Annotated in this window: 60 protein-coding genes, 1 pseudogene and 1 riboswitch (1 of these 62 cut by a window edge); of the genes and pseudogenes, 24 read left to right on the plus strand and 37 right to left on the minus strand. The window is 71.6% G+C overall.

Features of this window, described 5'->3' with window-relative positions; all coding sequences use genetic code 11:
• Positions 1–18: 18 nt before the first annotated feature.
• Entirely contained in the window at positions 19–354 is a 336-nt protein-coding gene (locus EDF31_RS07470) for a DUF4229 domain-containing protein (RefSeq protein ID WP_123292098.1), read from the plus strand.
• A 12-nt stretch (positions 355–366) separates the two neighbouring features.
• Here EDF31_RS07470 and EDF31_RS07475 read toward each other — a convergent pair whose 3' ends face one another.
• Genes EDF31_RS07475 through EDF31_RS07490 form a run of 4 tightly spaced genes read right to left on the minus strand, consistent with a single transcriptional unit; the run spans position 367 to position 3,928 of the window.
• Entirely contained in the window at positions 367–1,368 is a 1,002-nt protein-coding gene (locus tag EDF31_RS07475) for a 1,4-dihydroxy-2-naphthoate polyprenyltransferase (RefSeq protein WP_131845706.1), read from the minus strand.
• Between the two features lie 50 nt (positions 1,369–1,418).
• Positions 1,419–2,549, minus strand: coding sequence for an AMP-binding protein (locus EDF31_RS07480; RefSeq protein WP_131845707.1), 1,131 nt, complete (start codon positions 2,547–2,549; stop codon positions 1,419–1,421).
• A 16-nt stretch (positions 2,550–2,565) separates the two neighbouring features.
• Positions 2,566–3,495, minus strand: coding sequence for a 1,4-dihydroxy-2-naphthoyl-CoA synthase (locus tag EDF31_RS07485; RefSeq protein ID WP_111084280.1), 930 nt, complete (start codon positions 3,493–3,495; stop codon positions 2,566–2,568).
• A 22-nt stretch (positions 3,496–3,517) separates the two neighbouring features.
• Complete coding sequence (locus tag EDF31_RS07490; RefSeq protein ID WP_123292094.1) at positions 3,518–3,928, minus strand: hypothetical protein; 411 nt, start codon at positions 3,926–3,928, stop codon at positions 3,518–3,520.
• Between the two features lie 133 nt (positions 3,929–4,061).
• Between EDF31_RS07490 and EDF31_RS07495 the strand changes: the two genes are divergently transcribed.
• Entirely contained in the window at positions 4,062–5,051 is a 990-nt protein-coding gene (locus tag EDF31_RS07495) for an o-succinylbenzoate synthase (RefSeq protein ID WP_131845708.1), read from the plus strand.
• A gap of 119 nt (positions 5,052–5,170) precedes the next feature.
• On the opposite strand, the gene ccsB is transcribed toward EDF31_RS07495, so the two are convergent.
• The 6 genes from ccsB to EDF31_RS07525 form a co-directional block, all read right to left on the minus strand.
• A complete protein-coding gene (ccsB, locus tag EDF31_RS07500) occupies positions 5,171–6,199 on the minus strand; it encodes a c-type cytochrome biogenesis protein CcsB (protein WP_131845852.1) in 1,029 nt (342 codons plus the stop codon).
• Between the two features lie 5 nt (positions 6,200–6,204).
• Positions 6,205–7,914, minus strand: a complete 1,710-nt coding sequence (locus EDF31_RS07505) for a cytochrome c biogenesis protein ResB (RefSeq protein ID WP_243649926.1) — start codon at positions 7,912–7,914, stop codon at positions 6,205–6,207.
• Entirely contained in the window at positions 7,898–8,596 is a 699-nt protein-coding gene (locus EDF31_RS07510) for a cytochrome c biogenesis protein CcdA (protein WP_123292336.1), read from the minus strand. The genes EDF31_RS07505 and EDF31_RS07510 overlap by 17 nt, the downstream gene beginning before the upstream one ends.
• A gap of 45 nt (positions 8,597–8,641) precedes the next feature.
• Positions 8,642–9,262, minus strand: coding sequence for a TlpA disulfide reductase family protein (locus tag EDF31_RS07515; RefSeq protein WP_123339052.1), 621 nt, complete (start codon positions 9,260–9,262; stop codon positions 8,642–8,644).
• Entirely contained in the window at positions 9,259–9,915 is a 657-nt protein-coding gene (locus EDF31_RS07520; protein WP_123292091.1) for a histidine phosphatase family protein, read from the minus strand. The genes EDF31_RS07515 and EDF31_RS07520 overlap by 4 nt, the downstream gene beginning before the upstream one ends.
• A 68-nt stretch (positions 9,916–9,983) precedes the next feature.
• A complete protein-coding gene (locus tag EDF31_RS07525) occupies positions 9,984–11,474 on the minus strand; it encodes a SulP family inorganic anion transporter (RefSeq protein ID WP_131845709.1) in 1,491 nt (496 codons plus the stop codon).
• 69 nt (positions 11,475–11,543) lie between these two features.
• Between EDF31_RS07525 and EDF31_RS07530 the strand changes: the two genes are divergently transcribed.
• Positions 11,544–11,918, plus strand: a complete 375-nt coding sequence (locus tag EDF31_RS07530; RefSeq protein WP_111084475.1) for a MerR family transcriptional regulator — start codon at positions 11,544–11,546, stop codon at positions 11,916–11,918.
• A gap of 248 nt (positions 11,919–12,166) precedes the next feature.
• Here the strand turns inward: EDF31_RS07530 and EDF31_RS07535 are convergent, their stop codons facing one another.
• Positions 12,167–12,520, minus strand: coding sequence for a hypothetical protein (locus EDF31_RS07535; RefSeq protein WP_131845710.1), 354 nt, complete (start codon positions 12,518–12,520; stop codon positions 12,167–12,169).
• A 173-nt stretch (positions 12,521–12,693) separates the two neighbouring features.
• On the opposite strand from EDF31_RS07535, the gene aspS reads away from it, so the two are divergent.
• A complete protein-coding gene (gene aspS, locus EDF31_RS07540) occupies positions 12,694–14,034 on the plus strand; it encodes an aspartate--tRNA(Asn) ligase (RefSeq protein ID WP_131845711.1) in 1,341 nt (446 codons plus the stop codon).
• Positions 14,035–14,167: 133 nt separating this feature from the next.
• Here aspS and EDF31_RS07545 read toward each other — a convergent pair whose 3' ends face one another.
• The 5 genes from EDF31_RS07545 to EDF31_RS20180 all read right to left on the minus strand — a co-directional run bounded on the left by EDF31_RS07545 (position 14,168) and on the right by EDF31_RS20180 (position 15,834).
• Positions 14,168–14,461, minus strand: a complete 294-nt coding sequence (locus tag EDF31_RS07545) for a Dabb family protein (RefSeq protein WP_123292087.1) — start codon at positions 14,459–14,461, stop codon at positions 14,168–14,170.
• Positions 14,458–14,712, minus strand: a complete 255-nt coding sequence (locus EDF31_RS07550) for a glutaredoxin family protein (protein WP_123338836.1) — start codon at positions 14,710–14,712, stop codon at positions 14,458–14,460. Before EDF31_RS07550 ends, EDF31_RS07545 begins: the two co-directional genes overlap by 4 nt.
• An 84-nt stretch (positions 14,713–14,796) precedes the next feature.
• A complete protein-coding gene (locus EDF31_RS07555) occupies positions 14,797–14,895 on the minus strand; it encodes an AURKAIP1/COX24 domain-containing protein (protein WP_003792170.1) in 99 nt (32 codons plus the stop codon).
• Positions 14,896–15,023: 128 nt separating this feature from the next.
• A complete protein-coding gene (locus EDF31_RS07560) occupies positions 15,024–15,218 on the minus strand; it encodes a helix-turn-helix domain-containing protein (protein ID WP_022902482.1) in 195 nt (64 codons plus the stop codon).
• 100 nt (positions 15,219–15,318) lie between these two features.
• Entirely contained in the window at positions 15,319–15,834 is a 516-nt protein-coding gene (locus EDF31_RS20180) for a metalloregulator ArsR/SmtB family transcription factor (protein ID WP_123292085.1), read from the minus strand.
• A gap of 74 nt (positions 15,835–15,908) precedes the next feature.
• Between EDF31_RS20180 and EDF31_RS07570 the strand changes: the two genes are divergently transcribed.
• Positions 15,909–17,342 carry a potassium transporter TrkG gene (locus EDF31_RS07570; RefSeq protein WP_123938603.1) on the plus strand — a complete coding sequence of 478 codons (1,434 nt, stop codon included), beginning with the start codon at positions 15,909–15,911 and terminating at the stop codon, positions 17,340–17,342.
• 22 nt (positions 17,343–17,364) lie between these two features.
• Entirely contained in the window at positions 17,365–18,030 is a 666-nt protein-coding gene (locus tag EDF31_RS07575; protein WP_111084290.1) for a TrkA family potassium uptake protein, read from the plus strand.
• Between the two features lie 12 nt (positions 18,031–18,042).
• On the opposite strand, the gene proC is transcribed toward EDF31_RS07575, so the two are convergent.
• Positions 18,043–18,873, minus strand: a complete 831-nt coding sequence (gene proC, locus EDF31_RS07580; protein ID WP_123292083.1) for a pyrroline-5-carboxylate reductase — start codon at positions 18,871–18,873, stop codon at positions 18,043–18,045.
• A gap of 64 nt (positions 18,874–18,937) precedes the next feature.
• On the opposite strand from proC, the gene EDF31_RS07585 reads away from it, so the two are divergent.
• Positions 18,938–19,894, plus strand: a complete 957-nt coding sequence (locus EDF31_RS07585; RefSeq protein ID WP_123292082.1) for a cation diffusion facilitator family transporter — start codon at positions 18,938–18,940, stop codon at positions 19,892–19,894.
• Here the strand turns inward: EDF31_RS07585 and EDF31_RS07590 are convergent.
• Entirely contained in the window at positions 19,875–20,309 is a 435-nt protein-coding gene (locus tag EDF31_RS07590; RefSeq protein ID WP_131845854.1) for a nucleoside deaminase, read from the minus strand. The two genes, EDF31_RS07585 and EDF31_RS07590, sit on opposite strands and share 20 nt — an antisense overlap.
• A gap of 76 nt (positions 20,310–20,385) precedes the next feature.
• On the opposite strand from EDF31_RS07590, the gene upp reads away from it, so the two are divergent.
• The 5 genes from upp (at position 20,386) to EDF31_RS07615 (ending at position 25,880) form a co-directional block, all read left to right on the plus strand.
• On the plus strand, positions 20,386–21,021 hold the full coding sequence (gene upp / locus EDF31_RS07595; protein WP_111084293.1) for a uracil phosphoribosyltransferase: 636 nt from the start codon (positions 20,386–20,388) through the stop codon (positions 21,019–21,021).
• A 497-nt stretch (positions 21,022–21,518) separates the two neighbouring features.
• Positions 21,519–22,289: a winged helix-turn-helix domain-containing protein gene (locus EDF31_RS07600; protein ID WP_123292081.1), complete on the plus strand. Its 771-nt coding sequence runs from the start codon at positions 21,519–21,521 to the stop codon at positions 22,287–22,289.
• A 278-nt stretch (positions 22,290–22,567) separates the two neighbouring features.
• On the plus strand, positions 22,568–23,080 hold the full coding sequence (locus EDF31_RS07605) for a MarR family winged helix-turn-helix transcriptional regulator (protein WP_131845712.1): 513 nt from the start codon (positions 22,568–22,570) through the stop codon (positions 23,078–23,080).
• Positions 23,077–24,426 carry a deoxyribodipyrimidine photo-lyase gene (locus EDF31_RS07610; RefSeq protein WP_131845713.1) on the plus strand — a complete coding sequence of 450 codons (1,350 nt, stop codon included), beginning with the start codon at positions 23,077–23,079 and terminating at the stop codon, positions 24,424–24,426. The genes EDF31_RS07605 and EDF31_RS07610 overlap by 4 nt, the downstream gene beginning before the upstream one ends.
• The gene (locus tag EDF31_RS07615; protein WP_131845714.1) at positions 24,423–25,880 is read left to right on the plus strand and encodes a serine hydrolase domain-containing protein; all 1,458 of its coding nucleotides are present in this window, start codon (positions 24,423–24,425) and stop codon (positions 25,878–25,880) included. The genes EDF31_RS07610 and EDF31_RS07615 overlap by 4 nt, the downstream gene beginning before the upstream one ends.
• A gap of 63 nt (positions 25,881–25,943) precedes the next feature.
• Here the strand turns inward: EDF31_RS07615 and EDF31_RS07620 are convergent, their stop codons facing one another.
• Complete coding sequence (locus EDF31_RS07620; RefSeq protein ID WP_165901360.1) at positions 25,944–26,915, minus strand: PfkB family carbohydrate kinase; 972 nt, start codon at positions 26,913–26,915, stop codon at positions 25,944–25,946.
• A gap of 154 nt (positions 26,916–27,069) precedes the next feature.
• On the opposite strand from EDF31_RS07620, the gene EDF31_RS07625 reads away from it, so the two are divergent.
• Positions 27,070–27,645, plus strand: a complete 576-nt coding sequence (locus EDF31_RS07625; protein ID WP_165901361.1) for a hypothetical protein — start codon at positions 27,070–27,072, stop codon at positions 27,643–27,645.
• Positions 27,646–27,729: 84 nt separating this feature from the next.
• Here the strand turns inward: EDF31_RS07625 and EDF31_RS07630 are convergent, their stop codons facing one another.
• From EDF31_RS07630 to EDF31_RS07650, 5 genes are all read right to left on the minus strand, one after another.
• Complete coding sequence (locus EDF31_RS07630) at positions 27,730–28,344, minus strand: superoxide dismutase (RefSeq protein WP_123338827.1); 615 nt, start codon at positions 28,342–28,344, stop codon at positions 27,730–27,732.
• Positions 28,345–28,388: 44 nt separating this feature from the next.
• Positions 28,389–28,898: a flavin reductase family protein gene (locus EDF31_RS07635; protein ID WP_111084301.1), complete on the minus strand. Its 510-nt coding sequence runs from the start codon at positions 28,896–28,898 to the stop codon at positions 28,389–28,391.
• A 223-nt stretch (positions 28,899–29,121) separates the two neighbouring features.
• On the minus strand, positions 29,122–30,645 hold the full coding sequence (locus EDF31_RS07640; RefSeq protein WP_123292076.1) for an MFS transporter: 1,524 nt from the start codon (positions 30,643–30,645) through the stop codon (positions 29,122–29,124).
• A 518-nt stretch (positions 30,646–31,163) separates the two neighbouring features.
• A complete protein-coding gene (locus tag EDF31_RS07645; RefSeq protein WP_131845717.1) occupies positions 31,164–32,195 on the minus strand; it encodes a LacI family DNA-binding transcriptional regulator in 1,032 nt (343 codons plus the stop codon).
• Positions 32,174–34,210, minus strand: a complete 2,037-nt coding sequence (locus EDF31_RS07650; RefSeq protein ID WP_131845718.1) for an aldo/keto reductase — start codon at positions 34,208–34,210, stop codon at positions 32,174–32,176. The genes EDF31_RS07645 and EDF31_RS07650 overlap by 22 nt, the downstream gene beginning before the upstream one ends.
• A 202-nt stretch (positions 34,211–34,412) precedes the next feature.
• Between EDF31_RS07650 and EDF31_RS07655 the strand changes: the two genes are divergently transcribed.
• The 5 genes from EDF31_RS07655 to EDF31_RS19905 all read left to right on the plus strand — a co-directional run bounded on the left by EDF31_RS07655 (position 34,413) and on the right by EDF31_RS19905 (position 38,546).
• Positions 34,413–35,723, plus strand: a complete 1,311-nt coding sequence (locus EDF31_RS07655) for an ABC transporter substrate-binding protein (protein ID WP_235036058.1) — start codon at positions 34,413–34,415, stop codon at positions 35,721–35,723.
• Complete coding sequence (locus EDF31_RS07660; protein WP_131845719.1) at positions 35,720–36,754, plus strand: sugar ABC transporter permease; 1,035 nt, start codon at positions 35,720–35,722, stop codon at positions 36,752–36,754. The genes EDF31_RS07655 and EDF31_RS07660 overlap by 4 nt, the downstream gene beginning before the upstream one ends.
• Positions 36,751–37,665 carry a carbohydrate ABC transporter permease gene (locus EDF31_RS07665; protein WP_123292072.1) on the plus strand — a complete coding sequence of 305 codons (915 nt, stop codon included), beginning with the start codon at positions 36,751–36,753 and terminating at the stop codon, positions 37,663–37,665. Before EDF31_RS07660 ends, EDF31_RS07665 begins: the two co-directional genes overlap by 4 nt.
• A gap of 95 nt (positions 37,666–37,760) precedes the next feature.
• A complete protein-coding gene (locus EDF31_RS07670; protein ID WP_123292071.1) occupies positions 37,761–38,309 on the plus strand; it encodes a TetR/AcrR family transcriptional regulator in 549 nt (182 codons plus the stop codon).
• Between the two features lie 66 nt (positions 38,310–38,375).
• A complete protein-coding gene (locus EDF31_RS19905; protein WP_159574085.1) occupies positions 38,376–38,546 on the plus strand; it encodes a hypothetical protein in 171 nt (56 codons plus the stop codon).
• Between the two features lie 165 nt (positions 38,547–38,711).
• Here EDF31_RS19905 and ribH read toward each other — a convergent pair whose 3' ends face one another.
• The 6 genes and pseudogenes from ribH to EDF31_RS07700 all read right to left on the minus strand — a co-directional run bounded on the left by ribH (position 38,712) and on the right by EDF31_RS07700 (position 46,597).
• The gene (gene ribH / locus EDF31_RS07675; RefSeq protein WP_123292070.1) at positions 38,712–39,191 is read right to left on the minus strand and encodes a 6,7-dimethyl-8-ribityllumazine synthase; all 480 of its coding nucleotides are present in this window, start codon (positions 39,189–39,191) and stop codon (positions 38,712–38,714) included.
• Positions 39,192–39,244: 53 nt separating this feature from the next.
• Positions 39,245–39,868 (minus strand): annotated as a pseudogene (ribB, locus tag EDF31_RS07680) (3,4-dihydroxy-2-butanone-4-phosphate synthase); the annotation flags it as partial.
• Entirely contained in the window at positions 39,868–40,575 is a 708-nt protein-coding gene (locus EDF31_RS07685) for a riboflavin synthase (protein ID WP_131845721.1), read from the minus strand. The gene EDF31_RS07685 and the pseudogene ribB, both read right to left, overlap by 1 nt.
• 90 nt (positions 40,576–40,665) lie before the next feature.
• A riboswitch (FMN riboswitch) is annotated at positions 40,666–40,800 on the minus strand.
• Positions 40,801–40,967: 167 nt separating this feature from the next.
• The gene (locus tag EDF31_RS07690; RefSeq protein ID WP_131845722.1) at positions 40,968–43,361 is read right to left on the minus strand and encodes a DUF2156 domain-containing protein; all 2,394 of its coding nucleotides are present in this window, start codon (positions 43,359–43,361) and stop codon (positions 40,968–40,970) included.
• Between the two features lie 91 nt (positions 43,362–43,452).
• Entirely contained in the window at positions 43,453–45,201 is a 1,749-nt protein-coding gene (locus tag EDF31_RS07695; protein WP_131845723.1) for a hypothetical protein, read from the minus strand.
• Positions 45,202–45,289: 88 nt separating this feature from the next.
• Positions 45,290–46,597 (minus strand): hypothetical protein, encoded by a 1,308-nt coding sequence (locus tag EDF31_RS07700; protein WP_131845724.1) that lies wholly within the window; start codon positions 46,595–46,597, stop codon positions 45,290–45,292.
• A gap of 111 nt (positions 46,598–46,708) precedes the next feature.
• On the opposite strand from EDF31_RS07700, the gene EDF31_RS07705 reads away from it, so the two are divergent.
• Positions 46,709–47,140, plus strand: coding sequence for a GNAT family N-acetyltransferase (locus EDF31_RS07705; RefSeq protein ID WP_111084314.1), 432 nt, complete (start codon positions 46,709–46,711; stop codon positions 47,138–47,140).
• 40 nt (positions 47,141–47,180) lie between these two features.
• Here EDF31_RS07705 and EDF31_RS07710 read toward each other — a convergent pair whose 3' ends face one another.
• Together EDF31_RS07710 and EDF31_RS20490 are read right to left on the minus strand one after the other, a co-directional pair.
• Positions 47,181–47,708 (minus strand): Lrp/AsnC family transcriptional regulator, encoded by a 528-nt coding sequence (locus tag EDF31_RS07710; RefSeq protein ID WP_123292064.1) that lies wholly within the window; start codon positions 47,706–47,708, stop codon positions 47,181–47,183.
• A gap of 9 nt (positions 47,709–47,717) precedes the next feature.
• Positions 47,718–48,284 (minus strand): TetR/AcrR family transcriptional regulator, encoded by a 567-nt coding sequence (locus EDF31_RS20490; RefSeq protein WP_123338818.1) that lies wholly within the window; start codon positions 48,282–48,284, stop codon positions 47,718–47,720.
• A 112-nt stretch (positions 48,285–48,396) separates the two neighbouring features.
• Between EDF31_RS20490 and EDF31_RS07720 the strand changes: the two genes are divergently transcribed.
• Both EDF31_RS07720 and EDF31_RS07725 read left to right on the plus strand, forming a co-directional pair.
• Positions 48,397–49,872, plus strand: coding sequence for an MFS transporter (locus EDF31_RS07720; protein WP_123292062.1), 1,476 nt, complete (start codon positions 48,397–48,399; stop codon positions 49,870–49,872).
• A 197-nt stretch (positions 49,873–50,069) separates the two neighbouring features.
• Positions 50,070–50,510 (plus strand): phage holin family protein, encoded by a 441-nt coding sequence (locus EDF31_RS07725; RefSeq protein ID WP_131845725.1) that lies wholly within the window; start codon positions 50,070–50,072, stop codon positions 50,508–50,510.
• 20 nt (positions 50,511–50,530) lie between these two features.
• Here EDF31_RS07725 and EDF31_RS07730 read toward each other — a convergent pair whose 3' ends face one another.
• Entirely contained in the window at positions 50,531–51,037 is a 507-nt protein-coding gene (locus EDF31_RS07730; RefSeq protein WP_123292060.1) for a hypothetical protein, read from the minus strand.
• Positions 51,038–51,075: 38 nt separating this feature from the next.
• On the minus strand, positions 51,076–51,465 hold the full coding sequence (locus tag EDF31_RS07735) for a DUF5997 family protein (protein WP_131845726.1): 390 nt from the start codon (positions 51,463–51,465) through the stop codon (positions 51,076–51,078).
• Positions 51,466–51,498: 33 nt separating this feature from the next.
• Between EDF31_RS07735 and EDF31_RS07740 the strand changes: the two genes are divergently transcribed.
• Positions 51,499–52,320, plus strand: coding sequence for a LysR family transcriptional regulator substrate-binding protein (locus tag EDF31_RS07740; protein ID WP_165901362.1), 822 nt, complete (start codon positions 51,499–51,501; stop codon positions 52,318–52,320).
• Positions 52,317–52,787, plus strand: a complete 471-nt coding sequence (locus EDF31_RS07745; RefSeq protein ID WP_123938586.1) for a GNAT family N-acetyltransferase — start codon at positions 52,317–52,319, stop codon at positions 52,785–52,787. The genes EDF31_RS07740 and EDF31_RS07745 overlap by 4 nt, the downstream gene beginning before the upstream one ends.
• 46 nt (positions 52,788–52,833) lie before the next feature.
• On the opposite strand, the gene EDF31_RS07750 is transcribed toward EDF31_RS07745, so the two are convergent.
• The 3 genes from EDF31_RS07750 to EDF31_RS07760 are packed head-to-tail and all read right to left on the minus strand — an operon-like array spanning position 52,834 to position 54,804.
• Positions 52,834–53,646, minus strand: coding sequence for a DJ-1/PfpI family protein (locus EDF31_RS07750; protein ID WP_131845728.1), 813 nt, complete (start codon positions 53,644–53,646; stop codon positions 52,834–52,836).
• 50 nt (positions 53,647–53,696) lie between these two features.
• Positions 53,697–54,338, minus strand: a complete 642-nt coding sequence (locus tag EDF31_RS07755) for a DNA-3-methyladenine glycosylase I (protein ID WP_131845729.1) — start codon at positions 54,336–54,338, stop codon at positions 53,697–53,699.
• A gap of 49 nt (positions 54,339–54,387) precedes the next feature.
• Positions 54,388–54,804 carry a VOC family protein gene (locus EDF31_RS07760; protein WP_131845730.1) on the minus strand — a complete coding sequence of 139 codons (417 nt, stop codon included), beginning with the start codon at positions 54,802–54,804 and terminating at the stop codon, positions 54,388–54,390.
• Positions 54,805–54,900: 96 nt separating this feature from the next.
• Between EDF31_RS07760 and EDF31_RS07765 the strand changes: the two genes are divergently transcribed.
• A protein-coding gene (locus EDF31_RS07765; RefSeq protein ID WP_123292053.1) for a hypothetical protein crosses the window boundary here: on the plus strand, positions 54,901–55,172 show its 5' portion. The gene runs 256 nt beyond the window's last position; 272 of the gene's 528 nt are visible here — the first part of the coding sequence; its start codon is at positions 54,901–54,903; its stop codon lies off the right edge, out of view.

The raw sequence follows: 55,172 nt of genomic DNA on the forward strand, positions 1-55,172 counted from the left end.
CGTCCGTAGACTCGCAGGGTGAAAGCGTGGCTCCTGTACACCCTGGCCCGGCTCGGCATCTTCGCGGCGGCGCTCGTGCTCCTCCGGCTCCTGACCCCGATGCCCTGGTACTGGGCGACGATCATCGCCGCCCTCGTCGGGCTGCTGGTGTCCTACATCGCGCTCGCCGGACTCCGCACCAAGGTCGCCCTGAGCCTGGCGAACCGCCGCGGTGGCCCGGAGCGCGATGCGGACACCGACTTCGAGGACGACTTCGTCGACGCGGCGGACACCGACGCCGCGGACACCCCGACCGTGCGCCCGGTGTCGGACGCCGACCGGCACGCGGCGCGCCGGGACACCGACGCGGAGTAGCCCGGCGGAGTCCTACGGCTGGACGGCGAGCGTGATGCCGAGCACGACGCCGAAGACCAGCGAGGCGAACGACGACAGCTGCAGTGCCGTGATGAGTTCACGGGGCTTGCGGGACGACACCCCGATCGCGAGCGCCGGCAGGGCCAGCAGCAGCGAGAAGTACGTGAAGCCCGTGCGGAAGTAGAGCAGGACGAACCAGAGCAGCACGACGTACGGCAGCAGCAGGAACAGGCCGTACAGCACCCGTGCCACCGGTCGTCCGACGACGACGGCCAGGGTGCGCTTGCCGGCGAGACGGTCCTCGTCGATGTCGCGGATGTTGTTCACCATCAGCACCGCGCAGGCGAAGAACCCGGCGGCGACCGCGGCGGCCCACCCGCTCGTGGTGGCCTGGCCGATGAGCACGTACTGGGTGCCGAGCACGGCGACGAGGCCGAAGAACACGAAGACGAAGACCTCGCCGAGCGCGTTGTACCCGTAGGGCTTCTTGCCGCCGGTGTAGAACCACGCGGCGACGATGGCCGCGGCGCCGACGAGCAGCAGCCACCACAGCTGGGTGAGCACCACGATGACGATCCCGGCGACCGCAGCCAGCCCGAAGAACGTCAGCGCGACGGTCAGCACCGTGCGGGGCTTCGCGAGCCCGGCCCCCGTCAGTCGAGCGGGGCCGACGCGGTACTCGTCGGTGCCGCGGACCCCGTCGGAGTAGTCGTTGCTGTAGTTCACGCCGATCTGCAGGAACAGTGCCACCGCCAGGGCGAGCAGCGCGATGGCGAGGTGCCCGTCCTGCGCCAGGAACGCACCGAAGTCGCCCGTGGTGCCGCTGTCGACGAAGCCCACGGTGGTGCCGAGCACCACGGGGACGACGCCGAGCGTCAGGGTGCGGAGCCGTGCCCCGCCGATCCAGTCCCGCGCGGTCGCCCGGCGCTTCGAGCGGACTGGGGCCGCAGCCTTGGCCGGGTTGCCCGAGCGGCCCTGCTTGTGCGTCGTGTTCTTCGTTCGTGCCACGACCACCGATCCTATCCGCGCCGCGACGCACCGCACCGCGGTGCCGACGCGCGGGCCTACGAGGACGCCATGTCCTGGATCGCCCGCCGGTCGGGCTTGCCGGACGCGAGCATCGGCAGCCGGTCGACCACCACCACCGCGGCCGGACGTGCCGCTCGGCCGAGGGCGTCGCCCACGTGGGACCGGACGGTGTCGAGGTCGAGCGGCTGCTCGGTGACGACGACCGGCACCTCGCCCCACTCCCCCGAGGCCCGTCGGGTGACGACTGCACCGTGCTGGTCGGGCAGGTCGCGCACGAGCCGCTCCACCGCGCCGAGCCGGACCTTCTCGCCGCCGGAGATCACCACGTCGTCGAGGCGTCCGAGCACCCGGACCACCCCGTCCGACACCGCGGCGGTGTCCCCCGTGCGGTACCAGCGCAGGCCGTCGCGCTCGACGAAGGTCGCAGCCGTGCGGTCCTCGTCGCCGAGGTACCCCTCGGCGAGCATCGGACCCGCCAACTGGAGCTCCTCGTCCACCACCGCGGTGCGGACGGTCCCGAACGGCACGCCGTCGTACACGCAGCCGCCGCTCGTCTCGCTGGCGCCGTAGGTCGTCACGATGCGCACGCCCGCGGCGACCGCTCGCTCGCGGAGCGCCGCCGGGGTCGCCTGCCCGCCGACGAGGACCGCGTCGAACCTGCCCAACGCAGCCGTCGCGCGGTCGTCGTCGAGCACGCGGGCGAGCTGCACGGGGACGAGCGACGTGTAGCGACGGGGAGCCGCTGGGCCGGTGACGAGCTGGTCCACGGCGTCCGCGAACGCCGTGGCGTCGAAGTGCCCCGGTGCCACGACGACCGGCGTCGTCCCCGCGGCGATCGAGCGGGTCAGGACGTTGAGGCCCGCGATGTAGTGCGTGGGCAGCGCCAGCACCCAGCTGCCCGGTCCGCCGAGCGCTGCGTCCGCCGCTGCGGCACCGGCGAGGAGCGCCTCGGACGAGAGGGCCACGCGCTTGCCGGTGCCGGTGGACCCGCTCGTCTCGACCACCAGGGCGACCCGCTGCCGGACGTCGGCCGGTGGCGGGGTCGGCAGCGCCGGTGTCCCTTCGGCGACGGGGAGCAACGCGGGGCCGCCGGCGAGCGCTGCCTCCAGGCCGCGGAGCACCGCCAGCGGATCCGACGTGCCCAGCGCGACCAGCGGACGGGTCATGCCGGCACCGCCGGGCTCAGTAGTGCCACGGGAACGACGTCCACTCGGGGGCGCGCTTCTCGAGGAACGAGTCGCGGCCCTCGACGGCCTCGTCGGTGCCGTAGGCGAGCCGCGTCGCCTCGCCCGCGAAGACCTGCTGGCCGACCATCCCGTCGTCGACGGCGTTGAACGCGTACTTGAGCATCCGGATCGCCGTCGGGGACTTGCCGAGGACGATCTCACCCCAGCGGATCGCCTCACGCTCGAGGTCCTCGTGCGGGACGACCGCGTTCACCGCACCCATCTCGTACGCACGCTGCGCCGAGTACTCCTGCGCGAGGAAGAAGACCTCGCGCGCGAACTTCTGGCCGATCTGCTTGGCGTAGTAGGCGCTGCCGTAGCCGCCGTCGAACGACCCGACGTCGGCGTCGGTCTGCTTGAACCTGCCGTGCTCGGCGCTCGCGATGGTCAGGTCGCAGATCGCGTGCAGCGAGTGCCCGCCGCCGGCTGCCCAACCGGGGACCACGGCGATGACGACCTTGGGCATCATGCGGATCAGGCGCTGCACCTCGAGGATGTGCAGTCGTCCCATCGACGCCTGCGCGGCGGCCGGGTCGACTCCCTCGGGCGGCGCACCCTCGTCGCCGACGTACTGGTAGCCGCTGCGCCCCCGGATGCGCTGGTCGCCGCCGGAGCAGAACGCCCAGCCGCCGTCCTTCGGGCTCGGGCCGTTGCCGGTCAGCAGGACCACGCCGACGCGGGGGTCCTGGCGGGCGTCGTCGAGCGCCCGGTAGAGCTCGTCGACGGTGCGCGGACGGAAGGCGTTCCGTACCTCGGGCCGGTCGAACGCGACCCGGACGATCCCCTTGGAGACGTGCTTGTGGTACGTGATGTCCGTGAACTGCTCCGCGATCGGAGCCGCGGTCCAGACGTCGGGGTCGAACAGGTCGGAGACGGGAGCAGCCATGCCCCCAACGTACCGCCGCCGGTCAGGCGCCCATGCCGGTCAGGACCTCAGGGGCGACGAACACCAGGATCACGATGAGGATCACCGGGTTGGCGAAGAAGGCCACCACGACACCGATCGCCCCGTACCACCGGCCGAGGCCACCGACGGCCGCGACGAAGCCGAGCACCGCCGCGATGAGGGTCAGGAAGACCACGACGAAGCAGATCCCGAACGCGAACTCGGTGTCACCGCCCATGAAGACCGCGAAGGCGCTGGCGTCCACCGCGGCGGACACCACCGCGAGGCCGAGGGCGATCTTGCCGACGATCGGGCTGCGGCGCTTCCGACCCGCCGTCTGGCGGACGTCGACGGTGTTCTGCTGCATGAGCCGCGCGAACTCGTCGGTGTCGCGACCGGGGCGCTGCGCACGCTGCTGCGGTTCCCGCGCCACCGCGCCTCCCTCGTTCCGGACGGTTCGATCCGGGTCGTGACCAGTGCCGACCGAGGCCGACCGATGCATGCTAATGCCCTGCCCTGGCGGTCCCCTCCGAGGAACCGGCAGGTGCCCTGGGTGCGGTGGGAGGATGGCCGACGTGCTCCCCGACCTCGCCGAACTCACCGCCGACGCGCACGTGGTCGCCCTGCCCATGCGGGTGCGGTTCCGCGGCATCACCACGCGCGAGGCGCTCGTCCTCCGCGGCCCCTCGGGCTGGACCGAGTTCTCACCCTTCGTCGAGTACGACGACGCCGAGGCCGCCGCGTGGCTCCGGGGCGCGATCGACTTCGGCTGGACCGAGCACGAGGCCGCCGCCGACTCGGTGCCGGTGAACGCCACGGTGCCGGCGATCGCCCCGGACCAGGTCGCCGCACTGCTCGCGCGCTACCCCGGGTGCACCACCGCCAAGGTCAAGGTCGCCGAACCCGGCACCACCGTCGACGACGACGTCGCCCGGGTCGCCGAGGTCCGACGGGTGATGGGCCCCGCGGCCGCCGTCCGGGTGGACGCCAACGGGCTGTGGAGTGTCGACCAGGCCACCGAGGGGCTCGAACGCCTCGCCCCCTTCGACCTGCAGTACGCCGAGCAGCCCTGTCGGACCGTGCCGGAGCTCGCCGCGCTGCGGGCACGGATCGACGGCCTCGGGGTGCGGATCGCCGCGGACGAGAGCGTCCGCAAGGCCGCTGACCCCCTCGCCGTCGCACGAGCCGGAGCGGCTGACGTCCTGGTCGTCAAGGCACAACCGCTCGGGGGCGTCACCGCGGCGCGCACGGTCATCGCCGAGGCCGGGCTGCCGTGCGTGGTCTCCAGTGCGCTCGACACCTCGGTGGGCCTCGGCATGGGCGCGTTCCTCGCCGCGGCTGCGATGTCCCCGGGGTACGCCGCCGGGCTCGGGACCGCCGCGATGTTCGCGTCCGACGTCACCGTGGACCCGCTGCTGCCCGTCGGGGGCCGCGTGCCGGTGCGACGGGTCGCGGTGTCGGCGGACCTGCTCGACCGGAACGCCGCGTCGCCGGAGCGGACGGCGTGGTGGCTCGCGCGGGTGGCGCGGGTGCACGCCGTACTGGCCGCCGCGTAGACCCGTCTTCCCGGCCCTGCACGCGACCGGACGACGGACGGGAGGCACGGTGCCAGCTGGCACCGTGCCTCCCGTCCGGTCCTGGTCGCGACCAGAGCCGCGTCAGTGACGCGCGTCGTTCACAGGCCCGAGTAGCTGTGCAGGCCCTTGAAGAAGACGTTGACGACCGAGAAGTTGAACATCACGGCGGCGAAGCCGATGAGCGCCAGCCAGGACGACCGCGCACCGCGCCAGCCGCGGGTCGCACGGGCGTGGATGTACCCGGCGTAGACGACCCAGATGATGAAGGTCCAGACCTCCTTGGTGTCCCAACCCCAGTACCGGCCCCAGGCACGCTCCGCCCAGACCGCACCGGCGATCAGGGTGAAGGTCCAGAGGACGAAGCCGACGAGCAGGACGCGGTAGGTCAGGACCTCGAGGCGGTCGGCGTCCGGCAGGGTCGCCATGAAGCGGAGCTTGCCCGAGGCGGTCCGGCCCTGGCGGTACGTCTGCACGAGCTGCGCCACCGCGAGCCCCGCACCGAGCGCGAAGAACCCGGTGCCGGCGATCGCCACGAAGACGTGGATGACGAGCCAGTACGACTGCAGCGCCGGCTGCAGCGGCACGACGGGGACCCAGTAGTTCACCGTCGCGATGCCGAGCAGGATGATCGTCAGCCCGGTGATGAAGACGCCGAGGAACTTCAGGTTCTGCCAGAACTGCACGAGCAGGAAGATGAGCGTGATGAGCGCCGTGCCGGTGAGCGAGAACTCGAACATGTTGCCCCACGGCACACGGTCGGCCGCGATGCCGCGCAGGACCACCGATGCGACGTGCAACACCAGCGCGAGGACGGTCATGGCCATGCCGACGCGCTCGAACTTCGTGCCGCGCGCGGCCGAGCCGCCGGCGTTCGCCGGGGGTGCCGCGACCGGTTCGAGCACGACGGTGCCGCCCCGGACGGTGGCGACGGTCTTCGCCGAGTGGGCCGCGCCCACCGAGGCGGTCGCCGCAGCTTCGTCCGAGTCCGCACCAGCGTTCTTCGCCGCTGCCGTCACCTCGCCGGAGCGTTTCGCCATGTCCAGCGCGAACGAGATGAACGCGATGACGTAGACCGCCATCGCGGAGTACGTCAGCACGACCGAGTAGGTCGCGAGGTTCGTGGTCATGTCGTTCACTGGGGCATCCTAACTCCGAGGTCCGACGTGTGGCGCTGTGCGATGTCCGCGACGGCCCGTTCGAGGTTGGGGTCCTCACCGCGGGCGAGGCCCGCGTACTCCAAGTCGTACTCGCCGTGCTCTGCACCCTTGCGGGGGACGACCTTCACCCACACGCGTCGGCGCGGGACGAAGAGCGACGTGAGCAGCCCGAGCGTCGAGAGCAGCGCGAAGGCGGCGACCCACGCCTGCGACGGGTCGTGGTGCACGTCGAGCGACACGTAGCGCTTGACGCCGTCGAAGGTGATCGACCCGGCACCGTTCGGCAGCTTCTTGGTCTGCCCGGGCTCGAGCGCGATGCTCGCCGTGTCGGACTGACGGCCGGCGATCTGCGTGAGGCCCTTGGTGTCGAGCGTGTAGACGCTCTGCGGCACGCCGCTGTCGAGGCCGAGGTCGCCGGTGTAGACCTGCAGCGTCAGCAGCGGGTTCTGCGTGTCCGGGTAGGCGCTCGTGTACGCACCCGAGGCGAGCTTCGACGCTGTCGGGTAGAAGAACCCGACCATGCCGAGCTGGTCCGGCAGCGCGTCCGGCACCTTGATGACTCCGGTGGACGTGTAGTTCGCGTCCTCGGGCAGGAACGGCACGACGTCCTGGAACGCCACGTTGCCCTCGCCGTCGCGCACCGTGACGTTCATCGCGTAGCCGTTGCCGAGCAGGTAGACGTTGGTGCCGCCCACGTGCAGCGGGTCGTTCACGCCCAGACGGCTGGTCGTCGACTCGCCGCCCTTCTCCTTGCTCGTCACGGTCGCCGAGTAGTCGAGCGCCTGGCCGAGGGCGTCGAGGTTGCGCTCCTCGTACTTCGTGACGAACTTGTCGAGCGTCAGGTTGTAGCCCTTGAGGTCGGTCTGCTGGAACCAGCGACCCGGGTTGAACGAGTCGTAGGAGCCGAGGACGTTCGAGAACGTCTGCCCCTCGACCAGCAGCCGCTGGCCGGTGAACCCGAACCCGCCGCCGACACCGACGGCCAGCAGGACACCGACGAGCGCCGCGTGGAACACCAGGTTGCCGGTCTCGCGCAGGTAGCCGCGCTCCGCGCTCACCGAGTCGCCGAAGCGCTCGACGCGGTACCCGGAGCGCTTCAGGATCGCCATCGCGCGCGTCACCGCGTGCTCGCTGGACGGGAGGCCCGTGGTCACGTCGATCCCGGTGGTGCCGTCGATCATCGCGTCGGGCTGCACCGCCACGGTGCGGAAGCCCGCCAGTCGCGTCAGGTGGACGGGGGTCCGGGGCGGACGTGTCCGGAGCGCCTGCCAGTGGTGCTTCGTGCGCGGCACGATGCAGCCGATCAGGGAGACGAACAGCAGCAGGTAGATCGCCGAGAACCACACCGACGTGTAGGTGTCGAAGACCTGCAGCTTGTCGAGGATCGGGTAGAGCGTGGCGTGGTCGGCCTTGTACTGGACGACACCGTTCGGGTCGGCGGTACGCTGCGGCACGAGCGAGCCCGGGATCGCCGCGAGGGCGAGCAGCATGAGCAGGAACAGCGCGGTGCGCATGCTCGTGAGCTGTCGCCAGAAGAACCGGAGCGTGCCGACGAAGCCGAGCTTCGGCTGGTTGATGCCGGCGTCGCCGGGTCCGGAGCCGTCGACGTGGTCGGACGGTCGCTGCGGGTCCGACGCGGTGTCGGCGCCCGTCGCTTCGGTTTCGGGATCAGACCGCGGGGACAAAGCTCTGGATCACCGCCCCGACGCTCGACATGACGGCCGACCAGATTCCGGTGACCATGAGCAGACCGATGACGATCAGGATCGCTCCTCCGATGATGTTGACGGTGCGCATGTGCCGCTTCACGGCGCGGATCGCACCGGTCGCCCAGCCGGCCCCGAGGGCGACGAGGACGAACGGGATGCCGAGGCCCAGGCAGTACGCGACGCCGAGCCACATGCCCTGCCAGGCACTGCCCGACTGCACGCTGAGCAGGTTGATGGCGGCGAGGGTCGGGCCGAGGCACGGGGTCCAGCCGAGGCCGAACACGATGCCGAGCAGCGGGGCGCCGACGAGTCCGGTCGCGGGCGTCCAGCTCGGCTTGATGGTGCGCTGCATGAACGTGAACCGGCCGACGAACACCAGCCCCATCGCGATGACGACGACGCCCAGGATCTGCGTGATGAGGTCGCGCCACCGCACGAGCCAGAACCCGAGCGCGCCGAACACCGTCGTGTACGCGACGAAGACCGCCGTGAAGCCGAGGATGAACAGGAGCACGCCGAGCACGACCCGCCCGCGGCGCTGCCCGCCCTCGGCGATCCCACCGACGTACCCGAGGTAGCCGGGCACGAGCGGGAGCACGCACGGCGACAGGAACGAGACGAGTCCCGCGAGCGCCGCCACGGGCAGCGCGACGGCCATCTGGCCGCTGAGGATCGCCTCGGCGAAGGGGTTGGAGGCCACGGGTCAGGAGGCCTTGCCGGCGTCGACTTCGTCGCTGATCAGGGTCTTCAGGATGCTCGTGCCGTCGACGGCGCCGAGCACCCGGGCAGCCACACGGCCCTTGGTGTCGAGGACGATCGTGGCCGGCACGGCGTTCGGGGCGATCTGACCGGACAGGGCGAGCTGCATCGTGCCGGTCTTCTGGTCGAGGACGGTCGGGTAGTCGACGCCGAAGGTGCGCTCGAAGGCGGCTGCGGTCGCTGCCTCGTCGCGGACGTTGACGCCGATGAACGCGACGTCGTCGGCACCGGCGTAGGACTCGTGCACCTCGTTGAGGTACTTCGCCTCGGCGCGGCACGGCGGGCAGCTCGCGTACCAGAAGTTCAAGACGACGACCTTGCCCTTGAGGTCCTTCGACGAGACGGTGTCGCCGTCGGAGTCCTTCGCCTCGAAGTCGACCGCGTCGGACCGCTTGTCGGCGGTGACCTCGGTCACCGCGCCGTCGCCGGAGATGTAGTTCTGGGTGGTGCCGTTGCCGTACTGCTTGGCGAGGCCACCGTTGTCCGACGAGCACCCGGACAGGACGAGCGCCGCGGCGACCGCCGTCGCTGCGAGGACCGCGAACCGCTTGCTGATGACGCTCACACTGCTCCTTCGTCGATGGCGGTCGCGCGCAGCTCCTGCGCGGGATCCGTGTACCCGACCTCGGTGAACCGACCGGTCGACGTGGCGGGTACCCGTTCGACGGTCGTGATGCTCGACAGGTCGCAGCGGCGCTTGCGTGGGTCGTGCCAGAGCGACTCCCCCGCGAGCTTCCGGTGGACCGTCCAGATCGGCAGCTGGTGGCTGACCAGGACGACGTCGCCGCCGTCCACGCTCTCCCACGCCGTGGTCATCGCGGCGAGCATGCGGTTCGCGATCGACTCGTACGCCTCGCCCCAGCTCGGCCGGAACGGGTTCGCGATCCAGGGCCACTCCGCCGGACGGCCGAGCGAACGCTTCGTGAAGCCCGGGGGCTGCCCCTCGTACCGGTTCGTCGGCTCGATCAGGCGCTCGTCCAGCGTGACGTCGAGCCCGTACGCGGCCGACCACGGCGCCGCGGACTCCTGCGTGCGCTGCAGCGGCGAGGCGACGATCCGGCGCACGTCGACACCGGCGTCCTTCCACGCGGTCGCCGAGGCGAGGGCCATCTGCTTGCCGAGGTCGCTCAGTCCGAAGCCCGGGAGCCGCCCGTACAGGACGCGGTCGGGGTTGTGCACCTCACCGTGCCGGACGAGGTGGAGTCGGGTGGCGGGCATGGGTTCCAGTGTAGGTCGCCCACCGGTGCTCACCGGCCCCACAGCCGATTCACCGGATGCGGAAGCGCTCAGCCGAGCTCGCCCGACAACCGCCCGTGGATGGCCACCGACCCGGTGTTGAGGCCCACGACCTCGACCGTGGACCCGTGCTTGGCGAACCGCTGCTCGACGCCGTCCAGCGCCGCGACCGTCGAGGCGTCGAAGACGTGCGCGTCGGACAGGTCGATGACCACGTGCTCCGGGTCCACGGCGTAGGAGAACCGCGTGACGACGTCGTTCGACGACGCGAAGAACAGGGCGCCGCGCACCCGGTACCGCACGGTGTGCTCGTCGACCGGCTCGCGGACGACGGTGACGACGTGCGCCGCCCGGCGAGCGAAGACCAGTGCTGCGACGACGACCCCGACGAGCACGCCGGTCGCGAGGTTCTCGGTCACGACGACCACCACGACGGTGATGAGCATGACGGCGGTCTCCCCGAGGGGCATCCGCCGCAGGGTTCGCGGACGGATGCTGTGCCAGTCGAAGGTCGCCACGCACACCATGAGCATCACGGCGGTCAGCGCAGCCATCGGGATCTCGGCCACGAGGTCGTGCAGCACGATCGTCAGGACGAGGACCGACGCACCGGCGACGAAGGTCGAGATCCGGGTCCGTGCGCCCGCGGTCTTCACGTTGATGACCGTCTGGCCGATCATCGCGCAACCACCCGTGCCGCCGAAGAAGGCCGACGCGATGTTGGCGACGCCCTGCCCCCAGGACTCCCGCCACTTGCTCGAGCCGGTCTCGGTGATGGAGTCGACGAGCTGCGCGGTCAACAGGGTCTCGATGAGGCCGACGATCGCGACGCCGAACGCGTACGGCGCGATGATCTGCAGCGTCTCGAAGGACAAGGGGGTGACGATGCCGTTGAACCCGGGAAGTGCGGTGGGCAGCTCGCCCTCGTCGCCGACCGTGGGGACGACGACGCTGAAGAGCATGGTGATGCCGGTGATCACGACGACCGCGATGAGCGGCGCGGGCACCGCCTTGGTCAGGAACGGGAAGCCGACGATGATCGCGATGCCGAGGGCGGTGAGCGGCCAGACGACGAACGGGACGTCGGGGCCGAGCAGGTTGGGCAGCTGCGCGGTGAAGATGAGGATGGCCAACGCGTTGACGAACGCCACGTTGACGCTGCGCGGGATGAAGCGCATCAGGCGCGCGACCCCGAGGAACCCGAGCACGAGCTGGAACACGCCACCGAGGACGATCGCGGGCACGAGGTACTCGATGCCGTGTTCACGGACGAGCGGCGCGATGACCAGGGCCACCGAACCGGCCGCGGCGGACACCATCGCCGGACGGCCGCCGACGATCGAGATGACGACGGCGATGATGACGCTCGAGAACAGGCCGACCGCGGGGTCGACCCCGGCGACGACGGAGAACGAGATCGCCTCGGGGATGAGCGCGAGCGCGGTGACGACACCGGCGAGGACCTCGCGGGTCAGCATGCGGGGTGAGCGGAGGGCGGTGAGGACGCTCGGGGCCGCCGGCGCGTGTGTGATCACGGACATCGATCGGAACTCTACCCTCACGTGAGGGTAGAGTTGTGCACTGTGAGCACCACCGACACCCCGGACACGATGCACATCGGCGAGCTGGCGGACCGTGCCGGCATGTCCCTGCGGACGATCCGCCACTACGACGAGGTCGGGCTGCTCGTGCCGAGCGGCCGCACCACGGGCGGGTTCCGGGTCTACACCGCGCAGGACCTGGACCGGCTGCTCGTGATCCGCCGCATGAAGCCACTCGGGTTCACGCTCGACGAGATGGCGGACCTGCTGCGGGTCGTCGACGCGCTGGCGGCGAAGGACCCCGACGACGAGCCCGCGCTGGCTGCACGCCTCGACGAGTACCTCGACGACGCCCGGGCCCGGCACGCCAAGCTCGTCGAGCGCGCCGGCATGGCCGAGGAGTTCATCGGCACCCTGGGGTCACTCCGCGCTTCGCTCCCCTGACCGTGCGGCACCCACCGCCGCAGTGGCCCCCGGGCGCGCACGCTCGGCGCGGAGTCGCGCGCGCTCGGCGCGGAGTCGCGCGCGCTCGTGGTGGGCTGCGTCCCACTCGCGCAAGCGACGTCGGATCTCGTCGTGCTCCCAGATGACACGGCGCGCCTTCCTCGGTCGGAACCGGTACTTCCGCCTGATGCGTTCTCGCCACTCGGCCTCTCGACGCTCCAAGAGCTCGACCACCGGATCACGCTCCGTCACTCCGTGTTCGTCCACGTTGCCTCTCTTCCCGTGATGAGTTCCAACACGATGTTGCCCACCGCCTCGTCGTCGTCGCGAAGAATCTGCATTTCGTACATCGCTTTCGCGCTGGCACGACCGAGCTCAGCGCGACCGATGTCGTCGGCGCACGTCTGGTCCACCGTCCAGACGAAGCGCGACCACGCCCGGTCCCGCTGCTCGCGCGCGACGTCCCGCCGCCACCGGACGACCGCCCACAGCCCACCGACGAACGCCGCGAGCAGCGTGAACGCCGCCGTGCACAGCGCTGCTGCCACGACCGCGACCGCCGCAGGCGGCCAGGTCGCGAGCTCCCCCGTCCCCGTCCCCACCCGGTCCCCCTCTCGTCTCGCGACCCGGCCACGTCGAGAACGCTACGGACCCACTCGACGCCCCACGGGCCTCCCGGTCAGACCTGTGGACGACGCCGGAAGCGAGCCGCCCTGTGGAGGGGAACACCCTGCGGACCGACGCCGCCGCACGCAGACGGTTAGACTCGACCACCGTGATCGAACGCACCCGCATCGCCGACCTCGCTGCCCTCCCCGACGGCCCCGTCTCCGTGGCCGGATGGGTCGAGACCGTCCGAGACCAGAAGAAGGTGCAGTTCGTCGTCCTCCGCGACGAATCCGGCGCCGTCCAGCTCGTGAACCCCGCCACGCGCGAGGCCGCGGACGGTGACGACGCCGCCCAGGCCGCGCTCGCCACCACCACCGAGATCTCAGCCCTCGCCCACGGCACCTTCATCCACGCCACCGGCACCCTGAAGCACGACGAGCGCGTCAAGCTCGGCGGGCTCGAGGTCAAGGTCGGCACGCTCGAGGTGGTGAGCGCCGCGATCCCGGAGACCCCGATCGCCGACGACTCGTCGCTCGACAAGCGGCTCGACTGGCGCTTCCTGGACCTGCGCAACCGCAAGCAGAACCTCATCTTCCGCATCCAGACGACCCTGGAGCACGCGTTCCGCACCTACTGGGTGGACCGCGACTACATCGAGATCCACACCCCGAAGCTGATGGCGTCGGCGTCCGAGTCGCGCGCCGAGCTCTTCCAGCTCGAGTACTTCGAGACGACCGCCTACCTGGCGCAGTCGCCGCAGAACTTCAAGCAGATGGCCCAGCCGGCCGGCTTCGGCGCCGTGTTCGAGATCGCCGACGCGTTCCGCGCGGACCCCTCCTTCACGAGCCGCCACGCGACCGAGTTCACGAGCGTCGACGCTGAGTTCTCGTGGATCGAGTCCCACGAAGACGTCATGGCGATGCACGAAGAAGTCCTGGTCGCCGGCATCACCGCGGTCAAGGAGAAGTACGGCAAGGACATCGAAGAGGTCTTCGGCTTCGAGCTGCAGGTCCCCGCGACGCCGTTCCCCCGCGTGACCCTGGCCGAGGCCCGGAAGATCGTGGCCGACAGCGGCCACGACGTCGTCCGCGCCGACGGCGACCTGGACCCCGAGGGTGAGCGCCGCGTCGCCGCCTGGGCGAAGGAGCACCACGGTTCGGAGTTCGTGTTCGTCACCGAGTACGACGCCTCGATCCGGCCGTACTACCACATGCGCAAGCCGGGCGACCCCTCGCTCACGAACAGCTACGACCTCATCTTCAACGGCGCGGAGATCTCCACGGGCGCACAGCGCGAGCACCGCGTCGACGTGCTCGAGGCGCAGGCCGTCGAGAAGGGCCTCGACCCCGAGGAGCTCGGCTGGTACCTCGACTTCTTCCGCTACGGCGTGCCGCCGCACGGTGGGTTCGGTATGGGCCTTGCGCGCGTGCTCATGCTCATGTTGGGTGAGCCGTCCATCCGCGAGGTCACGTACCTCTTCCGTGGACCGACGCGCCTGACCCCGTAGTCACATCGCGCGGCGCCCCGCGCGAGCGCACATGGTGAGCAGAAATGGTCGCCTCCCGATACGGGAGGCGACCATTCCTGCTCACGAAGCGCCGCAGCGCACGCAGCACCGGGGGCGGGACGGGAGGCCCGGCTCAGCTCTGCCAGTCGATGGCAGCCCGCCCCGTGACCAGTCCACGGATCTCGGCTGCGGCAGCCTGGTGGTCCGGGTGCACCTGGTACTCGTCGAGTCCGGCGAGGTCGTCGAACGACGCGACGACGGCGACGTCGCTGTTCTTCTCCGGGTAGGCGACGTTCTCGACGACCTCGAGCGAACGGATCGACCCGATGGTGCCGGTCAGGCCGGTCAGGAGTTCGCGGATCCGGGCGATGGTCGCGGCGCGGTCGAGGTCTTCGCGCAGGGTCCAGGCGACGACGTGGGAGATCATGCGGGGGAACCGGCCTTCTCGAGGGCACGTGCGAGCCGGTCGGCGTCGACGTGCCAGTTGCTGTGGACGCGCCCGTCGACCAGCACGACGGGGATGTCCTCCGCGTACTCCTGGCGGAGGGCGTCGTCGTCGAGGATCGAGCGTTCCTGCAGGGTCACGCCGGGGTGTTCGGCGACGACGCGTTCGACCACGGGCCGTGCATCGTCGCAGAGGTGGCATCCGGGCTTCGTCAGGAACGTCACTGCGGGCATGGCTCCAGCGTAGCCCGCGGTCCGCGTCCCCTGGGGAATGCGAAAGCCCCGGCGAACCGGGGCTTGACGCTGCAGGCTCGGGGCCTACTTCTTGTTGCGACGCTGGTGGCGCGTCTTGCGAAGCAGCTTGCGGTGCTTCTTCTTCGCCATGCGCTTGCGACGCTTCTTGATGACAGAACCCATGTGGACCTCGCTCGGACTGTGCTGATGTATCGGACACCGGGCCGTCGAGACCGCGGAAAATCAACCCGGCCGAGTCTACCGGAGGGCTGACGCGATGTCGAACGCGCCCGGAACGGACGGGTGTGCGCTCAGCCGACGTCTGCGATGCCGCCGCGCAGCACGTCGGCGACGGCTGACTCGGGGACACGGAAGGACCGGCCGAAACGGATGGCGGGGAGCTCACCGGCGTGGACCATGCGGTACACGGTCATCTTCGAGACACGCATCATCTCGGCGACCTCAGCGACGGTGAGGAAGCGCACGTCGTCGAAACTGCCGGTCATGATCCGCCTTCGGTGGCTCGCACGCGATCCGCGCACGGGTTTGGTGTGACCTGTGTGGTCACTGGCAACTGTAGAGGCGCGTGCGACCCAGTGTCCAGGCTCAGTCTTCGTCGCCGCGGCGGGTGAAGCGCTTGCGGCTGCGGTCGACGACACGCTCCCAGCCCTGCTGCGCACCGGAGATCGCCGCGGTGGCCCGGTAGGACGCCTCGGCCATGACACGCCCGAGCTCGGTCCCGACCTCGACGGTGGTCTTGCCGGCAGCACCGTTCCGGCGGACGGACACGGGCTGACCGTCGGGGGTCCAGGCCGTGGTCGCGGGCATGCCGTCGGCGTCGACCGCGCCGGTGAACGGCAGGACCCAGTCCTCCAGCGACACGAGCGGTTCCGGGTCGAGCCGGTAGAAGCGGTGCTGCCCTTCTTCGCGGCTGGTGACGAGTCCGATGTCGCGCAGGACCCGGAGGTGCTTCGACACCGTCGGCTGGCTGACGCCCAGTCGTTCGACCAGTTGCCCGACGCTGAGTTCCCCGCCGGTGACGTCCGATCCGTACGCGGCGAGGAGGGTCCCGAGCAGCTCGCGCCTCGTGGGGTCCGCCACGACGGAGAAGATGTCGGCCATGCGGGCAAGGCTAGCCGGGGCACCACGGATGTACCATGACGAACCGTCCCGGCCCATGTCCTCGGAGGCATACGATGCTCGACCGTACCGAGCCGCTCCCGCGGCACGTGACCGTCACCCGACGACGCGGCGGACGGATCGCGACGGTCCTGCGCTCGTCGCCGTCACGTCTGGCGATCCTGGTGTTCGTCGCCCTCATCTTCGTGTTCACATCGCTGTTCATGACCCCGTGGGCGGCAGCCGACGGGACCGGCACGCACTTCTCCGACGCGCTGTTCACGGCGGCGTCGGTGGTCTGCGTCACGGGCCTCGCGACCGTCGACATGGCCACGCACTGGTCGGTGTTCGGCAAGGTCCTCGTGGTGATCGGGACGCAGATCGGTGCGGTGGGCGTCCTGACCTTCGCGTCGATCCTCGGGCTCTTCGTGACCCGCAAGCTCGGGCTCCGCGCGAAGCTGATGGCCGCGGGCGACTCGAACCCGCTCCGCACCCACCACGGGGCGGTCCCCGAGGGGCAGGCCGTCCGCCTCGGCGAGGTCGGCACCCTGCTCGCCACGGTCGCGGTGAGCACCCTGTCGATCGAGATCGTCCTCGGCCTGCTGCTGCTGCCGTCCGTGCTGATCGCCGGCATCCCGTTCTGGACCGCGGTCGGCGACTCCTTCTACTACGCCGCCATGGCGTTCACGAACACCGGCTTCTCACCGAACGCGGACGGCCTCGACCCGTTCGCCCACGACTACTGGTTCCTGACGCTCCTGATGATCGGTGTCGTCGCGGGGTCGATCGGCTTCCCGGTCATCCGCACCCTGACGAAGCAGCTCCGCACGCCGCGCCGCTGGCCCATCCACGTCAAGCTCACGCTGGCCACGAGCGCCGTCCTGCTCATCGGCGGTGCGATCGTCTACACCGCGCTCGAGGCGTCGAACCCGACGACCTTCGGCGAGGAAGGCGCGGGACGGACCGCGTTCCAGGCCCTCTTCCTGTCGACGATGACCCGGTCCGGTGGCTTCTCGCTCGTCGACTTCGACCAGCTGAACGGCTCGAGCCTGCTCGTCACCGACATGCTCATGTTCATCGGCGGCGGGTCGGCCTCGACCGCCGGCGGCATCAAGGTCACGACGCTCGCCGTGCTGTTCCTCGCCGCAGTCGCCGAGGCCCGGGGCCGGCAGAGCATGGAGGCGTTCGGCCGCCGCATCCCGAGCGACGTGCTGCGGGTCGCGGTCGCCATCGTGCTCTGGGGGGCGACGATCGTGGCCGTCGCGACCGTGGTGCTCCTGCAGATCACGGACGATTCGCTCGACCGTGTCCTGTTCGAGGTGATCTCGGCGTTCTCCACCAGTGGGCTGTCCTCGGGTGTCTCCGCGAACCTGCCCGAGTCCGGCAAGTACGTCCTGGCCGCCACCATGTTCCTCGGCCGGGTCGGTACAGTGACGATCGCCGCAGCCCTGGCCGCGAGTCAGAGCCGGCAACTGTTCCGCCGTCCCGAGGAGAGGCCGATCGTTGGCTGACCGAACCCGTCCCCCGCACCCGATGGGTGCGATCAGTCACGACGCACCCGTGCTCGTCATCGGCCTCGGCCGGTTCGGCGCCGCCACCGCCGGTCAGCTCGAACGGCAGGACCGCGAGGTGCTGGTCGTCGACACCGACCCGGGCCTGGTGCAGAAGTGGTCGGACCGGGTCACGCACGCCGTGCAGGCCGATGCGACCGACATCGACGCCCTGCGCCAGATCGGTGCGCAGGACTTCGCGATCGCGGTCGTCGGCACGGGCAGCGACCTGGAGTCGAGCGTGCTGATCACCGCGAACCTGGTCGACCTCGGCATCCCGCAGATCTGGGCGAAGGCCATCAGCCGGTCGCACGGCACGATCCTGTCCCGCATCGGCGCGAACCACGTCGTCTACCCGGAGCGCGAGGCCGGCGAGCGCACGGCACACCTGGTGTCCGGGCGCATGCTCGACTTCATCGAGTTCGACGACGACTTCGCGGTGGTGAAGATGTTCCCGCCGCGGGCGGTGCGCGGCAAGGACCTCGCGACCACGGTGATCCGCACGCGGTTCGGCCTGACGGTGCTCGGCATCAAGCCGCCGGGCAGCCCGTTCGTGCCGGCGACGCCGGAGAGCATCATCGGCGAGAACGACGTGATCATCGTCTCGGGGTCCGAGACGGACCTGGAGCGCTTCGCCGCCTACGAGTAGTCCCGACCGCGGCTACGACGCCGCGATCTCCTCCGCGCGCGCGATCGCCGCGCGCGACGCGCGCAGGAACGTGTCGGCCAGGTCGGCGTCCTGCAGCACCGCGACGGCCCGCTCGGTGGTGCCCTTCGGGCTCGTGACGGCACGCCGCAGGTCTGCGGGTCCGCGATCCGACCGGTCGAGCAGCTCGACGGCACCCCGGAGCGTGCCCTGCACCATCGCGGCCGCCTGCTCGGGGGCGAAGCCCAGCGCCTCCGCGGCACGCTGCCACTCCTCGACGAGCAGGAAGACGTAGGCCGGGCCCGAGCCGGACACCGCCGACAGGGCGTCGAGCTGCGCCTCGGGCACCTCGAGCACCCGTCCTGACGCCGTGAACACCGACGACGCGAGCGCGACGGCCTCGGCGTCCGCCGATGCCCCGGCGCTGATCCCGGTGACGCCGTGGCCGACGCCGATCGGCGTGTTCGGCAGCGCCCGGACGACGCGGACCCCGGCCGGCACCCGCGCCTCCATGCTCGCGGTGGTGGTGCCGACCGCCACGCTGACCAGCACCGCACCGGGCTCCAGGTCGGCGGCGACCTCGTCGAGCAGGTCCGCGATCACGTACGGCTTCACACCGACGACGACGAGTGCCGCGCCACGGACGGCCGAGCGGTTCGCGTCGGGGTCGGTGTCGCTCGCGGTGGCGTCGAGCCCGCGCTCCCGGTGGGCGGCCGCCGACGCCTCGGACTTCGTCGTGAGGGTCACGGTCGCCGGGTCGAGTCCGGCGGCGAGCAGGCCGTCGAGGACCGAGCCGGACATGGAGCCGACGCCGAGCAGGGCGGTACGGGGCAGGTCGATCGTCATGCTCCCGACCCTACCGACCGGCCTCGCCTAGGATCGTCTTCCAGATCGGGAGAAGGGGACAGCTGTGAGCGCTTCAGGAGGCACGAAGGCGATCCTCGCCGCACTCGGTGCGAACGTCGGCATCGCGATCGTGAAGTTCGTCGCGGCGGCGATCAGCGGGTCCGCGTCGATGCTGGCCGAGGGCGTGCACTCCCTGGCCGACTCCGCGAACCAGCTCCTCCTGCTGCTCGGTGGTCGCCGGGCGCGCCGCGCCGCCGACGAGGAGCACCCGTTCGGCTACGGCCGCGAGCGCTACGTCTACGCCTTCGTCGTCTCGATCATCCTGTTCTCCGTCGGCGGCGTCTTCTCGCTCTACGAGGGCATCGAGAAGCTCGCCCACCCGCACCCGCTCGAGAACTGGTGGCTGCCGCTCGTCGTGCTCGTCATCGCGATCGGGCTCGAGGGCTTCTCGCTCCGCACCGCACTGAAGGAGGCCCGGCCGCAGAAGGGCACGCTCAGCTGGGTCCAGTTCGTCCGCCGCGCCAAGGCCCCGGAGCTGCCCGTCGTCATGCTCGAGGACACCGCGGCACTGCTCGGCCTGGTGTTCGCACTCTTCGGCGTCGGGCTGACCGCGATCACCGGCAACGGCGTCTTCGACGCGATCGGCACGATCTTCATCGCCGCACTGCTCATCGCCGTCGCCGTCGTCCTGGGCATCGAGACGAAGAGCCTCCTCGTCGGGGAAGGCGCGACCGCCGCCGACGTCGAGCGGATCAAGCACGCGGTGCTCGACGGCCCGGAGGTCGACTCGATCATCCACATCAAGACCCTGTACCTGGGTCCGGACGAGCTGATGGTCGGCGTGAAGGTCGCCGTCGACGGCGACCGCCGCCTGGGGGACGTCGCCGCGGGCATCGACACGGTCGAGCAGCGGGTGCGCTCCGCGGTGCCGATCGCCCGGGTCATCTACGTCGAGCCCGACGTGCTCCGCACCGGTCCGCGCCCGCCGACCGAGGCGATCGTCATCCTCGCCGCTGACTGAAGAACGCGTCGAGCAGCGCGGCGCACTCGCGTTCGAGCACGCCGCCGACGACCTCGGAACGGTGCGGCAGCCGGCGGTCCCTGGCGATGTCGTAGACGCTGCCGGTCGCGCCCGCCTTCGGGTCCCAGGCACCGAACACGACCCGCGGCACACGTGCGGCCAGGATCGCCCCGGCGCACATCGGGCACGGCTCGAGGGTCACGACGAGCGTGTGCTCGTCGAGGTGCCAGTCCCCCGTGACCGCAGCGGCCGCGCGGAGCGCCAGTACCTCGGCGTGGGCGGTCGGGTCCTGCAGCGCCTCGCGCTCGTTCCGGCCGACGGCGACGACGACGCCGTCGCGGTCGAGCACCACCGCCCCCACGGGCACGTCGCCGGTCGCCACGCAGGCCCGGGCCTCGTCGAGCGCGCGCTCCATCGCCGGGACGAACGGACGGGCAGCGGGCGCTTCCACGGGACCTCCAGGTGGTCGGCAGCACGGTAGGCTCGACCCTATGCGAGTCCACGTCGCCGACCACCCGCTCATCACCCACAAGCTCTCGGTGCTCCGCGACCGGACCACACCCTCCCCCACGTTCCGCGCCCTGACCGAAGAGCTCGTCACGCTCCTCGCGTACGAAGCCACGCGGAACGTCCGGGTCACCGCGACGCCCATCGACACCCCCGTGGCGCACACCATGGGCGTCTCGATCGCCAAGCCGCGTCCGCTCGTCGTCCCGATCCTGCGTGCCGGCCTCGGCATGCTCGAAGGGATGGTCAAGCTCGTGCCGACGGCCGAGGTCGGGTTCCTCGGCATGGCCCGCAACGAGGAGACGCTCGAGCCGCAGACCTACGCCGAGCGCCTGCCCGACGACCTGTCCGGCCGTCAGTGCTTCGTGCTCGACCCGATGCTGGCCACCGGCGGGACCCTCGCCGCTGCCATCGACTTCCTGTTCGCCCGCGGTGCCGAGGAGATCACCTGCGTGTGCATCCTCGGTGCGCCGGAGGGGCTCGCCATGGTCGAAGAGGCCGTCGGCGACCGCAACGTCTCGATCGTCCTCGGTGCCCTCGACGAGAAGCTCGACGAGAACGGGTACATCGTCCCCGGTCTCGGCGACGCCGGCGACCGCCTCTACGGTCTGGCCGAGTAGGCAGTCGACGTCACCGACGATCGACGGGAGGCCCGTGGCGACACCGCCACGGGCCTCCCGTCGTCCGTCAGCCCGGTCCACCGCCACCGGTGCGCGGAACGCACCGTCTGCTCGGACGGTTGACACCACCTTGGTATACCGCCGATACTCGTCCCATGACTGCAACCGTGTCCACCCGCGTCCTCTCCGAGGTCCAGGGGACTGCCGGCATGATGATGCCGGTCGCCGTCATGCGTTGTCGAATGTGTGCCTGATCGGCACCCGTTCCAGCCGGATCCCCCGCGACACCACCCCGGTCGCGAGCGTGTGATCCCCGGGTGACGGACACCGTCGGCGACGCGCACCACGTCACGAGGTCTGTCTCCCGTTCCCCCGGGTCCGCCCCGGTCCGCAGCAGGACCGCAGGGCACATCGGCATCCAGCCGTACCCGGGTCGACGCATTCGACACCGCCGCCAGCGCCACACGCGCACCGGCCACATCGCCCGGAGAACCACCATGTCGCTCACCATCGCCCAGCCCCGCACCGCGCTCCGCACCGCCGCTCCGGCGCCGACCGACCTCGGGACGGTCACCCCGATCCGTCCGCGTCCCGCGACGCCGGCCACGACCGGGCAGACGAGCGTGCCGACCAGCCCGGTCGTCGCACCGCAGCGCAACCGCTCCCTGCCCGAGGGCACCGAGGCCCGTGGCTTCGCGCTCTACGTCGGGATCGACGAGGCGAAGGCGGCAGCGGCCGGTACGACGCTCGCAGCCGTCGTCGAGCAGCTGAAGGCACTGACCGCGCAGCTGGTGCCGAACTCGGAGACCTACGCTGCCGTCGCTGTCGCCGCGGAGCAGTCCGGTGGCCGTGACGTCGACGTCGTCCGACTGGCCCTGCAGGACCGGTCCGCGGTCGCCGCCCGCAAGCAGGCCGAGAAGCCCGAGCCGGAGGAGACCGGGGTCGTCATCGACATCTCCCGCAAGCGCGTCACGCTCGACGGCGACGCGGCTCCCCTGACCTACAAGGAGTTCGAACTCCTGCAGTTCCTGGTGCTGCGCGAGGGCCAGACGGTGGACCGCTCGGCCATCATCGACGGCCTGTGGTCGGACGGCGAGGACGAGACCCCGAACGAGCGCACCATCGACGTGCACGTGCGTCGTCTCCGCTCCAAGCTCGGCGCGTTCGAGGAGATCGTCCGCACCGTCCGCGGCGTGGGCTACCGGTTCGACCGGCACGCCGACGTGGCCGTCCGCTACGCCTCCACGCCCTCACCCGACCTCTTCTGATCCTGATCGGTCGCTCTTGGTGAACTCGCAGCGAACGACGCACGGGGAGGCTAGCGCGCCGTTACCGCTTCGTTATACAGTCGGTGGTGCAGACGGTGTTTGCTGTGGCACCGCCTGCGGAATGTGATTGCAGGAAACTCTTGGTGCAAGGGAGAGGGCCGGTCGCTCGGAAGAGCGGCCGGCCCTCGTGCATGTCCGAGCGCGTGCATGTCGAACCCGCGCCTGTCGGGGGCCGTCGGTAGTGTGGACGGACCGTCCGACCAGAGGGGAGCGCCATCGTGAGCGAGTCACGCCGCAGCGAGAAGGCGACCGCCGTCGCCGCCTGGGAATCACTGTTCCGCGCCCAGGTCACCGTGATGCGGAGCCTCAACGCGGATTTCCCCGGCGGCGAGATCTCCTTCAACGAGTACGACGTCTGCTTCAACCTGTCGACGCAGCCCGGTCGACGCTGCCGCATGCGTGACCTCACCGGCCACCTGCTCCTCACCCAGCCGAGCGTGAGCCGTCTGGTCGATCGCCTGCTCGCCCGCGGGATCGTCGAGAAGCAGCCGGATCCGTCCGATGCCCGCGGCGTCATCGTGGCGCTCACCCCGCACGGGTTCGACGTCTACCGCCAGGTGGCCGTGCAGCACGCGGCGAGCATCGCGCAGCAGGTCGGCGCCGGACTGTCCGACGCCGAACTCCGCACCCTCACCGAGCTCTGCACGAAGCTGCGCCTCGCGGTCGGCACCGCCCCGGGCCGACGGGCCGTCGCGCGGTCGGTCTCCGAGTCGGACCCGGCACCGGTGTGACCGGCGCACTGGTCTGGCTCCGCGACGACCTGCGGCTGGCCGACAACCCTGCGCTGCGTGCCGCGATCGACCACGGCGGCGACGTCACGGTGGTCTACGTCCTCGACGACGAATCCCCCGGCATCCGTCCCGCGGGCGCGGCGAGCCGTTGGTGGCTCCACCACTCGCTCACCGCGCTGGACGGCGAACTGCGTGACCGTGACTCGCGGCTGGTGCTGCGACGGGGTGCGGCCGCCGCGGTGATCGACACCCTCGTCGCCGACACCGGTGCCGACGCCGTGTTCTGGAACCGTCGGTACGGTCCGGCCGAGCGCGAGGTCGACGCCGGCATCAAGAGCGCCCTGCACGACCGCGGCATCGAGGCGCACAGCTTCGCGGCGAGCCTGCTCTGGGAACCGTGGACCGTCCGCACCGGGCAGGGCGAGCCGTACAAGGTGTTCACCCCGTTCTGGCGCGCTGCCCAGGCGATGCCGGAACCACGGCACCCGCTCCCGAAGCCGCGCGACCTGCCCGCCCCGGCCCGGGTCGCGAGCGACGACCTGCGCCAGTGGGACCTGCTGCCGACCCGTCCCGACTGGGCCGGCGGACTCCGCGATGCCTGGGAGCCCGGCGAGCACGGCGCACACCAGCGGCTCGAGCACTTCGTCACCCATGCGCTCGAGGACTACGACCAGCGCGACGAACCCGCCATGGCCGCCACGAGCGACCTGTCCCCGCACCTGCGCTGGGGCGAGGTCAGCCCGTACCAGGTGTGGCACCGGCTGCACGGAGCGCTCGAGCCCGAGCAGCGCCAGAACGCCTCCGCCTTCCTGCGACAGCTGGCCTGGCGCGAGTTCAACTGGAACGAGTACTTCCACTGCGAGGACATCAGGACGGTGAACGTGCGTCGCGAGTTCGACGCGTTCCCGTGGCGGGAAGCCCCCGATGCCGAGGTCGACCGGTGGCGCACCGGGACGACCGGGTTCGACCTCGTCGACGCCGGCATGCGCGAGCTGTGGCACTCCGGCGCCATGCACAACCGCGTCCGGTTGGCGACCGCGAGCTTCCTCGTCAAGAACCTGCTCGTCGACTGGCGGGTGGGCGAGCAGTGGTTCTGGGACACCCTCGTCGACGCCGACTCCGCCAACAACGCCGCGAACTGGCAGTGGGTCGCCGGGTCGGGCTTCGACGCGGCGCCGTACTTCCGGGTGTTCAACCCCGACCGGCAGCTCGAGCGCTTCGACCCGCACCGCGAGTACGTGCACCGGTGGGTGCCGTCGGAGGAGCTCCGGCCCGAGCCGATGGTCGACCTCAAGGCGACCCGGCAGCGCGCGCTCGACGCGTACGCCGAGATGCGTCGGTCATGAGCCCGTGGGACACCGCCGTCGCGCAGGTGGACGCGCTCTTCCGTGACCGTGTCGACCGTGGCGTCGCGCCGAGCAGTGCGTGGGGTGTGTTCGACCGGACGGGTCTCGTCGCCTCCGGGGGCCACGGCGACCGCGGCGACGGGCAGCGGCCGGACGCCGACACCGTCTACCGGATCGCATCGTGCACGAAGAGCGTCACCGCGGCGACGCTGCTGACGCTGGTGTCCGACGGCCGACTGGACCTCGACGCGCCGATCACCGCGTTCGTCCCGGCGTTCGGCGCCGTGCCCCTGCCCACGCCGGACTCCCCCGTACCGACCGTGCGGATGCTGCTGACCATGTCGGCCGGCTTCCCCACCGACGATCCCTGGGCGGACCGGCAGGAGTCGATCAGCGACGCCGAGCTCGACGACGTCCTGCGCGGCGGGCTGTTGTTCGACTCGGTGCCGGGCACCCGGTTCGCGTACTCGAACCTGGGCTACGCCCTGCTCGGGCGGGTCGTCGCCGTCGTCACCGACCGTCCGTTCACCCAGGCAGCACGTGACACCGTGCTCCGACCGCTCGGTCTCGACCACACGGTGTTCAGCGCGGCCGAGGCGCAGGGACCGGTCGTCACCGGGTTCCGCCCGCACGACGGCGACTGGGAGCCCCTGCCGATGACCGGCCCGGGTGCGTTCTCGTCGATCGGCGGACTGTTCTCCACCGTCCGCGACCTCGCACGGTGGGCGACGCACCTCGGGTCGGCGTCCTCCGACGCCCCGGAACCCGGCCCGGTCTCCCCCGCCGATCGCCGGCTCTTGCAGCAGGCGATGCGGGTCGTGCCGTCGTCCGTCGTCCCCGGCTCGTCACGCGCCACGGCGTACGGCTTCGGGCTGTTCGTCGAACAGGACGACCGGTTCGGCGAACTCGTCTCGCACTCCGGCGGCTACCCGGGGTTCTCGGCACACATGCGCTGGTCCGCGCAGACCGGTCTCGGTGTCGTCGCGTTCGAGAACGCCACGCAGGCGAAGGTCTCCGCCGCTGCCCAACAGGCACACGACCGGCTCCTGGACGCAGCGCGTCCGGCGGCGTCCGACGGGCACGGCGACACGCGGACCGGACCGGTGCGCCGCCCCGGCGCCGAGCCGACCGTCCGGGCGACGCGAGCGGCGCAGGCTGCCGTGACGGGCCTCCTGGCCGACTGGCAGGACGACGTGGCGGACGCGGTCTGCACGCCGAACGTGGCGATGGACGTCCCCTACGACCGACGCCGGCGGGCGATCGCGGCGGCGGTGGCCGAGGTGGGTGCCGACCTGACCGCCGCTCCCGTCGCCGAGCAGTCGTCGGCGCCGTCGCACCTGCGGTGGTGGCTGCCCGGCACCTGCGGGCGCCTGCGCGTCGAGATCCGGCTCGCCCCTGGCGCGGCAGGACGCGTCCAGACCCTCACCGTCGTGGCAGAGCCCGCAGAGCGCTGACACACCGGACCGCACGCGACGGGCCGGTCAGGTCCGTGTCGGTGCCGGTCTGGCGACTGCCCGTCACACCGGTGGGCGACCTCCCACGAACCCGAGTGCCCGCGCCGCGACGCGCGTGCCCTCACGTGCAGCCGCCCCGACGCGCACGGGATCGGTCGCCCAGGCACGCACGAAGCCCGCGGCGAACGCGTCACCGGCGCCGACGGTGTCGACGACCGTGGCCGGCGTCGCGGGGACGCGGTGCACGCTCCGTCCGCGTCGCCCCACCAGCACGCCGTCGGCGCCCACCGTGACCACCACGAGCGGGACGTGCTCGGTGAGTCGCCGCACCGCGTCGTCGAGGTCGGTCGTCCCGGTCAGTTCGAGGGCCTCCTGCCGGCCGGGGAAGAGGACGTCGACGCCGACGAGGGCCTCGAGGAAGGCAGGAGCTCCGACCGACCGGACGATGGCCGCCGAGGACGGGTCGAGCGACACCCGAGCCGAGCCGGTCCGGGCGCGTGCGACCAGCGATGCGATGCGGTCGGCGCCGCCACCGAGCATCGCGTGCCCGGTCAGGTGCACGATGTCCGCGCGTCGGGCCACGGCCTCGGGGACGTCGGCAGCCGTGAGCTTCCCGCTCGCGGCCGGGTCGGACATCGCCGTGCGGCCGCTGTCGTTGCGCACGGACACCACGACCCCGGTGGAGGTCATCGCGTCGTAGCGCAGGTGCGGGCGGACACCGGCGTCCTCCAACGAGCGCTCGTGCCGGTAGACGTCGTCGACACCGACCCGCGCGACGAGGTCCACCTCGGCACCGAGCCAGCCGAGCCAGGCGGCGGTGTTGCCGGCGGCACCCGTCGGTCGGTGGCGGATCACGGCGGCGGGGTCGTGCACCCCGATGGTGTGCGCGGTCGTCTGCACGAGCACGCCGTCCAGGACGTCGCCGATGACCAGGAACCGTTTTCCGGCGCCACGACGGCGGCCCGCGACCACCCGTCCGGCACGGGTCCCCTCGGGCTGCGACACGGGCACGGAGGCCTCTTGCGGCATGGACATCTGCCCTAGTGTACGGGGAACCGAGTAAAGCTCCGTTTTCAGCACCGCAAGGACCCTCGCCCCGGTGGCCAATCGCCTGACCCGACCGGTAACATACGCAATGCCACCATGTGGCGGGTCGTGTGCCCGCCGCCGACGATCCGACGGAGATGCCATGCCCCGGAAGCCCGACCCGACGCTCAAGCCGGCGATCCTCGAGAAGGTCACGCTGCACCTGCTGGACACCAAGCTCGAGGACGTCTCGGTCCGCAGCCTCGGTCGCATCCTGGGCACCAGTGCGTACCCGATCGTGTACCACTTCGGGTCCCGCGACGCCCTCATCGACTCCGTCGTCGTGCACCTGGCCGACACGGTCTGCCACGCTGCGCTCGACCCCGCGGCAGACCGCTCCGCCCTCGCCGACTACTTGATGACCAGCTTCGGTCGCCTCGACGACCCGCACCGAGCACTCGCGGCCCGACTCACCTTCGAGCTCGGGTCCGTCGAGGCGATGGACGGCCGGGTCCGGCAACGCGGTCTGCACCGGGACCACGTGGCAGCGGTCGCCGCGTGGTGCCTCGCACACGGCTACGACTCGGAGGCCGCCGAGCGCGTCGCACGCGACGCCGTGACGACTGCCCGCGGTGCCCAGTGGACCGCGATCGTCGACCGCGAGCGCGCCGACACCGACGCCGCGCTCCGGGCGATCGCCGACCGGCTCGCCGCCGGCGCGGAAGTCACCGCGGCGTGATGCACGAACGGGAGGCACGGTGCCAGCTGGCACCGTGCCTCCCGTTCGTCCGTCGGTCGCGTCACGCGACCCGCGGTCGGTGGATCAGAGCGTCACGAACGACTGCGACTTCGCGTTGGCGAAGCGCGCCGCGACGTTCTCCCAGTCGACGATGTTCCAGACGGCCTTGACGTAGTCCGCCTTGACGTTGAGGTAGTCGAGGTAGAAGGCGTGCTCCCACATGTCGAGCATGAAGATCGGCACGAGGCCGAACGGCACGTTGGCCTGCTGGTCGAACAGCTGGAACGTGGTCAGCTTCTGGCCGACGGTGTCCCAGGCCAGGACGGCCCAGCCGGAGCCCTGGATGCCGTTCGCGACGGCGGCGAACTGCGCCTTGAAGGTGTCGAACGAGCCGAAGAACTCGTCGATCGCCGCGGCGAGCTCGCCCTCTGGGACCTTCGTGTCCGGGCCGAGGTTGGTCCAGAAGATCGAGTGGTTGACGTGGCCACCGAGGTGGAACGCCAGGTCCTTCTCGAGCTTGTTGATCGCACCGAAGTTGCCCGACTCGCGCGCTTCACCGAGCTGCTGCAGCGCGGTGTTCGCTCCGGTCACGTAGGCCTGGTGGTGCTTGTCGTGGTGCAGCTGCATGATCTTGCCGCTGATGTGCGGCTCGAGTGCGGCGTAGTCGTACGGCAGCTCCGGCAGGGTGTACTCAGCCATGTGAGGTCCTTTCGATCAGTGGGTTGCGGATGGGATTCCGCGGCTCACGAGAGCCGGGAACGATCGGTGAGGGAGTGGAATTCCCGGTTGTGGTAGACCAGCGGCTCGCCGTGCTCGAGGCCGACGACGATGTCGAGGACCTCGGCGACGACGACGGTCGAGCTGCCGATCGGGGTCGTGGAGAGCGGGCGGCACCGCAGCGCGCTCGCGGCACTGGGCAGGTAGCGGTCACCCGAGGGCAGGGTGCCCCAGATCGGGTCGTCGGCGGTGGGGCTGCCCGTCGAGGCGAACCGCCGGGCGAGCGCCACGCTGAGCGAGTCGACCAGGTGCACGACGAAGACCGGGGCGCCGAGCACGACACCGGCGGACCCGGAGTTCGTGGACAGCGAGAAGACGAGCACCGGCGGGTCCACAGCCACGCTCGCGACGCTCGAGGCGGTGAGTCCGGTCGGACCGTCCGGCCCCTCGGCGGTGATGACGGCGACGCCGGCCGGGTGCCCGCGGAACGCGGACTTGTACGCTTCGGCGATGTTCGCCGGGGCTTCGTCGGGCATGGTGTTCGTCGTCGTTCCTTCGCGCGGGGTGTGCCGTCACTGGGCGGCCATGTCCCAACGTATGACCTGAACCATGGTTGAGGTCAACGATTCACAGGTTCGACCGTTCCCGGGCGCGCCGTGGCGATGACTTCGTGAGCAGAAACGGTCGGGTCGCGTGGCGCAACCCGACCATTTCCGCTCACGAAGCGGCGCGCGTCAGCCGCGCGCGAAGCGGCGCGCGTCAGCGACGCTTGAGCATGACGACGGCACCTGCGGCAGCGATCACCATGAGCACCGCGGCGACGCCGGCCGTGATCGTCACGCCGGAGTCGAACGCTGCCCGTGCCGACTCGAGGAGCGCCTGGCCGGCGCCGCCGCCGAGGGACGACGCGGCGGACACCGCACCACCGAGCGTCTCCTGGGCAGCGGTGTGCGCCGTCGAGCTCAGCCCGCCCGGCACCACGACGTGTGCCCGGTAGGTGGTCGCCAGGATCGTGCCGAGGACGGCCGTGCCGAGCACCGCACCGATCTCGTACGCCGTCTCGGACATCGCGGACGCCGCACCGGCCTTGTCCGCCGGAGCGGTCGAGATGATGAGGTCGTTCGTGACGGTCTCGGACGCGCCGATCCCGATGCCGAGCAGCACGAACGCGAAGGCCAGCGCCGCGATCGACGCGTGGTGTCCGAGGACCGCCACGAGGGCGTACGCCGCGGCGGAGAACAGCAGCGAGACCGACACGACCCAGCGCGGTGCGACCCGTGCGACGACCGGCACCACCGCGAGGCCGGCGACGATCGTGAGCACCGATCCGGGGATGAGCACGACACCCGAGGCGAACGGATCGAGCCCCGCCACGAGCTGCAGGTGCTGCGCGATGAAGAACAGGAAGCCGGTCAGCGAGAACATCGCCATCAGGTTCATGAGCACGCTGCCGGTGAACGCCGTGCTGCGGAACAGGCGCAGGTCGAGCATCGGCGTGCGGGACCGCAGCTGCCGGCGGACGAACGCGATGCCGCAGACGACCCCGACGGCGAGCATCGCGACCGCGAACCCGCGCTCCTCCGGGTGCACGAACGACTTGATCGCCCAGGCGATCGGGGCCAGCGCACCGAGGGACAGGAACATGCTCGGCACGTCGACCGGTCCCGGCATCGGGTCGCGCGACTCCGGCACGCAGAACGGGACGCCGACGAGCATGAGCACGAGGATCGGCACCGCGACCAGGAAGACGCTGCCCCAGTGGAAGTGCGCGAGCAGCGTGCCACCGACGAGCGGACCGAGGGCGTTGCCGGCCGCGAACATGGTCGACCACACGGCCAGCGCCATCCGCCGCTCCCCCGCGTCGACGAAGACGTTGCGGATGATCGAGAGTGTCGCGGGCATGAGCATCGCGCCGAACACCCCCATCGCGATCCGGGCGGCGACGAGCATCCAGGCGTCGGTCGCGAAGGCCGCGGCGACGGAGAACAGCGCGAAGCCGGTGGCCCCGATCACCAGGATCCGACGGCGGCCGATGCGGTCACCGATGCTGCCCATCACGACGAGCAGCCCGGCCAGGACGAGCGGGTACGCGTCGACGATCCAGAGCTGCGTGGTGGCGTCCGGGTTGAGCGCACGACTGATCGACGGCAGCGCGAAGCTCAGCACGGTGTTGTCCACCGAGATGAGCAGGACCGGCAGCATCAGCACGGCGAGCGCGAGGAACCGTCGGGCGCGGCTGCCGGTGACGCGGGTGGCGATGGGGCTGGTGAGCAGTGCGGACACGGCGGACTCCTGGGACTTCGAGCCGGACCTGGTCGACGGCGGGCGGTGCGTGGGGCAGACGAGACGGGACGCGGGATGGACACGCGCCCCGTCAGGACTCCGTCAGTGTACCGTCTGGACGGTTATGGTTGCAAATGCAACCAACAGGCGGACGGGAGGCCCGTGGCGGGCTCGCCACGGGCCTCCCGTCCGACGGCTGGCCCCGCCCAGGGCGGGAGGCTGGGGCGGCGGCACGACCTGCGTCCGGTGCCGGGGTTCCGGTGCCGGGGTTTCGGTGCCTGGGTTTCGGTGCCGGGGTTCCGGTGCCGGAGTTCCGGTGCCGGAGTTCCGGTGCCGGAGTTCCGGTGCCGGAGTTCCGGTGCCGGGGTTCCACAACACGCCGCGTGGACTCTGCCCGGGTTCCGATGTCGGGCGGCCTGCGCGCCGACATGCCGAGATTTCGGAACCTCGGGGACGGGGCTGGGCCGGCGGGGCGGGGCGGGCGGGCGGGCGGGGCGGGGCGGGCGGGGCGGGCGCCGTCAGGCGGAGTCGCGGACCAGCAGACTGTGGCGCACGGTGCGCTGCACTGCGGCGCCGTGCCGCGGCAGCTCACCGGCGAGCATGCCGAGCGCGAGCGTGAGGGCCTCGCGCGCGACGGCGTCGAGGTCGACCGCCAGGGTCGTCAGCATCGGCGACACGAGAGCGCCGAGCGGCAGGCCGTCGACGCCGACGACCCGGACCTCACCGGGGACGTCGACGCCCGCGCGGCGGCAGGCCTGCAGCACGCCGAGCGCCATCACGTCGTTGAAGGCCAGGATCGCGTCGAGTCGGCGCTTCCGAGCCAGGATCCGCGCCGTCTCGTCGGCACCGCACTCGGCGGTGCCGTGCGGCGCGTGCACGAGCTCCGGCAGGTAGCCGCGGCGGCGCAGCGCGTCCAGCATGAGCAGCCCGCGCGCACTCGTGTGGTCCGGCGACGAGTTGTCGAGCACGACCGGGTGCCGCACCCCGGTCGCCACCAGGTGGTCGGCGAGGGCCTCGATCGCGTCGGCGGGGTCGATCCACACCGCTGCCGTGGGCGGGTCGGAGGACGGGTCGAGCTCGACCATCGGCACGTTGCCGAGGAGCTCGCTCCACCGGTGCCGGCGCGAGCCGAGGTAACCGATGACCACGTCGGTCTGCGCACCGAGCGCCTGGACCATCCGGTCGGCGTCGCTCGCCAGGTCGACGTCGGCGAGCATGACGTTCCACCCCTGCTCGGCGGCGAGCCGGAACACGGCGGACGCGAGCTGGGGCGTGTACGGGTTCCGCAGGTCGTTCACGACGAGCCCGAGCTGGTGGTCGCCGCCGGTGACCAGCCCGCGGCCGAACCGCGACGGCCGGTAGTCGAGCGACGCTGCGACGGCGAGCACCCGCTCCTTCGTGGTCGCGCTGATGCCGGACATGCCGTTCATCGCGCGGGTGACGGTCTGCCGGGACACCCCGGCGGCCGCAGCGACGTCGATGATCGTCGCGCGGCCGCCGGAGTGCGGGCCGTCCGGTGGCGACTGGGTCAGTCGCGGAGGTCCAGCCATGCCACCTGTTCCGGGGTGAGGTCGACGGAGAGGCCCGTCATGGACGATCGGGCTTCCGCGATCGTACGCGGTCCGAAGAGCGGGAACGTCGGGAACGGCTGGTTCAGCACGTACGCCAGGGCGATCGCCGTGGCGGGGACGCCGAACCGGTCGCCGAGCTCCCGCGCGCGACGGAGCCGCTCGAAGTTCTCGTCGCTGTAGTAGCAGCGGACGAGTTCGGCATCGCTGGTGTCCTCCGGCGTCGCGCGGCCGGTGAAGAAGCCACGGGCCTGCGACGACCACGGCAGCAGCGGGACCTGACGCTCCTCGAGCCACGCCTTCGACGCGGCGTCGGTCGCGTGCTCGCAGCCGTCCCACGGCACGTCGTACGCCTCGGCCAGGCCGAAGTGGTTGCTGAGGACCTCGAACTCGTGCTTCCCGTTCGCCCGTGCGTAGGCGTTGGCCTCGTCGAAGCGTGCCGGCGTCCAGTTCGACCCGCCGTACACGCGGATGCGGCCGGCGCGGCGATGCTCGTCGAGGACGTCGACGAACTCCCCCACCGGGATGTCCGGGTTGTCGCGGTGCATCATGTAGATGTCCGCGTAGTCGGAGCCCTGGCGCTCGAGGCTCTCGAGCAGCTGCTTCGTCAGGGACTCCGGGTCGCAGAACGGCGTGTGCGCACCCTTCGTGATGACGACAACGTCCTCGCGGATGCCGCGGTTCTGGATCCACTTGCCGAGCCGACCCTCGAGCACACCGCCGCCGTAGATGTAGCCGGTGTCGAAGACGTTGCCGCCCTGCTCGACGAACAGGTCGAAGATCGCGCTGGCGTGGGCGAGGTCGGGCTGGTTGTCGACGCCCATCACCAGGCGCGACAGCCGCTTGCCGACACCCGGGATCTCGCCGTACTGCATGGGGTTGCCGTCCTGCACCCGGAGCGGCCGACCGCTCACGGTGGGGATGTCGGCGGACTCGGCCTCGAACGGGTAGCGCAGGCCGATCGCGGCGCGCCACTTGTCGAGGGTGCGGGCGGTCGCGAGCGACTCGTCGATCGTCATCTGTGCTGCCTCGACCGCACCGGCACGCAGGGCGTCGGTGGTGGCGTCGGCCTCACGTGCGTAGGGGTGCTCGCCGGCGAAGGACAGCGTGCGCGGATCCTCGTCGACGGTGTGCACCTCGATCGTCGGGTCGGCGCCGAGGGTCCACGGGTCGGCGAGCAGGAGGCGACCGCGCGTGCCGTACACCGCGACCGCGTTGTCGTCCTGCACGAAGACGCCGGTGCGGACGGACGCCGTGATGCCGCCGCGGTAGGTCAGCTGCGCGACGGTCCACTCGTCGACACCGGTCGGCCCGAGGGTGCCGGTGGCGGTGAGCTCCGTCGGCTCGGCGACGGCGACACCGGTCGCGGCCTGCACGATCGCGGCGGCCATCGTCACCGGGTACCCGCCGACGTCGAGGATCCCGCCGCCGGCCGTGTCGACGTCGAACAGTCGGCCGGTCCGCTCACCGGTCCGGAACGCGAACGAGGCGTCGATGTGCGTGACCTCGCCGATCACGCCGTCCCGCACGAGGTCGAGCAGTGCGGCGGTCTGCGGGTGGAAGCGGTACATGAACGCCTCGACCAGCGGCAGGCCGGCCTGGCGTGCGGCATCGGCGAGCGCCATGGCGGTGCCGTGGTTCGGGGCGAGGGGCTTCTCGCACAGGACGGCCTTGCCGGCCTCGAGCGCGGCGAGGACGAGCCGCGCGTGCCCGGTGTGCACGGTCGAGACGTAGACGGCGTCGACGCGCGGGTCGGCGAGGACCTCGTCGTAGGTCGCAGCGGAGACGTCGGCGAACCCGAGCTGCGCGGCTTCGTCGGCGAAGGTCTGCGCCCGCTCGGTGGACGAGCTGCCGGCAGCCACCAGGGCACCACCGCTCGCGGGCAGCTGGGAGAGGAAGCGGCGGGCGATGCCCCCGGGGCCGAGGACGGCCCAGCCGGGGCGGTCGGCGACCGTCGGAGTCGGGGTGCTGGCGGTGTTCGCGGTCTGCGCTGACATGCGGATCCTTGTCGTCTCGTGAACCTTCACGGTCACGACGACGCTAGTGCCACACGCCCGGCGGATCAATGCGGAAGTGCTTGACACGGCGTGTCTCACAGAGGATGCTCTGGACCACTTCGTGAGCGTTCACGGTCGAACGCTTCGAGGACCCGGTATCGCTGTTTCCAACCCGATCTCAACGACGAGAGCAGGTAGTTTCGTGACGTCATCTCCATCGATCAGTCTCAGCAGGCGGGGGTTCCTCGCCGGCGCAGGTGCCCTCGGAGCCCTCGCCACCACCGCCTTGTTGGCCGGGTGCTCCACGAGCACCGCCATCTCCAAGGACCCTGACGAACTCGTCCTCTGGTACTGGAACCGGTCGCTCGACCCGAAGTTCCTGCGGCAGGCCGCCGGGGGGATCGCCGGGCAGGGGTCCAAGCGGCTCCGCCCCGACCTGATCGGCGGCGCCTCGTACGACACCAAGTTCCGGACGGCACTCGCCGGGAACGCGTTCATCCCCGACGTCCTGATGGTCAACTCGAACTGCTGGCTGTACTTCCCCGACGAAGACCTGTTCACCGACTTCGACGACCACGGCGGCGCGGCGAAGCGGGACGAGTACTACGACTGGAAGAGCGCGCTCGGCCGGACGCCGAGCGGCCGGCAGTGCTTCTGGCCCGTCGACACCGGACCGACCGGCTTCTTCTACCGGCAGGACGTCCTGGCGAAGGCCGGGCTGCCGACCGACCCGGACGAGGTCTCCGACGCGATCGCGACGTGGGACGGGTTCCGCTCCTTCGGCGCGAAGATCCGGAAGGGTGCGGACGCCGCGACGGTCATCACCGCAAACCAGCTCTTCAACCAGTACATCTACGCCAGCCCCACGCGGTACTTCGACCGCGACGACCAGCCGGTCTTCGAGCAGGACGACAGCTCGGTGCGGCAGGCGTGGGAGAACGCCGTCGCCTGCGTCCGTTCCGGCCTCACCGGCAACCTGCAGTCCGGCACTGACCAGAACGCCGGGTGGGTGTCCGGCCGGGTCGCAGGACAGATCGAGGGAGCGTGGTGGACGCAGGTCATCCACGACACTGCTCCCGACGCCGCCGGTACGTGGCGGGTCGCCCGGCAACCGGATCGCCCGGGCAACAGCGGCGGGTCGTTCCTCGCCGTCCCGAAGACCTCGAAGGACCCGGCCGCGGCCGCCGCGTTCGCGCAGTGGATCACCTCGCCCGAGGTGCAGTCGCACACGTACAACGACATCCAGCTGTTCCCCTCCACCCCGGCGTCGTTCGACAACGGGATCATGCGGAAGCCCGGCGACTACTTCGGCGACCAGGACCCGCTGGCGTTCTTCAACGCCTCGGCGATGGACGTCCCGGTGACGTACATCTCCAACTCCGAACGGTTCATCGGTGCGTTCGCGACCGAGATCACGAACGTCGAGGCCGGGGGCAAGGACCCGGACCGCGCCTGGCAGGACGCCGTCGACCAGACCAACCGGGTCCTCGACAAGCGGGGGGTCCGCGCATGAGCACCAAGCAGGCACCACCGACCACGAGCATCCCCGCGGTCGTCGGGACCCCGACGTCCTCCATCACCACCGCAGCGACCGGCAAACGGTACGGGCTCCGCCGGTTCTGGCCGCAGTACGTCGCGATCGCGCCGTTCTACGTGCTCTTCCTGGTGTTCGGGCTGTTCCCGATCGTGTTCTCGATCGTGCTGTCGTTCACCGACTGGGACGGGGTCGGCTCCCCCGCGTTCGTCGGTCTGGCCCAGTACCAGTACCTGCTCGGCGACCCGCGGTTCTGGAACGCCGTCGGCAACACGTTCCTCATCTGGGTCATGTCGACGATCCCGATGCTGTTCCTCGCGCTCGTGCTCGCGTTCCTGCTGCACGGCAACATCCGGGCGAAGGGCTTCTACCGCGTCGCGTTCTTCGTGCCGAACGTCACGAGCATGGTCGCGATGGCGATCGTGTTCGGCTCGGTGTTCTCCGACGGCTTCGGCCTGGTGAACGCGGCACTGCGCGCACTCGGGGCGGACCCGATCGGGTGGCTGTCGTCGTACTGGGGCATCAAGGTCACCGTCTCGGTGATGGTGATCTGGCGCTGGACGGGCTACAACGCGATCATCTACCTGGCCGGACTGCAGTCCATCTCGACCGAGTTGTACGACGCCGCCAAGGTGGACGGCGCGAACGCGTGGCAGATCTTCTCGCGCATCACCGTGCCGCTGCTGCGCCCGGTGATCCTGTTCACCCTCATCACGTCGACGATCGGTGGGCTCGGGCTCTTCACGGAGCCGCAGATCCTGTTCAACGGACAAGCGGTGGGCGGCCCCGACGAGGCCGGCATGACGATCGTGCTCTACCAGTACGAGCAGGCGTTCAACCAGTTCGACTTCGGGTACGGCTCGGCGATCGCCTGGGTGCTGTTCCTGTTCTCCGTGGTGTTCGCGATCATCAACTGGCGTCTGCTCAGTGAACGCGACGGTCTGAAGACCCCACGACGACTCCGCGTGGCCCGCACGGTCCGCACCAGCACGAAGGGGGTCGACGCATGACCGCGACACCGACCACGACGACGACCAACACCGCCGCGGCACTCGGCCGACCGGGAGCCGCAGGGAACGACCGCGGCCGCGGGTTCCGCCGCGGCTGGCTCGGGACCGCCGTCACACACCTCTGCCTGATCATCGGGGTACTGCTGTCGATCTTCCCGTTCTGGTGGCTCCTCGTGATGTCCACGTCGACGAACGCCGAGATCTTCGGCTACCCGCCGTCGCTCTGGTTCGGGGACAACGCCCTCGCGAACGTGGCGTCCGTGTTCAGCAACGTCGACATGCTGCGGGCACTCCTGAACACCGTGCTCGTGGCCGGCAGCACCGCCGTCCTGGTCATGCTGTTCGACTCGCTCGCCGCGTTCGCGTTCGCGAAGTACGAGTTCCCCTTCAAGCGCACGCTCTTCACCGTCATGCTCGCCACGTTCCTGGTACCCGGCAGCCTGTCGCTGGTGCCGAGCTTCGTGCTCATGGCGAACCTCGGGTGGATCGGTGGCCTGCAGGCGCTCATCATCCCGGGGGCGGCGAACGCGTTCGGCATCTTCCTGCTCCGGCAGTTCGCCACCTCGTCGATCCCGAACGAGGTCATCGACTCGGCCCGGGTGGACGGAGCGGGGTTCTTCCGCACCTGGTGGTCGGTGGCGGTCCCGATGCTCCGCGGCGGGCTCGCGTTCCTCGGCATCTTCACCTTCATCACCGCCTGGAACGACTACGTCTGGCCGCTCATCGTCCTCATCGACCCGAAGGGACAGACCCTGCAGGTGGCCTTGGCCGGACTGAGCTCGGTGAACGCGACCGACCTCGGGGCGGTGATGGCCGGCGCCGTGATCAGTGTGTTCCCGCTCATCGGCGTGTTCATCATCGGCTCGCGCCACTTCATCGCCAACATCGCCGCCGGAGCACTGAAGGGCTGACGGGCCGAGCGCCCCGACCGGCAGGGTGCAGGCGTCGCGGGACGGCCCGCGACGCCTGCACCTGCTCGTGCACAACTCCTCCTAGACTCGTGCCCATGGCCAGTGCCCGCGACCGCGTCCTCGACAGCTTCGTCGCCATCGTGTGCGAAGACGGCGAACGTCCCGCGACGCTCGACGCCGTCGCCGCCCGCGCCGGTGTCTCCAAGGGCGGGCTGCTGTACCACTTCGGCTCGAAGGCGGCCCTGGTCGAGGGGCTGTGCGAGCGACTCTCCGACCTGTCCGCGATCGACGTCGAGCGCATGGCCGAGGCCGAGGACGGCGCCGCCCGCTACTTCGTCCGCAACTGCCTGTTCGTCGGCAGCGAGCTCGACCTCGCGCTCCTCGCCGCGAGCCGCCTGCAGCAGGCCGGCTACGAAGAGGCCGGCCGGACCCTCGACGACACCGAGAACGCGTGGCTCGTGACCCTCGTCGACGCCCTGCACGACGAGCCCACCGCCCAGGCGGTCAAGCTCCTCGGCGACGGCCTGTACCACCAGGCCTCCCTCGGTGCGGCGAGCGACGGTCGACCGAAGCGGAGCACCGTCGACATGGAGGCCCTCCTCGCCGTCGTGGATCGTCTGATCGCGACGAAGCCCGGCGCGTGAACGACCATCCCCGTTCCTGGGGATAGACTTGGCGACGTTCCACTCGTCGACACCCGGAGGTATCCCGTGGGCCGCGTCATCGCCGCTGTTTTCTCGATCCTGCTGCTGCTGGTGTCGATGTACCTGTTCGGGTTCGCGTTCCAGGTCGACTCAGGCCAGGCGTTCATCTTCATGGGTGGCCTCATCCTGATGACCCTCTCCTTCTTCCTGCCGATCCACGTGTTCGGCAAGCGGTAACCACTCCGCCGACGCAGAACGGCCCCGCACCTCTCGAGGTGCGGGGCCGTTCTGCGTGCGGGCACCGTGTCGGGAACCAGGTTCCGGACACAGCACCGCGGAACGGCGTGGTGTTGTGTCCGGAACCTGGTTCCGCGGGCGCCGCGGCCGCGGCCGCGGGCGCCGCTACGCGAGCACGCGCAACGAGCGCAGCGTCACGGCGGTCGCGACCGCGGCGTGCACGGCCTCGGCGCCCTTGTCCTCCTTCGAGCCGGGCAGGCCGGCCCGGTCGATGCCCTGCTGCTCGTCGTCCAGGGTGAGCACGCCGAACCCGACGGGCTTGCCGGTGTCGATCGCCACGCGGGTGAGCCCACTCGTGGCGGCGTCGGACACGTACTCGAAGTGCGGGGTGCCGCCCCGGATGATCACACCGAGCGCGACCGCGGCGTCGAACCCTGCCTCGAGGGCGGTCTTCGCGACGACGGGCAGCTCGAAGCTCCCCGGGACCGGGAACACCGACGCGGTGGCGCCGAGCCGTTCGACCTCGCGCTGCGCCCCGGCGAGGAGGCCCGCCGCGATCGTGTCGTGCCACTGCCCGGCGACGATGGCCACCCGGATCCCGGTGCCGTCGACGTGGTCGCGGTCCGCCGCGCCTGCTCCGCTCATCGTGCTGTTCCTTCCGTGGACAGGGCAGCTGCTGCCGTTGTCCGGTCTGCCGCGTCCAGCCACTCGACGAGCGCGGCGATGGTGATGACGGGCACGCCCTCGCGCGCCCCGAGTGCGACGAGCGCCGGCAGCCGCATCATGCTGCCGTCCTCGTCGACGATCTCGCAGATCGCCGCGGCGGGCCGGAGCCCGGCTGCGGTGACGAGCTCGATCGCGGCTTCGGTGTGTCCCGCACGTTCGCGGACCCCGCCCGGTCGTGCCCGCAGGGGGACGACGTGGCCGGGGCGGTGCAGGTCGTCGCGCACGGAGGTCGGGTCGGCGAGGACCCGCAGCGTGCGTGCACGATCGTGGGCGCTGATGCCCGTGGTGACCCCGACGGCTGCGTCGACGGTGACGGTGTACGCGGTGCCGCGGACGTCCTCGTTGTGCTGGACCATCGGCGGCAGGTCGAGGGCGTCGGCGATCTCGGCGCTCACGGGCGCGCAGATGAACCCCGACGAGTGCGCCACGGTCCAGGCGATCCACTCCGGCGTCGCGAGCTCGGCGGACAGGATGACGTCGCCCTCGTTCTCGCGGTCCTCGTCGTCGACGACGATCACCGGGCGGCCGGCCGCGACCGACGCGATCGCGAGTTCGATGCTCGACGAGCCGAGCGTCTGCGGGACCGAGGCGACCATCACCGGGCCTCCGATCCGACGGGCTCGAACGAGCCGACGGGCTCGGACGAGACCGCGGGCTCGAGCGAGCCCGCGGCGTCGACCGAACCGACCGCGGCGTCGAGCCGCAACATCCGGCGCACGTGCCGCGCGAGCACGTCGGTCTCCACGTTCACCCGGTCACCCGGCACGCGCAGGCCGAGGGTCGTGGCCTCGAGCGTCTCCGGGATCAGGCTGACCTCGAACCAGGCGGCGTCCGGCGCGGTGTCCTCGGGCGAGACGGCGCTGACGGTGAGCGAGACGCCGTCGAGCGCGATCGACCCCTTGTCGACGACGAGCGGGCTGAGCGCCGGCGCGAGCGAGAACCGCACCCGGCGCCAGCCGTCGCCGTCCGCGGTCTCGAGCACGGTGGCGGTGCCGTCGATGTGGCCCTGCACGATGTGGCCGCCGAGCCGGTCACCGACCGACGCCGCGCGCTCGAGGTTCAGGCGGTCGCCCACCCGCAACGCTCCGTGCGCGCTCATGTCGAGCGTCTGCTTCATGACGAACGCGGTGAAGGAGTCGGGGGTCTGCTCGACCACGGTCAGGCAGACGCCGCTGGTGGCGATGGAGTCGCCGTGGCTGGCGTCCGCGACCACGATCGGCCCGCGGACGGTGAGCGCGACGGAGTCGCCGTGCTGCTCGACGGCGGTGACGGTGCCGAGTTCCTCGATGATGCCGGTGAACACTGGTGTCCTCTCAACGGGACTCCGGGGGTGTTCGACGATCGTCGGCATCGACGGACGGGTCGTCCCACGCAGGGTGGGTCGTCTCGTCCGCCAGCGCGCCTCCCATCCGGACTCTCACCGTCGGTCCCGGAGTTTCACCGAGTCAACCTCTGCCGGGTTCGCACCCGTCATCAGTTCGTGGACTGTCACCACCGGTTCGGAATTGCACCGACCCCGGAGCGCTTGCGTAGTCGGAACGATACCCCAGACCGGTGACCGACGCGTCGGGCCGGATCGGGGCACGTAACGGGGCGACGCGGCGCACGACCGGGAGGCCCGGGGCGGGCCCGCACCGCGCCTCCCGTCCGCCGCCCGGTCGCGTCCACCGCACCGGCCCCGTCGACCGTGCCGCCTCAGCCGCGTCCGCGCGCGAGCGCGACCGCCTGCCGCAGGGACAGGTCCGGCAGGTACGCCCGGACGACCGCGAGGCCGATCGACGGCAGCGCGACCGGGTCGGGGTAGGCGAGGACGAGCGGGTGCAGGTCGGGGCCGAACTTCTGCTTGAACCGGAGCAGCGACCGGAAGCCGTAGACCGGTTCGAGGACTCCCCCGACGAGCTCGAGCAGGCTCTGCACGCCGTCGCTCGGTGCAGCGTTCTCGCCCGCCTGCGCGAGCGGTGCCGCCGACAGGCTGAGTCGTTCGACGCCGTCGTCGCGCATCCGTTCGGCGGCGCTCGCGACGAGGAACTCCATCACGCCGTTCGGCGCGGCCTCGGTCCGGCGCATCACGTCGAGGGTCCAGCCGACGACCCGCCCCTCGCGGTGGCTCGGCAACCAGCTCGTCACGGCGAGCACCCGCCCGGTGGCGTCCTGCGCGACGAGCGTCCGGACGGCGGGGTCGCGCATCTCGTCCACCCCGCCGAGCGTGAAGCCCATCTCGGGGAGCTCGCGCTCGGAGACCCACTCCTCCGAGATCCCCTCGATCTGCCGTGCCGTCGACGGCGGCAGGTCCTGCCAGGACGACCAGGTGGCGGTGATGCCCTCGCGGCGCGCCCGGTTCACGGCGGTGCGGACGTCCTGCTTGCGTTTGCCCGTCGTCGTCCACGTGCGGGGGTCGAGGTCGGCGTCCTCGGCGACCGGCAACGTCGACCACCCCTGCGTCGTGAGCAGCTCGGCCGTCCCGGCGTCGATGCCGTAGAAGACCGTCGTCCACCCGTTGTCGTCGCAGTACCGGGCGAAGTCCGTCATCGCGGCGGCGCGGGCGTCCGGGTAGCCGAACGGGCCACCCACGGTGACGGCCACCCCACCGTTGCGCCGGAACGCCACCCCGGCGCGCCCGTCGGCCGCGAACCAGTAGGCGTTGCCGCGCCAGGTCGTCATCCACCCGAAGGTGTCGCCGCCGCCGGCGAGCACCAGCGCCCGGGCCCGTTCGCGGTCGGACCGGGAGCCGTCCGCGTCGGTGTCGGGTTCCACTGCGCCGGTGGGCCGGACCGCGGCGAGCGCGACGACGAACCAGAGCACGGGGCCGGCGAGTCCGATCACGATGCGCAGCGCCGTGCCGAGTGAGGGCAGTTGCTCCCAGAAGGTCAGCGGCGAGAGGGGGCCGAGGGCGGCGACGGCGAGCCGGAGCGGGTCCTCGACGTGCTCCGGAGCCGACGCCGCGAACACCGCGACGGTGCCGACCACGACGGCGACCGCCGCGACGACGGTCACCGCGAAGGCGACCACACGCCGCCGTGAGGGCAGCACCGTGAACGACCGGCGCCGGAGCACGAGGACGGCCGCGGTCGCGAGCGGCACCACGATCGACGCACCGACCGACAGCGCCGTGACGAACTCGTCGGCGGTGCCCTGCAGCCCGCCGGCCCGCGCCGGCAGCACCCCGTAGGTCACCGCGGCCGCGACCGCCGTCACCACGTCGACCGCCACCACGAGCCAGACGGCGAACCGGCTGCCCCGGAAGAGCCCGAGGCCGCCCACCACGAGGACGAGCAGCGGCGCGATCGCGAGCAGCAGCGTCCACGGGTCGGTCGCGCGGTACGCGAGCAGCGCGCGGAGGCACTGCCCAGCGGCCCCGTCGGTGCCGCAGCCGCTCACGGGAGTGACCGGCCCGGTGCCGAGCACCGCGGCGATCGGCGCGAGCAGTCCGATCCGTGCGCGGGAGACGAGCGCCACCACGGGGCCGATCGCCGACACCAGCACGACCGTCCCGAGCAGGACCCGGGTCTCGCGGTGCGAGCTGCGCACCCATCCGCCGCGCTCCGGGGTGCGGCGGAGCAGCTCACCGAGCACCCATCCCGCAGCGGCGGCGAGCACCGCGTACAGGTCGGAGGCGTGTCCGGCGTAGAGCAGGAGCGCGGCCACGACGGCGAGCGCGTTCACCCGGATGCGCCGTCGCCAGAGCGGTCCGGCGAACGCGCTCGCGGTGACGATCGTGCCGACGATCGCGGTCCACGGGTCGAAGGCCGTCGCCCGCCCGAGCAGCAGGCCGGTGAGGTCGCGGCCGTCCGTGTCGACGAACGCGGTGAGCGCGCCGGCCGCGGTGCCGACGACCGTGGTGACGACGAACGCCAGGGCGGTCCGCCACGACCCCATCAGCCGCTCGGCGGCACCGACGAGGACGACGACGCCGGCGATCGTGGTGAGCAACGCGACCGCGCCGGTGGACGCCGCGAAGATCCGGAAGGGCCCGTACGAGGCCGGGTCGGCACCGTGCAGCACCCGGACGACGATGCCGAAGACCGCGGTCGCGACCACGAGGAACGTGATGGCGGCCGTCACCGGATGCCGGACGAGGGCGGAGCGCACCCCCTCATGGTGGTGCCGGCCGGCCGTTCGGACAACTCCGGGCACGGTGACGAGGGGCGCCGGCGGTGCGACGCCCCTCGGTCACCTGCTGTCAGCGCGTCCCGTCGGTGTCGACCGCCGAGTGCCGGCGACGGAGCACGAGCGTGCCCGCCCCGGCGAGCAGCAGCAGGAGCGCGAACCCGACGGGGACGACCGGCGAGGTCGCTCCCGTGTAGGCGAGCGCGGTCGCGCCGTCACCGGCGGCGACCGTGTCGGCCACCGTGCGTGCGACGGCCGGGATCCCGCTGGTCGCGGCGGCCGTGGTGGTCACCACACCCGCTGTGGAGGCCCGGGTCGGCCCGTCCGCGCCGGTGGCACCGGCCGGGGTGGTCACGGTTCCGGGCACGGTGCCGTCGCCGGCGTCCGTCCCGTCACCGGGGGTCGTGCCCGGGTCCGTGCCGTCGCCCGGGGTCGTGCCCGGGTCCGTGCCGTCGCCCGGGGTCGTGCCCGGGTCCGTACCCGGGTCCGTGCCGGGGTCGGTGCCCGGGTCCGTGCCGTCGCCGGGCGTCGTGCCGGTGGCCGGGGTGGTGGCGGTGCCGTCACCGACGACGCCGATGCCGTTCCCACCGATGGTGATCGGCAGGCTGATCACCGGAACCACCTGGGTGCCGGAGAGCAGGCCACCGTCACCGGAGGTCGACCCTCCGGCGGACGGGGTCGTGCTGCTCGGGGTGGTGCCCGCCGGGGTCGCCCCGACGGTGCTGGTGCCGTCGCCGACGACGCCGATGCCGTTCCCGCCGATGGTGATCGGGACCGCGACCACCGGGGCCACCTGGGTGCCCGAGGCGGTGCCGTCCGCCCCGTCCGTCGTGCCACCGGCAGCCGGAGCCGGACCGGCGGTCGTGCCGGTGCCGGTGCCCGCAGCGGGCGTCGTGCCCGCCGAGGTGCCGTCACCGAGCAGCCCGATGCCGTTGCCGCCGATCGTGACCGGGACGTCGACCAGTCCGCCGACCTGGGTGCCGGAGAGCAGCCCGTCGTCGCCGGACGTGCTCGGCGTGGTCGTGGCCGGAGCGGCCGGTGCCGGCGTCGCCGCCGGGCCGGATCCCGCAGCGGTGCCGTCCCCGAGCACCCCGATGCCGTTGCCGGACACCGTCACCGGGACCGACACGACCGGGGCGACCTGGGTCCCCGAGGCTGTGCCGTCCGCACCCGAGGTGACCGGTGCCGGAGCAGCGGGCTCGGCCGGTGCTGCCGGGGTGGATGCTGCCGGTGTGGCCGGCGTCGTGGTCGACACCGCATCACCGCCGACGGCGACCGCGTTGCCACCGACCGTGACGGGGACGGTCACATCGCCGGCGACCTGGGTCCCCGAGCCGGTGCCGTCCGAACCGGAGGTGGTCGGAGCAGCGGCGGCAGCCGGAACCGGAGCAGGCGCAGCCGGAGCAGGCGCAGCCGGAGCAGCAGCCGGGGCCGACACCGCGTCGCCACCGACGGCGACGGCGTTGCCACCGACGGAGACCGGGGCGGTCACAGCCGGCGCCACCTGGGTGCCGGAGGCCGTGCCGTCGGCGCCCGAGGTCGTCGGCGCGGGAGCTGGGGCCGGTGCAGGAGCGGCGGCTGGAGCTGCAGGAGCCGCGGGCGCCGCGGCGGGCGAGGTCACCGACGACACCGCGTCGCCGAGCACCCCGAGGGCGTTGCCGGTGAGGGACACCGGAGCGTCCACCGACGGAACCACCTGGGTTCCGGACACGGCGCCGTCCGCTCCGGAGGTCGTGGCAGCGTTCGCCGCTGCCGCCCCTCCGAGCGTGAGGCCGCCGACGAAGAGGGCGAACCAGAGCCCTCTCGAGACGTAGTTGTTCATGGTCGTACTCCCTGATCGAGATCGTTGGCCGACCGCGTTCGCGGTCGGTGTGTGTGCGTGCCTGCCGTGCCGGACAGGCGCACCGATCTCAGTCAGGGGCGACGTCGTGCTCGCCGACGACCGATGCGGGGACCGCGTCGTCGGAGAGCGTGCCGCGAGACCCCGCGGCGAGGGAGACGATGTCGTCGGTCGAGCCGACGATGCCGACGGCTGCGACGCCGCCGGGAGTCGAGGTGGCACTGCCCCCGAGGACGCCCGCGCCGCCCTGGCGGTCGGACGGCGCTCCGTGGCCGTCGCCCGGCTCGGGGACGAGCAGGGCGGTGCCGCCCAGCGTCGCGTCCTGCACGGCACCAGCGACGGGGCCGGCGAGCGGTCCGGTCACGAAGGTGGACGGCGTGGTCACGCCCGACCGGCGTCCGGCGTCAGGAACGGACGCTCCGTCCGCGCCCGTCGACGCGACCGTGGGCACGGACGGGGTCCTCGCCGGGGCGGCCGCCAGCGGCGGTCGCGCGGACGGGACAGCCGAGCCGGGCACGCCGGACGGGGTGGTGCCGACGACGACCGGAGGTGCGGGGACGTCGATGACGGGATCCGAGCCTCCTGGCAGGACGCCACCGACCGACGGGACCACGCCCGCGACGACGTCGGGGACCTGTCCGACGATCGTGCCGACACCGCCGAGGGTGTCGTCGACCAGGCCGGTGACCGGAGCGGTGACCGTGCCGAGGGTGTCGTCACCGACGACGGGGCCGACCACCGGGACGCTGCCGACCACGTGGTCGAGCGTGTCGACGACCGTGGTCACGGGTCGCGCGTCGGTGACCGTCTGCACGGTCCCGGTGACGGGGCGCAGCGCCGTCGCGACGGTGTCGGTGACGGGCCGGGAGGCGGTGCCCACGTGCTCGACGACGCCCTGCACCGGGTGCGTGGCCGGCTCGGCCGCAGGGGCGGTCGTGGCCGGCACCGCGGGCGCGGTCGCCGGAGCGGCGGGGGTCTGAGCTGCGGGAGCCGGAGCTGCTGGGGCGGGGGCGACGGGAGCTGGCGCAGGCGTGGGCGCTGCCGGGGGTGCCGGGGCCGACTTCGGGGGTGCCGGTGCCGGTGCTGGTGCCGGCTTCGGAGCTGGCGCAACCGCCGCGCGGACGGGGTCCACGACGCCGCCGACGACCTGTCCGACACTGCCGGACACGTCGTGCACGGTCTCGCCGAGCCCGTCGACCACACCGCTGACGAGCCCGCGCTGCTGCGTCTGGGCGGGCGGAGTGGCCGCGGCCTCGGCAGCCGAAGCCGGACGGGCCCCGAACGCCAGGGACAGCAGCACGAGGGCAGCGAGGGTCCCGACGCCCAGCAGGGCGATCCGGAGCACCGCGAGCCAGGGTGCGCGCGACGTCGTGTCCATGCGCTCACCTCCTGAACTCGGCTGCGCACGTAGAGTGGTTGACCGGCAACGTACGCCGGTCCGTTCCGGAACGCACCCCGTTCTGGAAGAAATTCTCAGGAAAGGCCGTCCGTGGTCTCGATCTTCTCCGCACCGACCCGCAACCTGGACATCGTCACGCTGCACGAGATCCTCCGCCTGCGACAGGACGTCTTCGTCGTCGAACAGGGGGCCGCGTACGGCGACATCGACGGGCGTGACCTCGAGCCCGGCACCGTGCAGTTCTGGGCGGGCCAGGGCTCGGTGGACGCCACGCTCCGCCTCCTGCGCGAACCCGACGGCACCGAGCGCATCGGCCGGGTCGTCACGGCGGCGCACGCCCGCGGGCAAGGCCTGTCGGGGCAGCTGATCGAGGCCGCGATCGCCGAGTCCCGCTCCGCGAGCATCGCCCTCGGCGCCCAGTCGCACCTCGAGCAGTGGTACGCCCGCTTCGGGTTCGTGCGCTCCGGGGACGAGTACCTCGAGGACCGGATCCCGCACGTCCCGATGACCCGGCAGCGCTGACCGGACCGGCGCGTCAGGCGCGTCTGACTGGGAGCGCGCGTCAGGCGCGCCAGCGGCGGAGCTCGTCGAACGAGCGGCCCTGCGTGGACCGGTCGGCGACGAGCCGCTCGAACACGATGTTCGTCTGGGTCGTCGCCACCGACGGGTCGCCGCTGAGCTCGTCGGCGACGAAGTCCCGCAGCTGCTCGGTCGACTCGCACGCGATGTGCACGAGGAAGTCCTTGTCGCCGGCCAGGAACGAGACGTCCTGCACGACGGGCACCCGGAGCAGTCGCTTCGCGAAGTCCCGGAGTTCGTGGCGGGCCGCAGCGTGGACCCGGACGGAGACCATCGCCTCGATCGAGAAGCCGAGGCGCGCGATGTCGACCTCGGCCCGGTAGCCGCGGATCACCCCGGCGTCCTCGAGGGCCCGGACCCGGGTCAGGCACGTCGACGGCGCGATGCCCACCGCGGCGGCGAGCCGGTTGTTCGGGATCCGGGCGTCGCCGGCCAGGGTCCAGAGGATGCGCTCGTCGACCTCGTCGAGGCGCGGGGCGGGGTCGGGACGGCGGGCTGGTCGGTCGGACACGGCTCGACGCTACCGCGACGGTGCGAGCAGGGCGCGGAGCGCGTCGTCGAGTGCCCCGGCTACGACGTCGTCGTCGGCCGACGCGAGCGGCTCCACCGCGGTGGACCGCCGGAGCATCGTCATCCCGAGCACCACCGACAGCGCGATCTCGGCCCGGACGAGCAGTTCCTCGGTGACCTCGCCGCCGACGGCCGTGGCGAGCCGTTCCGCGTACCGGCGGAGGGTCTCGCGGCGGATGGCGTCGGCACCGTCGTCGCCGGAGGACCGGAGCAGCAGCATGAGCTGGAGGGAGTCGTCGTCGGTCGGCGCGCGGACCACGTGTGACACCAGGCCGGCCAGCGCGCGCTCGAGGCCGCGCTCGACGGGCTGCTCGACCCCGAGGTCCTGCACCACCCGGTCGAGGCAGGCACGGAACAGCCCCTCCTTCGAACCGAAGTAGCGGTTGATCAGCGCGACGTTGACCCCGGCGTCGGCGGCGATGTCGCGCACCGTCGTCGCCTTGTACCCGTCGAACGCGAACCGGTGCCGCGCCGCCCGCACGAGCAGCAGTCGGGTGGCGGCGGCGTCCTTGCTCATGGTCGAAGCGTACCGGCCCGACCCGGGATGTAAGCAAGTGTTGACATCGCGTGAGAACTGCGTACCCTCGTCAAGTCAGCAATTGTTTACATCACCCGAGACACGGAGCACGATGACCGACACCATGCAGAGCCCCCGCACGGGCTCGCACCCCACCACCGCCGGACACCGGCCGAACAGCACGGCGATCATCGTCTACCTGTCCCTCGGCGGTCTGTCGTTCGCGGTCCTGCAGTCGCTCGTCGCCCCCGCGCTGTCGACCATCGGACAGGACCTCGGCGCCTCGACGAGCGCGACGAGCTGGGTGCTCACCGCCTACCTGCTCTCCGCGTCGGTGCTCACGCCGATCCTCGGTCGCCTCGGCGACATGATCGGCAAGCGCAAGGTCCTGATCGTCGTGCTGTCGATCCTGCTCGTCGGCGCCGTGCTGGCCGCGCTGGCACCGAACCTCGGCGTCCTCATCGTCGGCCGTGCGCTGCAGGGCGCCGCCGGCGCGGTGATGCCGCTGTCGATCGGCATCGTCCGCGACGAGCTGCCGAAGGAGAAGGTGAGCGTCACGATCGGTCTTCTCTCCGCGATCTTCGGCATCGGCGCCGGCGTCGGCATCGTCGCCGCCGGCCCGATCGTCGAGCACCTGTCGTGGCACTGGCTGTTCTGGCTGCCCGCCGTGCTCGTCGTCATCGCCCTGCTCGGCGCGATCTTCGGCATGCCGGAGTCGCCGGTCCGCAAGCCCGGCCGCCTCGACATGGTCGGCACGTTCGTCCTCGCCGTCTCGCTCGTGTCGATCCTGCTGGCCGTCAGCGAGGGCGAGACCTGGGGCTGGGGTGACGGCAAGACCATCGGTCTGCTGGTCCTCGGCGCCGTGGCACTGGTCGCGTTCGTCCTGGTCGAGCTCCGCGTCGCCGAACCGCTCATCGACGTCCGCCTGTTCGCCGTCCGCGGCGTCTGGACGGCCCACGTCGTCGCGCTCGTCTTCGGCTTCGCGATGTTCGGCACCTTCGTGCTCGTGCCGACCCTGCTGCAGCTGCCGAGCGCACTCGGCTACGGCTTCGGCAAGGACGTCACCCAGGCCGGTCTCTTCCTGCTGCCGACCGTCCTGATGATGATCGTCGCCGGGCCGATCGCCGGCATCCTCGTCCGCAAGGTCGGTCCGAAGCCGCCCATGCTGCTCGGCGGGATCGCCATCGTCGCCGCGTTCCTGCTGCCCGCGATCGCGCACGGCGAGCTCTGGCAGGTCGTCGTCTCCGGCGTCCTGACCGGCATCGGCATCGGCCTGGCCCTCGCCGCGTGCTCGAACGCCATCATCGAGAGCGTCCCCGCGAACCAGACCGGCGAGGCCATCAGCGCCAACACCGTCGTCCGTACGATCGGCTCGAGCGTCGGCACCGCGGTCATCGCGGCGCTCATCACCTCGCACAGCACCCCGCAGGGTCTGCCGACGGACGACGCCTTCACCATCGGGTTCTGGGCGTGCACCGGCGTGGCGGTCCTCGCCGTGCTCGCCGCGCTCGCGGCCCCGTCGATGCGCGCGCGCCGCGCAGCGGCGGCGGCCCGTGGCATCGACGACCTCGAGGAGATCGCCGAGTAGGGCTCTCGGCCCGACCACCCCGGGAGGCCCGTCCTGCGTCGTCGACGCGGGGCGGGCCTCCCGGCGGTCGCGCCCACCGCCACCGGCGGCTCCGCAAGCTGGGAAGCGACCGAGCACGCCGCCGCCGACGTGACGATCATCGGACCGGACGCGTCACAGCAGGTGGACGCGATCACCGCGCCCCGGACAGGAGACCCATGAGCACCACGGACCACGACGACACCACGACCAGCAGCAAGCCGTCCTTCCGCGACACGGTCACCGCCGGCCTGGTGCAGAAGGCGCTGGAACCCGTGCTGCGCGCCGTCCGTGACGAGGTGGCCTCGGCTCGGCGGGAGATCAGCGAACGGGCGAACGGCGCGAAGACCGGGCTGGTGCTCACCGGCGCCGCGGTGGCCTTCGCACTGACCACACTCGTGCTGCTGGCCGGCCTCGTGGTGGCGCTCCTGGCCCTGGCACTGCCGATCTGGGCCGCGACGGGGATCACGTTCATCGTGTTCGCCGTCGTAACCGCGATCCTGTTCGTCGTCGGACTCCGAGGCATCCGACGGGGCGTGCCGCCGGTGCCGAAGGACACCCTCCGCGCAGCGAAGGACCGTGTCACGCACACGGGCGACGCGTCGCCCACGACCGACTGAGCCCCGACAGCGCTCGAGCGCTACATCGCGAGGGTCATGCCGACGACGGCGACCGTCATCGCGAAGACCTCGCCGCTGCGCACGGCCCGGCGGTCCTCCTGCGCCCACTCGTACCGCAGGAGCCACCCGCTGAACGCGCAGTAGCCGATCACGCCGGCACCGAGCACCGCGGACAACGCGATGCCGTGTCCCGCGTGCCCGTCGGCGACGCCGGTCGCGTGGCCCATCAGGAGCATGCCGGCCATCACGACCGCCGACAGCGCGCGGTGCACGTCCATCGGCTCGGCGCGGCGGCCGTCGGCACGGCGTCGGCGCATCACCGGCAGCGGTGCGAGCAACAGCAGGAGCGTCGCCGCGAAGAGCGTCCACACCGCACCCGCGTGCACCACAGGCATGAGCATCGCGACGAGCATCACCGCGGCCGGCACGATCACGCCGGGGCGCGGTCGGTAGCGGTCACCGACGATGCAGCACACCGACGCGAACTGCGGCACGACGAGCATGGCGTCGGCGACGGTCTCGTGCACGGCGGGTCCTCAGCTGCGGCGGCGCGGTGCCGGGCGGGTCAGTCCTCGGCGCGGGCAGCGGCCTTGGCGGCGCGCTCCTGCTTCACACGGGCGTTCTCGACGTGCACGGCGGCCTGCGTCTCGCGCTCACGGACGAGCCACTCGGGCTTCTGCTCGAGCAGCGTCTTGATCTCCGCCGTGGTGAGCGCGTCGTCGATCCCCGCACGGGTCAGCCCCGAGATCGAGATCCCGAGCTTCTGCGCCACGACGGGTCGCGGGTGCGGGCCGTCGCGTCGGAGGTCCTCGAGCCACGTCGGGGGTACGGTCCGGAGCTCGTCGAAGGCGGTCCGTGTGACGGGAGCGCCCTGGAAGGACTCCGGAGCGGCCGCCAGCAAGATGCCGAGCTTCTTCGCAGCCGTTTCGGGCTTCATGGTCTGTTCCTGCGCCATGCCCCCTAGAGTACGGCCCCTATGCTCGTCTGCATGACCGCGGCACTCACCATCGCATTCGTGCCCGGGGTCTCCCCGGCCAAGTGGGCCCGTGTCTGGCGGGATCGACACCCCTCGATCGAGCTGCGACTGCGGCCGATCGGGTCCGACGACGTCGACGACACGCTCGCCGGCGAGGTCGACATGGTCTTCGCACGCATGCCCGTCTCCGACCAGCACAACGCCATCCCGCTCTGGACCGAGACCGCCGTGGTCGCGATGCCGAAGGACTCCCCCCTCGCCGACCTGGCCGAGGTGGACCTCGCCGACGCCGAGGTGCACGTCGTCGACGCCGGTCCGGTGCCGGCCGACATCGCCGCCGCGCTCGACCTGGTCGAGGCGAACGTCGGCGTGGTCGTGCTCCCCCAGTCGCTCTTCCGCGCGGCGAGCCGCAAGGACCTCGTCGCGCGCCCGCTCTTCGGCGCCCCCGGCACGCAGATCGCGCTGGTCTGGCGTGACGAGGACGCCACCGAGACCACCGAGGAGTTCATCGGCGTGGTCCGCGGACGCACCGCCAACAGTTCGCGGAACCAGCCGACCGGCACCGATCGCGACGTCGAAGAGGCCCTGCGTGCGGCAGGCGGCGGTTCCAAGGCCGGTGGCGGCTCCGACGGGTCGGGCAAGGGCGCAGCAGGCAAGGGCGGGTCGGCCAATGGCGGAGCGGGTGCCGGAGGCGCCGGCGGCAAGGCGAAGGCCAAGTCGCCCGGCAGCGGCAAGTCCGGCAGCGGCAAGAAGTCCAACACCGGCAAGGGCCCCACCCCCGGCCGCGGGAAGATGCGCGGCAAGCCGAGCCGGGGTTCGAAGGGCAACCGATGACGGACACGCGCCTGCAGGAGATGCCGGCCACGCGCCTCCCGGCCTGGCTCGACCGGACGATGGCCGAGTACGTGGCGTCGCGGATGCAGGCGGGTGAGACCCGCGAACAGGCCGAGGCGAACAAGCAGAAGTCGCTCGACCAGTGGTTCCCGGGCGGGTCCCCGGCCGACGGACACCTGGTGTGGGACGTCCTCGACCAGAACGACACCACGGTCGGGTACCTCTGGATCGGCCCGTTCGCTCCGGGCGGGACCGACTGGTGGGTGTTCGACGTCGAGATCGACGAACCGCACCGTCGTCGCGGGCACGCCCGACGTGCGCTCGAGCTCGGCCACCAGGCCGCAGCGGAGCACGGCGCGACGAGCATCGGGCTCAACGTGTTCGGCTACAACACCGGCGCGCAGGACCTGTACGCCTCGCTCGGGTACGAGGTCACCGCGACGCAGATGCAGAAGCCGCTGGTCTGAGGGCCCTGCCGCTGGGTTCTGCCGCTTCGTCGCGGCAGGTGCGTCGTCACGGCAGGACGGCAGCCGCTGCGCGGGTGACGCGGTCCCCGCGAGCCGCCTCGGCCGCAGCCCGAGCGCGGGCGACCACGACGGCGTCGGCGCGCTCCGCGGAGCCCGCATCGAACGGCGGCTGCGGGTCGTACTCGATGTGCAGCTGGATCGCCTCGGCCGCTGCCCGCCCCGCGAGCTCGGCCGCCAGCCACAGCGCCATGTCGATGCCCGCACTGACGCCAGCCGCAGTGACGACCGCGCCGTCGTCGACGATCCGCTCGTCGACCGGTTGCGCCCCGAACGCCTCGAGCATCGGCTTCGACGCCCAGTGGGTCGTCGCACGCTTGCCGGCGAGGAGCCCCGCGGCACCGAGGACGAACGCGCCCGTGCAGACCGAGGTCACCCAGGTGGCGCGCTCGGCCTCGCGCCGGACGAACCCGATGAGCTCGGGGTCGAGCATCGCGTCGAAGGCACCGTCACCGCCGGGGACCACGAGGACGTCCGCCGGACCCGCGTCGGCGATGGTCGTCGTCGGGACCAGCGCGAACCCGCAGTCGGTCGGCACCGGGTCGAGCGTCGCCGCCACGTACTCGACGCGTGCGCCGGGCACACGCGAGAGCACCTGCGCCGGGCCGGTGAAGTCGAGCTGCGTCAGGTCCGGGAAGAGCAGGAAGGCGATCCGGACCTCGGCGGGGTCGTGGCCCGGCTCGATCGCCGAGTCCCCGGCAGTGTCCGGCGTGGGGGCCGGCACGTCGACGGGCACGTCGACGACGTCGGCGTCGACCGGGTGGACAGCGCGCACGCGCGAGTTCGGCTGGTCGGTGCTCATGCCGCGACCCTAGCCCGGTGCCCTCGCCGGCGGTGGGGTCGGCGTCCTGGTCAGTTCCAGACGCCCGAGGCCCCCCGCCGGTGGCTGCCGAGCAGGTGCGTGTCGACGATGCCGAGCGCCTCCATCAAGGCGTGCATCGTGGTCGGACCGACGAACGCGAAGCCGCGCTTCCGCAGTGCCTTCGACAGTGCGACGGACTCGTCGGAGGTCGTCGGGACCTGGGCGTACGACTCCGGTTCGGGCGTCGTCGCCGGACGGAACGACCAGACGAAGTCGGACAGCCCGCCGTCCTGCCGCAGGGCGACCGTCGCGTTCGCGTTCGTGATGGTCGCGAGGATCTTCGCCCGGTTCCGGACGATGCCGGCGTCGGCCATCAGCCGAGCGACGTCGTCCTCACCGAAGCCCGCGACGGTGTCGGGGTCGAAGTCCGCGAACGCCGCACGGAACGCCGGACGCTTCGCCAGGATCGTGCGCCAGGACAGGCCGGACTGGAACGCCTCGAGCGGCAGCCGCTCGAACACGCCGCGCTCGTCCCGCACCGGCATGCCCCACTCGGTGTCGTAGTAGTCGCGGAGCAGCTCGTCCGTCGATGCCCACACCGGCCGGGCGAGTCCGTCGTCGCCGATCACCAGGTCGGAGTGGAGCGCGGGCTCGGTGGCTGCGGGCTCGGTGGCTGCGGGCTCGGTGCTCATCGCACCATCCTGGCGTGCGCCGCCGACACCGTCGTTGCCAGCCGTGTGGTCACTCGGCTGGCGGGCCGTCCTGGGCGGCCTGCGGGTCCATCCACACGTACTCCCACCGGTGGCCGTCCGGGTCGGTGAAGCTCCGCTGGAACATGAAGCCGAGGTCCATCGGCGCGCGGTCCTCGCTCCCGCCGGCCGCGACGGCGGCGTCGACGATGCGGTGCACCTCGTCCTTCGACCCGGCGGTGAGCGAGTTGATGACCTCGACGGTGCCGGCGTCGGCGATCGTCTTGTCGGTGAAGTCGGCGAACTTCGCGTGGGTGAGCACCATGACGTAGATCGTGTCGCTGATGACGATGCACGCAGCGGTGTCGTCGCTGAACATCGGGTTGATCGAGTAGCCGAGGGCTTCGTAGAACGCCTTCGAACGGTCGAGGTCGGTGACGGGCAAGTTGATGAAGACCATCGTGTCCATGGGGAGGTTCCTTTCGTCACGCTCAACCTGGCCCGTGGCGCGGCGATGCGCAACCGTTCCGTCGCGGTACGGACTGATACGCGATATTCTGGACCGATGCGGGCGTACGTCGATGAATCGGAGCCGGGCGGCGGGCGCGATCACACGACGTACGTCATGGCTGCCGTGGTCATCACGGCGTCCGCCTGCGAAGCGGCACGTGTGGACGTGCGGGCAGCGACACCGCGGCGGATGCGGAAGCTGCACTGGTACGAAGCCCTCCCCGGTCAGCGGCTCTCGTGGCTCGACCTCCTCCGACGGGCGGTCGAGATCGTCGTCGTCCGCTACGAGGGAGCCGCTGCGCGCGCCGAACGGCGACGACGCCGGTG

This window comes from Curtobacterium sp. PhB142, from assembly GCF_004341255.1.
Taxonomy (GTDB): Bacteria; Actinomycetota; Actinomycetes; order Actinomycetales; family Microbacteriaceae; genus Curtobacterium.

Coding starts and splice junctions, on each gene's coding strand:
- EDF31_RS07480 (WP_131845707.1), bottom strand. CDS start 2,549: ATGACCCGTCCGCTGGTCGCGCTGGGCACGTCGGATCCGCTGGCGGTG.
- EDF31_RS07485 (WP_111084280.1), bottom strand. CDS start 3,495: ATGGCTGCTCCCGTCTCCGACCTGTTCGACCCCGACGTCTGGACCGCG.
- EDF31_RS07495 (WP_131845708.1), top strand. CDS start 4,062: ATGGCCGACGTGCTCCCCGACCTCGCCGAACTCACCGCCGACGCGCAC.
- ccsB (WP_131845852.1), bottom strand. CDS start 6,199: ATGACCACGAACCTCGCGACCTACTCGGTCGTGCTGACGTACTCCGCG.
- EDF31_RS07510 (WP_123292336.1), bottom strand. CDS start 8,596: ATGGCCGTCGCGCTGCCCGTGGCGGCGCTCGCGGGACTCGTCTCGTTC.
- EDF31_RS07520 (WP_123292091.1), bottom strand. CDS start 9,915: ATGCCCGCCACCCGACTCCACCTCGTCCGGCACGGTGAGGTGCACAAC.
- EDF31_RS07525 (WP_131845709.1), bottom strand. CDS start 11,474: ATGTCCGTGATCACACACGCGCCGGCGGCCCCGAGCGTCCTCACCGCC.
- EDF31_RS07530 (WP_111084475.1), top strand. CDS start 11,544: ATGCACATCGGCGAGCTGGCGGACCGTGCCGGCATGTCCCTGCGGACG.
- EDF31_RS07545 (WP_123292087.1), bottom strand. CDS start 14,461: ATGATCTCCCACGTCGTCGCCTGGACCCTGCGCGAAGACCTCGACCGC.
- EDF31_RS07550 (WP_123338836.1), bottom strand. CDS start 14,712: ATGCCCGCAGTGACGTTCCTGACGAAGCCCGGATGCCACCTCTGCGAC.
- EDF31_RS07555 (WP_003792170.1), bottom strand. CDS start 14,895: ATGGGTTCTGTCATCAAGAAGCGTCGCAAGCGCATGGCGAAGAAGAAG.
- EDF31_RS07560 (WP_022902482.1), bottom strand. CDS start 15,218: ATGACCGGCAGTTTCGACGACGTGCGCTTCCTCACCGTCGCTGAGGTC.
- EDF31_RS20180 (WP_123292085.1), bottom strand. CDS start 15,834: ATGGCCGACATCTTCTCCGTCGTGGCGGACCCCACGAGGCGCGAGCTG.
- EDF31_RS07570 (WP_123938603.1), top strand. CDS start 15,909: ATGCTCGACCGTACCGAGCCGCTCCCGCGGCACGTGACCGTCACCCGA.
- EDF31_RS07575 (WP_111084290.1), top strand. CDS start 17,365: ATGGGTGCGATCAGTCACGACGCACCCGTGCTCGTCATCGGCCTCGGC.
- proC (WP_123292083.1), bottom strand. CDS start 18,873: ATGACGATCGACCTGCCCCGTACCGCCCTGCTCGGCGTCGGCTCCATG.
- EDF31_RS07590 (WP_131845854.1), bottom strand. CDS start 20,309: ATGGAGCGCGCGCTCGACGAGGCCCGGGCCTGCGTGGCGACCGGCGAC.
- upp (WP_111084293.1), top strand. CDS start 20,386: ATGCGAGTCCACGTCGCCGACCACCCGCTCATCACCCACAAGCTCTCG.
- EDF31_RS07600 (WP_123292081.1), top strand. CDS start 21,519: ATGTCGCTCACCATCGCCCAGCCCCGCACCGCGCTCCGCACCGCCGCT.
- EDF31_RS07615 (WP_131845714.1), top strand. CDS start 24,423: ATGAGCCCGTGGGACACCGCCGTCGCGCAGGTGGACGCGCTCTTCCGT.
- EDF31_RS07620 (WP_165901360.1), bottom strand. CDS start 26,915: ATGTCCATGCCGCAAGAGGCCTCCGTGCCCGTGTCGCAGCCCGAGGGG.
- EDF31_RS07625 (WP_165901361.1), top strand. CDS start 27,070: ATGCCCCGGAAGCCCGACCCGACGCTCAAGCCGGCGATCCTCGAGAAG.
- EDF31_RS07630 (WP_123338827.1), bottom strand. CDS start 28,344: ATGGCTGAGTACACCCTGCCGGAGCTGCCGTACGACTACGCCGCACTC.
- EDF31_RS07635 (WP_111084301.1), bottom strand. CDS start 28,898: ATGCCCGACGAAGCCCCGGCGAACATCGCCGAAGCGTACAAGTCCGCG.
- EDF31_RS07645 (WP_131845717.1), bottom strand. CDS start 32,195: ATGGCTGGACCTCCGCGACTGACCCAGTCGCCACCGGACGGCCCGCAC.
- EDF31_RS07650 (WP_131845718.1), bottom strand. CDS start 34,210: ATGTCAGCGCAGACCGCGAACACCGCCAGCACCCCGACTCCGACGGTC.
- EDF31_RS07660 (WP_131845719.1), top strand. CDS start 35,720: ATGAGCACCAAGCAGGCACCACCGACCACGAGCATCCCCGCGGTCGTC.
- EDF31_RS07665 (WP_123292072.1), top strand. CDS start 36,751: ATGACCGCGACACCGACCACGACGACGACCAACACCGCCGCGGCACTC.
- EDF31_RS07670 (WP_123292071.1), top strand. CDS start 37,761: ATGGCCAGTGCCCGCGACCGCGTCCTCGACAGCTTCGTCGCCATCGTG.
- ribH (WP_123292070.1), bottom strand. CDS start 39,191: ATGAGCGGAGCAGGCGCGGCGGACCGCGACCACGTCGACGGCACCGGG.
- EDF31_RS07695 (WP_131845723.1), bottom strand. CDS start 45,201: ATGAACAACTACGTCTCGAGAGGGCTCTGGTTCGCCCTCTTCGTCGGC.
- EDF31_RS07700 (WP_131845724.1), bottom strand. CDS start 46,597: ATGGACACGACGTCGCGCGCACCCTGGCTCGCGGTGCTCCGGATCGCC.
- EDF31_RS20490 (WP_123338818.1), bottom strand. CDS start 48,284: ATGAGCAAGGACGCCGCCGCCACCCGACTGCTGCTCGTGCGGGCGGCG.
- EDF31_RS07720 (WP_123292062.1), top strand. CDS start 48,397: ATGACCGACACCATGCAGAGCCCCCGCACGGGCTCGCACCCCACCACC.
- EDF31_RS07725 (WP_131845725.1), top strand. CDS start 50,070: ATGAGCACCACGGACCACGACGACACCACGACCAGCAGCAAGCCGTCC.
- EDF31_RS07735 (WP_131845726.1), bottom strand. CDS start 51,465: ATGGCGCAGGAACAGACCATGAAGCCCGAAACGGCTGCGAAGAAGCTC.
- EDF31_RS07740 (WP_165901362.1), top strand. CDS start 51,499: ATGACCGCGGCACTCACCATCGCATTCGTGCCCGGGGTCTCCCCGGCC.
- EDF31_RS07745 (WP_123938586.1), top strand. CDS start 52,317: ATGACGGACACGCGCCTGCAGGAGATGCCGGCCACGCGCCTCCCGGCC.
- EDF31_RS07750 (WP_131845728.1), bottom strand. CDS start 53,646: ATGAGCACCGACCAGCCGAACTCGCGCGTGCGCGCTGTCCACCCGGTC.
- EDF31_RS07755 (WP_131845729.1), bottom strand. CDS start 54,338: ATGAGCACCGAGCCCGCAGCCACCGAGCCCGCAGCCACCGAGCCCGCG.
- EDF31_RS07760 (WP_131845730.1), bottom strand. CDS start 54,804: ATGGACACGATGGTCTTCATCAACTTGCCCGTCACCGACCTCGACCGT.